This window comes from Bacillota bacterium (assembly GCA_013178305.1).
GTDB lineage: Bacteria > Bacillota > Sulfobacillia > JABLXB01 > JABLXB01 > JABLXB01.
The window spans coordinates 865,073-922,614 of record JABLXB010000001.1; the positions used below are offsets into that span (position 1 = coordinate 865,073).

The window sequence follows — 57,542 nt, forward strand, 5'->3', positions numbered from 1 at the left end:
TTAAACCTATCCGCAGAATCCGCAAGCGGCCCGGACAGCGGTTTCCCGATCGATCCGCCCGGGTCCATCCCCAGCATCCGGCCTGCCGCGGGATTCATGGCCATGATCGCTCCGCACCCGTCGACCGCCACCACTCCGTCGGCCATGTTCGTCAGCATGACCTCGAGTTTGCTTTTCTCGCCGGATATCTCCGACAGTGTATCGCGCAGCCTGTTTGTAAGGTGATTGAACATGGCCGCCAGCTGGCCTATCTCGTCGTCCGACCTGACCTCGATCGTCTGCTGGAAGTCGCCCGCAGCCATCCGTCGCGCCTTCGCCGTGATCTCCTCGATCGGCCCGGTTATGGTCTGCGACACGATCAGCCCCAGCACCGCAGTCACGCCGAGCGCCAGCAGCGCGGAATAGACCAGTATCGTCCGGATGTCGGCGAGCGTACGGTACGTCCCCTCGAGCGACGCGATCACATACACGAGTCCCGCTATGCGCTCCCCGAGACGGATCGGCTCCACGAGGTGCAGCGCGCTGTCACCCGTGGCGGGGGCGATGCCGACAGTCTGGCCGCGTCCACCGGACAACGCCCTCGAGATCTCTGACTTGTTCAAGGCCCTCTCGAGTTCCTTCGGGTTGTCCCCGGACGAACCGATGAGCGTGCCGTTCGGGCCCAGCACGACGATGTCAAACCTGCTCTGCCGCCCGAACTCCTGGACCAGCTGGCTGATCCGCGACCTGTCGGGATCACCCGCCATGTACCTCTCGAGGAACCCGGCGACCAGCTGGGCCTGGGACACGACGGTGGTGGTGTAGCTGGAGATGTAATACTTCTCGAGCGCCTGGATGAGGTAGACGCCCGTGAGCTCCATTGCGACCAGGATGAGGAGGAGATATATGATGATAAGCCGCCAGCGGATGCTGCGTCCCACTCGGCCGCCTCCGTTCCAGTGCGGGTTTCAGGCGCCCGTTCGCTCTGCCTGCGGTGGAGCGAACGAGTAGCCGACCCCCCTCCTGGTGGTGATGAGCGCGGGGTTCCCGGGGTCCTGCTCGATCTTCTCCCTGAGTCGCCGTACCGTGACGTCGACCGTCCTGGTGTCCCCGAAGTACTCGTAACCCCACACCTCGTCGAGGAGCACCCGCCGGGTGAACACCTTGCCCGGGTTTGACGCCAGGAACCTCAGCAGCTCGAACTCCTTGAACGTGAGGGGGACTCTCGCGCCGCCCCTCGTGACTTCGTATGTATCGAGGTCGATCACCAGGTCGCCGGCCTGGATCTGCGTTTCGCCGCCCGCGGCGGGCTGCGCTCGCCTGAACAACGCCTTGACCCTCGCGACGAGCTCCCGCATCCCGAACGGCTTGGTTACGTAATCGTCGGCCCCCAGCTCGAGCCCCACAACCTTGTCGATCTCCTGTTCCTTCGCCGTAAGGAAGATGATTGGGACCCTCGACTTCTGCCTGATGATGCGGCACACCTCGAGGCCGTCCATCTTCGGCAGCATTATGTCGAGGATGATGAGGTCGGGCGGCTCCTTCTCCGCGAGATCCACGGCCGCCTGGCCGTCGTACGCGACGAGTACCTCGAAGCCTTCTCTCTCCAGGTTGAACTTGATTATGCCGGCTATGGGCTTCTCGTCATCGACGACCAGGATCTTCTGCGCCAACGATTTCACCTCTGCGGGCGTTCTTTCAACAATGGAGAGGCCTTATCCTGCGTTATCGCCTGCGCACTCGCGGTCGCCGCCGCGAGGTCCACCGCCTGTTCGAAGCCGTACCCGCTCCTCAGGAACGTCGCCAGCCGCCCGAGGCCGCCGGCGCCAAGCCTGTCGAGTACCACCCGGCTGAGATCCATCGAGCCGCGGTAGGCGGCGCCGAGCGTCTCCTCGCTGCGGAATGCCCGCTCAACCGCGATCACGGACACCGCGGGATCACCGGTACTCACGGTGTTCACCCAGGAGTAGCCGGTAGTCTCGTATTCGCGTATCTGCGCGATACCCTCCGAGAACCACAGCGGATAATTCCCGCCGGCAGCGTAGTCCAGCGCGAGGTGGGTGAGTTCATGGTTGAGCGGGTTGTACCGGCGGAACAGCTCGAGTGGTTGGCCTTCCCCGAACATGTCTCCCCACGCCGCCGGTGAGACTACCCCGACCACGCCCGCCCAGTACACGCCCACCGACCTCTCGGACCCTGACCCCGGGATGAGTTCCGCCATCGCTTCGAACGACGGGAGCAGCGCCACGTGCACCTCGCGGGGCAGGCTGCGGCCGTCATACGCGTCGGAGACCGACGTGTACGTGTCAGCCGCGTATCGCGCCACGGCGGGGGCAATCCCGGCATCACCCGGGGTGAAATGCAGAACGACGTTCCCCGTTCGCGTGACGAGCCACGTATCGAGGGTTCGCAGCGTGCGGGCTTTCTGCCACTCGCGTGCCGCGCAGTAAACCCGCGAACGCGCCAGCCTGAAGAGGTGCGGCACTCCCAGCCGCACTTCCAGCCGCGCGCCGGCGATGGACAGCAGAAGCACCGCCACTAAAGCGGCCGCCGCCAGGCGTAGTATAGAGGTAATGTCGCGGGTGTGTCTTATGGCCTCACGCAGGGCATTCATACCCACGGTTTCGACATGTTAACATAACTGTCCTGCGGATGTGTGGTGAAACCAGCTCAAAAAAAATGTGGCGCTCTCGCGCCACAAACACCTATATTTAAGAGGGGGTCATGAAAGGTTAGCCTTTCGCCTCGATTAGAATATAAAGCTCGCATGTTACAGCAGGATTACAGGGAGTTAAAAAGCCTGTTACTGAGGCCCTAGGAGCCGGACGGCGGGTACATCTTCAGTGGATCGGTAGGCGAACCATTCAGGCGGATTTCGAAGTGTAAGTGCGGGCCGGTGCTCCTGCCGGTGTTCCCGACGTTACCGATAACCTGGCCACGCTTTACGACCTCGCCCTGCTTGACGAGTATCTTCGACAGGTGCCCGTATACCGTGACGGCCTTCCCTTCGCCGTGGTCGAGCCTCACCACGTTGCCGTAGTAGGGCAACCGCCCTGCGAATGCGACCATGCCGCTGTCGGCGGCCATGACCGGCGTCCCCACCGGGGCGGCGATGTCCAGCCCGTGGTGGAAGCCACCACGCCGGGATCCGTACCTTGACGTGATGGAACCCTGCGCGGGCCACGCGAAGCTGCCGGTGCCCAGGTTGGGGATCAACTTCGACCCCTGCACCATGTACTGAGTCTGGGGTTCCGACAGGAGATTTTCCGAGACAATGCGCCGGGCCACCTCGCGCCCGTCCTTGCGGCTGATTTCCAGCACGACCTGCTTGCAGCCGGCGACGCCGCGGCGTGTTATCGCCTGCTCCCACGGCCACTTCGAGTCATCATACTCGACGTCGACCTCGAACGGGATCGCTATTTCCTGGGTCACAGTCTCGACAGTGACGACATTGACATAAGGCTCGGGCACGATGAGGTTGAGCGTCTGGCCTATCTTGAGCCTGTCTCCGGCGAGCTGCGGGTTCGCTTTCCTCACCTGCTCGACCGTCATGCCGTTTGCGTTTGCGATAGTCCAGAGGCTATCACCCTTCTGGACGACGTGCAGCTGGACGCGGTCGGTCCCACGGAGGAGGATCTGCTTAGCCTCGTCGGGTTCCTTGAGGGTTTCGGCGGGGACGCGCTTCTCGACGATTTCAACCTGCTGCAGCACGCGGGCCTGCTCTACTTTCGAGCTGGTGCCTTTACGCGAGGCCTCGCCGGCGTACGCCTGGCTGACTTCCTCCATGGTAAACTCCGCGGCGGAGCGATCGCGCAGCGCGACGACGTCTTTGCCTTCGACCTGGATGACGTACGCGGTGGCCGAGAACTGGAGCGTCTTCTGGAGAACCTCGGTCAATGCCTCGGGTGTGAGCGGCTCCGCGCCATTCGCCCCGTTGTCCTCGCGCTTTGCGGGGACACAGTCGACCTTGCTCATCACTTCGATGTCCGCGGGCCACACGTTCCTGGCCTCGGTTAATATGGCTTCGACGGATCTGGTGACTTCAGCGGGGTCCTTCACGGTCCCGATCCGATGGCCGTCTATGCTGACCACGTACACGGATGCGCGGGCGAGAGAACGAGCGCCCAGGCCCATGCCTGCGACGAGCAGCACGCCCACCAGGCACGCGGCCGACAGAGTCCACCGGCGCTTCATCCCCAGACGCCACCCCCAAGAAGCCATAGCATACAGTAGTTTCGACCCTTGGCCAAATCTTCCTTTCGAACCATCGAAGGAATATTATTCCGAACATTCCTGCATATATGTATATGTAAACAGCCGCGGGGATGACCCTTGCGCTGGTCCCAGCGCTGGGCCGGCGCTGGGTCGCCACTGACCTGGCCAGGCTAGGCCCGGCCCTGCACCCGGCCCCGGGCAAGCATGGCGCGGGTGTAGATAGCGCACTCGATGCGTTTCTTCTGGAGCTCGCAGCCTATATCATACGGTTCGTCTATACTCCCGCTCATGAGGTGAGCGTTGGCGTGGCACCCGCCCCCACAGGCATACCGCGCCCAGCATTGACGGCACTTCGGCTTGGTTGCCACGCCGGCGGCGCCGAACCGCTCACGCAGTGAGGGCCGCGTTACCCCATCCCAGACATCACCCATGGCGAACCCGTCGCGGCCGATGAACTGGTGGCAGGGGTAAAGCAACCCACCGGGGCTTACCGCAAGGTAATCCCGTCCCGCGCCGCAACCGGACATGCGCCTGGCAGCGCACGGTCCTCCGCGCAGGTCGATCTCGAAGTGAAAGAACCGGAACGGGCGCCCGGACCCGGCGCGCCGCACGTACTCCAGAGCCAGCCGTTCGTACTCGCGGCTCAGCACGGGCAGGTCGGACGCGGTGATGGCGCACGGGTGACCTCCGGAGCACACCACCGGTTCCATGGAGATGCAGTCGAAACCGAGGTCGAGCAGGTAAATCACGTCGTCTACGAACCGGAGGTTCCTGTGGGTATAAGTGCCCCTGACGTACAGGTACGGGTCGTTGGAGTGGGATCGCGAGGCCCGCGGGGTCCCCGCCGCGCCCGGCGTTCTTGACGATGCGAGAAGGCGAGCCCCCCGGAGCGCGTCGCCGTAACTCGATCCACCCGAAGCGAGCGTCCGCACGCCGTCGTGCACCTCGGGTCTCCCGTCGATGCTCACGACCATGTTGACTTCCGAGTCATTGAGATAATCGCAGATCTCCGGCGTGAGAAGTGTGGCGTTGGTGGTAAGCGTCAGTCCCACCTTCACGCCCTCACCGCGGCCCTTCTCGCGGGCGTACGCGATGGTGTCGCCGGCGACCTCCCAGTTTAGAAGGGGTTCGCCCCCGAAGAAGTCTATGTCGACACTCTCGCGCCGGCCCCTGTTCTCGAAAAGGAAGTCCACCGCGCGCCGTGCGACCTCGCGGGGCATCATGCCTCCCGGCGCATGCCGGTGTGCTCCGGCCGGGGGCGCGTTCCCCGCGCCAGGCGTGGCGTACGCGGCCCCCGAAGCAAAACAGTACTCGCAGCGCATGTTGCAGAGGTCCGTGACATACAGGCACAGCGCCTTTATGCCGGACGGGCGCGCCTTCTCAGAACCTGGTATATGGCCGAGGTCCCGGCCAGCGCAGCCATCCATTTCGAGGGGATCCCGCGACAGGAAGAAGCCCTCCTTCACCAGGTCCGCGACCTCATCACACGCGGATGCGCACGCCGCGGCCCCGTGGAGGCGGGTGATGTCCCCCGGCACGCGCATGCCGTTTACGGCGAATGGCAGGACGTCCCACGCAACTTCGTCCAGCAAAGCAACAGCGCCGCTCGCCACATCCAGCACAAGCGGCGCCCCGGCTACCCTGAACCTGTGTATCAGGCTCTCAAGCCGCGAATTCAGTTCCTGCAACTCTGGTTGCCCACCGTGCAAGAGGTCTTGCATGCCGACTGGCAGGAGCTCTGGCACTCGCCGCACCCCGTGCCTTCACCGGTCTTCAGGTTGGGCTCCGCAATGATCTCGATGTGCTTGAGGTCCCTGGTTTTCACAACGCTTCCTCCCCGGGCCAGTTTCGCCTAGATTATACTATGCCGTTCTCCTTTTCATAGACAAATCCTCCACTGGAGCCGTCCGAAAGGTTCCTATCGCGTCAAGGGGAGAGGCGTTTCATTCTCGCTAGATGCCGGCAAAGCCGGGCGCTGGCAAGTCGGCCCTGCCCGCGCATAGAATGTGGCGGAGCCCGTCGCACTCTTCCAGTCACTTCCTTCGCGCCCTGCACCTGGCACGGCACGCCCGGCCAGCCGTTTTGACTACGTTCTTCTTCTCCTGGTTACTATACCAAACGAGTTGTCCAGGGGGGTACGCAAGTGAGGTCAAACGGAAACACCGCTCTCGGGGTGCCTGTGCTGCCGGCGATGATGTGCTGCATTCTCATCGCGGCGTGCGCGGGCTTCGGTATGGGGGTGGCGATTTCGGCGATGCCCGGTCCGGCCTACCACGCCGGGGCGTCGGCGGACGCCGGCGAACCCTTGGACGCCGGAGCCCCCGCGGACTCCGGAGCACCGGCAAACCCCGGCGGGGGGGCGACACCGGCGCTCCTCGCCGGCACAGGCGCGCAGGAGCCGCCACCGTTGGAGCCACGCCTCGAGTCACGGATTGCGAATGAGGGTAGCGAGGGCGTGGCGGGCGCCCAGCTGGTACATAAGGCGGGCGGCAAGGAGGCCGCGTGGAACCCGTTCACCGCGCCCATCAGTCTGGCGATCCCCGTGGCAGGCGCGATCAGCTCGGAGTACGGTTTCAGGTGGGGCAGGTTACACGAGGGGATCGACATAGCCAGTTCGTATGGCCACCCCGTCAGGGCGGCGGCGGCGGGGGTAGTCCGCTACGCCGGGTACCGCGGGACGTACGGGAAACTCGTGGTTCTGAGGCATGAGCAGAACACCGAGACGTATTACGGCCACCTGTCGCAGATAATGGTCAAGGCCGGCCAGAAGGTTGAAAAGGGATCGGTAATCGGGCGCGTGGGCAGCACGGGCCTCAGTACGGGTCCGCACCTTCACTTCGAGGTGCGCGTTCGCGGCCGGCCGCTGGACCCGTCGTACGTTCTCGGTATAAACCTCACCTGACCGGGAACATCTCCGTGAGGGTAACGAAACGATATCCTTTCGCGCGAAGCTGGTCTATTATTACCGGCAGCGCCTGCACGGTGCCGGACAGGTCCTCCCCCGGTCCGCCGGCCGAGTGCATGAGTATCACCGACCCGTTGGCCACCAGCGGCACGACGTTGTCTATCACCTGCTGTGAGTTCAGGCCCCTCCAGTCGAGGGAATCGACGCTCCACAGGTACAGGCGGTAGCCTGAGTTGGCCAGGGATTCCACCGACGACACGTGGACCGCGCCGTACGGCGGCCGGAACATGTCTGTCCGCCTGACTCCGAACCGGCGCAATGCCTCGCCGGCGCTCGCGATCTCGCTGCTGATCTCGTCGGCGGTGAATCGCATCACATTGGGATGGTTGTAGGTGTGGTTGCCCACCGCGTGGCCTTCCGCGATTATCCTCCCAACCACTGCGGGCGCCTCCGACAGGCGCTTTCCTATGAGGAAGAACGTGGCTCGCACGCCCTTCTGCGCGAGGGCGTCCAGTATCTGCGGGGTGAACTGGGTGTCCGGGCCATCATCGAACGTCAGAGCCACGAGGTTCTGCTTCACGTCTCCCTGTCGCAACACCCGATCGGGGTATATCCTGGCGAGGTCGAATTCACCGAGCACCCGGTTATCCCGCTCGTGGCCCCCGGCCAGTGGTGATACTCCCACCTGAGGCGACCCCGAAGGCGGCAGGCCGGCCGGCGGATTTATGCGGGGCGTGCCCGGCAATCCCGGTATCGCCGGCCTCGACAGGGCGAAATAGGCGAGCAGGCCCACCAGCGCCGCAAGTATGATCGCCCGAAGGCTGTTGCTCCTGATCATGGCATCCTTCCTCTCACGCCCTCTGTTTACAGCTATTCTCGCCTCGGAAACCCCACTGTATTCCTGCGGGATGCCCGGCGTGAGCGGCGCATAGCATCGTGTCAGCCGGTCGAACGGGAGGTTGCCGGCAGGGCGTATGCGGCGGAGAAGGCAACGTCTGGCGACGGTTACGGCCGTCCTGACGATGGGCGCGCTCCTTTCACGCTTCTGGGGCCTGGCCCTGAGGAGCGTGATGGCGCGCGTCATGGGAGCCGAAGGAATAGGGCTGTTTCAGGTAGTCAGCGCATATTTCATGGGATTCGTGATACCCATTACCGACGCGATGTCACCCGCGACATCGAGGATCGTCGCGCAACATTCGGATGGCCGGCGAAACCCCCATATCGACAGGACGGTGGCAGTGGCCACGTGCATTGCCGTGGTAGCAGCGACGGTGAGCCTCATCCTGGCCAGGGTGTTGCGCCCGCCGTCGCTCGAGGCGCGCGAGGCCCTTCCCCCCGGCGCCGCCGGTCTCATGATCCTGTCGTCCTCGATGTGGGCGGTCCTGGAGGGTTTCTTCCTTGGTTCCAACAACGTGGGGTCACTGGTCGCCGCGGAGCAGGTAGCTGAGGTATGCCGCTTCGGGCTGATCGTATTCGTCCTGATGCGCGCCGCAGTCTCCTCCATCAGCGACCAGGTGAGGTGGATCATCGTCCTGACCGCGTTCAGCGAGGTTCTCGGCCTGGCGCTGATGGGGGCGAAGTACGCGCAGATCGAGCACGTGCAGAGGCCGGCCCGCCCGGGGGACGCGTCCGGCCCTGCCTCGCTGAAGGTGGCGCGGGAGTTGCTCGGCACGGCGGCGCCGGTGTCACTCACGCGCCTCATCAGCTCGGCGTTGCGCATGGCCGAGGTCTCGCTGGCCCCACAGGCGCTCTGCAGGGCGGGGTTCTCATTTCACGCCGCCCTCGCCGGATACGGGCAGGTTACGGGAATGGCGGGACCCGTGGTATTCATACCCGGCGTCGTCATCTCCTCACTGGCGGTATCGCTGGTACCCGACGTTGCGGGTTGCGGGGACCCGGTGAAAGCGCGCCGGAGGATATGGACCGCTGCCGGCGTCGCGCTGGCGTTCGGGCTGGTAGTCACGGTCACGATCAGGCAATTCGCGCCGGTGGTGTCCAAGGTGCTCTACGGGTCCGCATGCAACCCAGCGGTGCTGAGGCAGATGGCCGCCCTGGCGCCAAGCCTTTACGTTGACCAGGTCTCCTCTGCGGCCCTGCGCGGGCTGGGGCGCGCGAACGCAGCCCTGGCATCGGACATGATAGCGTGGTTCGTGCGTCTCGGGCTAATGGTGTACCTGCCGGGAAGGCCTGAATGGGGGGTTTCCGGTATCGCGGCGGCCGTGGTGGCCTCATCGATCGTCTCGGCGCTCATTAACGTGGGGGCGATAGCACATCTCCGCCGGAAAGTATAACGGCGCCCGCGGTTCGCCGGCGCCGTCAGCTATCCTGTGGTACTGTCCTGGGCCGCCATTGCGACTATCCACCTCGTTGCTGCGCGTTCTCGAGATTTGGGTCGACTCCGCCCAGTTCACCACTATCAAGACTTGCCATGAATTGGTCCATTTTATTCAGCAACGTGGCGACGTCTTCTTTCAGCGTAGCGTTGTCATGTTCGATCCTGAGACATATCGCGTGGATTTCCTCCGCCAGCCTGACTCTCTGCCCCCTCAAGCTCACGTTCGGAATCCCCTTCCTCCCTTAAGTAGGAAACCACGAGCGTATCTATCTGTCTGCTCAGCTCCAGGACACACTCCTCCTGGAGTGGATTCCTGCTTGCCAGGTCGGACAACTCCTTTCTCAATTTCCTGATCCGGTCGGAGATATCGCTCAATACTCCGGCCTCCTCTACGCTCGCCTTGTAAGGGCGTGAGCTTCCACTCGCCGGCAGCAAAATCCTAGCAACTTCGGCAGGAATCGTTCGCCAACCTTCGACACTCCTCACAAACCCCCAGCATAGAGCGGCAACTGCCGCACCTTTGGGGCGCGGCAGCGTCGTGACCGGTGACCCGCAGTCATGGCCGGCACAGGTCATGGTCCAGTGCCCATGCCCTCTATCTTCCAGCCCAGATTCGACCGCGTCAGGGTGATGAACCGCGTCGTCCGGCCGGTGGGGGTGTTAAAGGCTGCGTCCCTCCACTTGAGTTCAACCTCTGCCGCGACCTCGATGCTGTTGCGGTCGCCGACCTCCTTCAGCTCCACGGCCGGCTTCTGGGGGTCGAGGAACTTCCAGGATATCAGCCGGCACTTGACGATATTTTCGACAAGCGAGTTGTTGTGCCCAAAGCCCGGGTTATACAGCCGCTTCGGGACCAGATTCACGGTCAGCGAATTCTGGTGCGAACGAGGGCTCAGGCACGCGTTCGCCCTCACCCTGTCGCCCTTCTGGATCGCGTCGAAGAACGCCTTGACCACGTCGACCGGGCCAAGGGTCATAAGGTCGGCGTTCTTGCCTGCGTCCGAGAAGTAGTCCTCTCGCTCGACCCATTCCTCAAAGGACAGTCCGGTGATGTCATTCAGGTTTCGCATCCGGACCGACGGGCCAATTCCCATAACGTTGAACGTTAGCCACGCACCGGCAACTTTGCCGTCATCGAGCAGCAGGACTATGTTCGACGGATACCTGTACTGGCTCTGCGGCCCCTCGCCCGGAAGGCCGCCGGCCAGGCTCCCGCGCCATACCTCGACCTCTCTCCCCTTGAGCGGCGTCAGGTCGAGCCCCACATTCCTCGAGAATTCGTTCGCGAGGCCCCAGTAGAGGCCGGCCGGGTACTCCCCGAGGCGAACACCCCACGACTTCGGGACTTCCACCTTGAATCGCTCGGGTTCCCCTTCAACCCGGAGGTCGTGCCTCTTGAGGAATTCTTCAACCGTCAAACGCTCGCCGTTGGGCGCCGCGCCCGGACCGGGTTGGTGAGCCGGAGTCTCACCCGGCGCGGGCTGGGCCGCCGGCTGTCGCCCTGCGTCGTGTGAGCCGCTTCCCACTGGCGGCGTAGAACCGCCCCACACGACGTACGCCGATACGAGCGTCACGCTCAACACCACGCTTATCAGCCCGGCTACCACCAACAGCAGGCGCCTGCCACACACACAAGGCACCATGTTTGCACCCCATTCAACGTGCAAACGCCGTCCTTCCGCCGTCACCACACCAGCCTACTCCAGTGCGAATTCCGCGTTGACGACGGCGGTGATCTCCTTGTCCAGGGATGACGTATCGTTGATGCCGTAGTCCGCGACCTCGGTCGAGTTGAGCGGGGTGATCTGGAACACGCCCATCTTGGCGGCCCTGAGGTGCCCCACCTTGCTCCCGCTGGCGGCGGCCATCTTCTCCGCCCGCGTCGCGGCGTCCTTTGCCGCCTCGGCAAGCATGTCGATCTTGACGTCATTGAGCTTCGTGTACAGGTACTGCGGCGGATTGGACTGGAAGACGACGCCCTGGTCGATGAGTTCGCTCGCCTCCCGCGACAGCGTCGTGATCTTCTCGACGTCCGTCGACCGGACCTGCACCGATTGCATCATCCGGTAGCCCATTACCTCGTTGGTCATCCGGCCCGTTTTCGGATCACCCGCGTAGATGGTCTCCGTCCAGACCGGTTGGAACGTGATGTCCTTCTCCGGGATACCCTTCGCTACCAGATACGCTTTGATTTTCGCCTGGTCGGCCTTCATGACGCCGTACACGTCCGGCAGGGCGTCTCCCTGGCGCGAGAAGTTGCCGTTCCACGTCGCGAGATCCGATTTTATCTGTTTCTTCGCCGACCCCGTGACAGTGATGGACTTCTTGGCGCTCACGAGGGCCTGGATCGGCCTCGTCACAACAAGCGAGCAGGCGATGAGCGCCAGCGAGGCAATGATGGCCGGAACGATTAGTGAGTTCTTAGTGGAATTCAACGCGACCCACCCTTTCTTGAACCGCTGGGGACCCGCCGGTTGTGAGCACCGGTGTGTGCTCCATCACTTATTGACGCCGGGGCCGCCCCGCGTGTTCCCCCCTTGGAGGTACTGCGCAACTCCTGCGATCACCTTCATCCAAGGGGCGCCGGCGTTGCGGCCACGGGGGAATCTCGCCACGGGCGGCGAATTACATCGGGTCAGCATCTTCTTTCAGCATCTGCCATTGGCGGGAGGGGTTTTTCGGTGGACAAGCTCATCATCGTGGTCGCGCCCGTGGGCGCCGAGGTCACCAGGAAGGAGCAGCCTAACCTTCCTATCACGGCCGGCGAGATCGCGCGGGAGGTCAAGCGGTGCCGCGAGGCGGGCGCCGCCGTGGTGCACCTCCACGTCAGGGATAAGGACGGCAACCCGACCCAGGACAAGAACGTTTTCCGGAAGGCTATCGAGGCTATAAAGCAGGAAGCCCCGGATATCATCGTGCAGGTGTCCACCGGCGGTGCCGTGTGGATGACGCCGGAAGAGCGGATGCAGTCGATATACTCGCACGACGCGGTCGAGATGGCGACCATCTCGACGGGCACCCTGAACTTCGGAGAGGACGTGTTCATGAACACGTTCAAGATAATGGAGTCGTTCGCGAAGGCCATAAAGGAACGCGGCATCAAGCCCGAGATCGAATGCTTCGACGCCGGCCACCTGGATAACGCCATGATCCTGGTAAAGCGCGGGCTGATCACCCTACCCGGCCACTTCGACTTCGTGCTGGGCGTGCCCGGCGCGATGGCCGGAGCGCTGCGCAACATGGTGTTCATGTCGAACAGCGTGCCCGCGGGGTCGACCTGGCAGGTAGCCGGCATCGGCCGCGCCGAGCTGCCGCTCGCGGTGGCGTCCGTTGTGTCAGGCGGCCACGTGCGTGTGGGTTTCGAGGACAACATCTTCTACTCGAAGGGGCGCCTGGCGAACTCCAACGCCGAGCTCGTGGCGCGCGTTTCGCGAGTCGCAGCCGAAGTTGGCCGGGAGGTCGCGACCCCCGACGAAGCACGGAGGATCCTGGGGATCACGTCCAGTTGATCCCAAAGGCTGGCACGGGTTACAGGTTAGTACGGACCGTAGCGGCGGTCTCAATCCATGCCCATACGTGCTGAAAATTGTCGGGGACCGGGCCCATCTCCAAGCGGGCGTAGGGGAACCCACTGATACTTACTCCCTGCCTGGCGTAATGCAGGAAGTCGGCGTAGAACAGCAGCTTCATGAGCTTGACCTTATACAACTGCTCCCGCGACTGTGCGACAAGGTAGATCATCATCTTGGCCAAGCGCTCGAGGCTTGGTTCGCGGAACCCCGTGTATTCGCCTGGCTGACTGCGCCGGTACTCCCTATACGCAGCCAGCAAGTTCGCCGGGGACCCCATTCAACCGCCTTCAGGTAAAGCCGCCCACGTGGCGAATTGGGGGCTCTTACAGCACTTCCATCTCCTTCGACGGCGGCGACAGGTATTCCGCGCCTTTCTCGGTGACGACCACCGTATCCTCTACCTGAATACCGCCGAAACCCAGCTCGTAATACGGCGTCTCCACGCAGAAGACCATCCCCGGCTCCAGCGGAGTGGTTATTCCCTCCCTCAACATGGGCGGGTCGTATATCTCCGCGCCGATACCGTGTCCTACATGGGTTCGCTTGAAGTGGGGAATGCCCTCCTTGCGCGTAGTATCCACGGCCACGCCGAACAGCTTCTCAGGGGGGACCCCGGGCCTCATCGCTGCGACGGCCTTCCTCACGCCCTCCAGCGCGGCCTTGTGATAGGTCAGCGCCCTGTCGCGGGTCCGCCTGTCCGGCTCGCCGAACAGGGCGATCCGTGCGAGGTCAGCATGGTACCCCTGGTAGACGCACCCCGCGTCTAACCTGATGATGTCGCCTTTCTTGAGCCTGCGGTTCCCGGGCAGGCCGTTCGGGTACGCCGAGTGCGTTCCGAACAGCACCACGCTCAGGATGGTGGCGGCACCGTTATCAAGCAGGTATTTTTCATAGACGGCGGCCAGCTCGACTTCCGTCATACCCTCCCTGGCGGCGGCCAGCGAATGGTCCATGGCGGCGCAGGTAATCTCCGCAGCACGTTTCAGCCGCCCTATTTCCCCGGCAGTCTTGACCGTCCTGATCTCTTTCCATGCCGCGAAAGCGGGGGCAATAGCACCCCGGAACGATCCTGCCAGGGCGTTCCACTCCTGCGGGGTGAGGCCGGACTCGTCCACGGCAACCTTGCAGCCCTGGAGGCCCAGGTGCTTCAGGAGGTCGACCAGCGTCTCAATGGCAGCCGAGCCCCGGACCGACGCAAGCGCCCGCGACAGCTTGCCATCAGTACCCGGCAGGGCGGGGTCCGCCCCTTCGATGAAGAACTTCCCGAATGGCCAGACCTCTATCCCGTCGCGCAACTCCTCGACCGCGAGGTCGGCCTCGCCCACGGGGAACACCGCCGTCACGCGCGGGGGGTTCCCCGGCAGTACAACGCTGAATACCTTCGTCCCGGCAATCGTCTTCTGTCCAAGGCTGGCGAACCCCGTGCTGTAGAACACGTTCGGAAAAGAAGTCGCCACGATCGCGTCGTAACCGCCTCGGCGGAGCAATGCATTCAGTCTATCAATGTTCATCAACACACCACCTTTAACCACCGCTGGGCATTTCGCCCTGCGACCCCCTGGTCTGATGCATTTCGGGCAGCAAGCCGCCCTACAGAGCCGCCCAGAGTTCATCCTCCAGGTAACGCTCGCCCGTATCCGGCAGGATCGTGAGCACTCGCCCACCCGCGGGCAGTCTCTTCGCCACCTCGACCGCGGCATGGACTCCCGTGCCGCTCGATATGCCGGCAAATATGCCCTCTTCCCTCGCGAGCCTGCGGGCCATTGAGTAAGCCTGGTCGTCGGTCACGCTGAGCCAGCCGTCAACGATCCCCCGGTTCAGTATCTTCGTATTCTGAGCGTCGCCGATCCCTTGCTGCTTGTGAAGCCCCTTCTTTCCGCTGCCTTCCTGCGCCGCAGCTTCTGGTTCCACACCGTATACCTTGATACCGGGGATCGCGGCCTTCAGGATCTCGCCAATACCCGTGAGTGTCCCACCGGTGCCGATGGTCGAGACGAACGCGTCCAGCCTCCCATCGGTCTGGCGGAGAATCTCCGCGGCGGTGGTGCGCCTGTGGATGTCAGGGTTACCAGCGTTATCGAACTGTTTGAGGTAGACGTATTTCGGGTCGGACGCCTCGAGCTCGAAGGCCTTGTTCCTGCAGGCCCACACCGTTTTCTCCATGTCCTCGAGGGTAGGCGTGAGGATCACCTCGGCGCCGTATGCCTTGACGATCTTCCTGCGTTCCTTGCCCATATGCTCAGGCATTATGATAATCGCCTTGTATCCCTTGACCGCGGCTATCATCGCGATGCCTATACCCTGGTTACCGGTGGTCGCCTCGACTATCACGGACCCGGGTTTGAGCTTCCCTTCACGCTCCGCCTTCTCGATCATGCCCAGCGCCGTCCGGCTCTTGATGCTCCCGCCGATATTGACAGCCTCGAACTTGACCACGACCTCGGCGTCAACGCCCTTCGTAATCCGGTTCAGCCGGATAATGGGCGTGTTCCCTATGGCCTCCAACACGTTTGAGTAGATCTGCATCGTATCAACCTCCCAGCCGATTTCGACTCCTCAGGTCTCTCCCAGGTATGACTTCCGGACAGTCTCGTTCGAGAGGAGTTCCCTGGATCTGCCTTCCAGTGTGATAGCCCCCGTCTCCAATACGTACGCTCTTTGCGAAATCTCCAGGGCGATCTTGGCGTTCTGCTCAACGAGAAGGATGGGGAGGCCGCCCGCCGCGATCTCCACAATCTTCTCGGCGATCTTGTCGACAAGTAAAGGCGCCAGCCCGAGCGACGGCTCGTCCAGCAGCAGCATTTTGGGTTGGGCCATGAGAGCGCGGCCGATGGCCAGCATCTGCTGCTCGCCACCGGATAAGGTGCCCCCGGGTTGTGAACTGCGCTGTCTCAGGATGGGAAACAGGTCATACACGTGGTTTAGCTCGCGCACGATGGCCCGCCTGTCGCGGACCAGATATGCACCCATCACCAGGTTCTCGCGTACGGTGAGACTGGAGAATATCTTGCGTCCCTCGGGGACGTGAATGATCCCGCGAGCAGCGATCTTGTGCACCGGCAGGTTATCGATCCGATTCCCCATAAACCTGATGCTCCCCGATCTCAACGGGTGCAAGCCGGAGATCGCCTTGAGGATACTCGTCTTTCCGGCGCCGTTGTTTCCGATGAGGGCGACGACCTCTAGCGCGCCGATGTTCATCGATACCTTCCGGACTGCGATTATGTCTCCGTATGCGACCTCGATGTTCGAGAGCTCAAGCACCAGCGGCGCCCCCTTTGTATCCCTTGCCGAGATAGGCCTCGATGACTCGGGGGTCTTGCTGTACCTCGGCGGGCAACCCCTCAACGATTTTCTCGCCCTGGCTCAACACGACGATCCTTTCGCTGAGGCCCATCGCCAGCTTCATGTCGTGCTCGATGAGGAGTATCGTCTTGCCAAGGTTGTCCCGTATCGAAAGGATAAGGCCGGCCAGCGCAACCTTCTCTGCGCTGTTCATTCCAGCCGATGGTTCGTCGAGCATGAGTAGCTTCGGTTGCGTCGCGAGTGCACGAGCTATCTCGAGCCGGCGCTGCAGGCCGTACGGAAGGCTTCCCGCCTTCTCGTCCTTCAGGCGCGCTATCCCCGTAAACTCCAGGAGTCGCAGGCTATCCTCCTTCGTACGCCGCTCTTCCTCCTTGAGCAACCTCGACCTGGTGATCGCATCCATTAAGCCGGTCCTCATCCGGCAGTGAAAGCCCAGCTGGACGTTCTCCAGCACAGACATATCGCCCAGCACCCTGATGTTCTGGAACGTTCTACTTATACCGAGCTCGCAGAGCCGGTACGAAGGGAGTCCCGCCGACGAGCGGCCGCCGAACACGACCTCGCCCGCAGTGGGTTTGATAATCCCCGACACAACGTTGAACAACGTGGTCTTGCCTGCGCCATTCGGCCCGATGAGTCCGTGTATAGACCCATCGCGAACGCTCATGCTGACCCCGTTAACAGCCACAAGGCCACCGAACCGCACCGTGAGGTCCTTTACCTCGAGCATGCTACGATCTCGCGCGACGCAGGTCTCGCTGGAGTTGCCATTCCCCGGCCACCTTCGTTCACCCATGCCAATCTTGCTCACCGCACTGCCTCCATGCAGATACGTCCGACTAAGCCTCGACACCGGCACGCCGTTCAGCGAGCGATCGTCTGAACCGCCGGATGCGATCCACCAGGTCGCCCTCTTTGAGGATAACCCCAACGATCATGACGACCCCGACCAGGATCATCCTGTAGAGGTCGGCAAAACGCAGCATTTCCGGCGCCAGGGCGAGTATCACAGCCCCGAGCACGGGCCCGAACAGCGTCCCCGCGCCGCCCAGGATCACCATGCAGATCATGGTGACCGAATCAGCCGAGGTGAAACTGTCGGGACTCACGAAAGTCACGTAGTGCGCGTAAATACTTCCCATACCGCCCGCCAGGAACGACGACAGGACGAACGCCAGCACCTTGTAGTAGACTACATTGACGCCGAGCGACCCCGCAGCAGTCTCGTCGTTCTTGATAGCCCTGAGCGCCCTGCCGATACGCGAGCCGACCAGGTTCCGGATTATCAGGATCTCGATTGCCAGCACAGCCAGAGCGTAGTAGCAAAAGCCCACCTTGCTGAGCTGGTACTGGCCGAATTCCGCCGACGGTATGCCCGGCAGCCCCATCGGGCCGTTTGTAACAGCGTCCCAGTTGAGCTCGACGAGCCTTACTATCTGCCCGAAGCCCATGGTGGCCAGCGCCAGGTATATCCCCTTCAGCCTCAAAGTGGGCAGGCCCAGCAGGAGGCCGGCAATGCTTGCCACGGCGCTGCCGGCGACCAGCGTGATGTAGAAAGGCACCCCGAAGCGGAGGCCGAGTAAAGCCGCGGTATATGCACCTATCCCGAAGAACGTTGCGTGCGAGAGATTGGCAAGGTTCGTATATCCCACAGCGATGTTGAGGCTGCACGCCAGCGATGCCCACAGCGTGGCCATGAAGAACATGTGCACCCAGTACTGGGTGGGGAGAATGACGGGCAGGATGAGCGCCACCAGAATGGCGGCGACCAGCGCTTTGTTATTGGACAGTGTCCGCAACGGGCTCGTCATGGTCGCCTCACTCTTTCGATATTGTCCTGCCGAGCAGGCCAGCCGGCCTCAACAGCAGCGTGAGTATCAGTACAAAGAACGCGATGGCGTTGGCGTAGCGCGTTGAGATGTAGGCACCGCCCAGGCTCTCGAGCAGGCCCATCAGTATTCCACCGGCCATGGCCCCGGGGATGCTCCCCGTCCCCCCAAGCACGACCGCGGTGAACCCCTTCATCCCGATGACCCCGCCCATGCTTGGGTAAACGGTGCCATAATAGACACCGAGCATGATTGCGGACACGACCGCCAGGCCGGAACCGATGGCGAAAGTAAGTGATATGAGTCCGTTTATGTCCACGCCCATGAGGCCGGCGGTTTCCTTGTCGAGGGACGTGGCCCGGAGCGCAGTCCCCAGCCTCGTTTTCTGCACGAAAAGGTGAAGCGCCGCCATGAGAGCCAGGGAGAACAGGAGTATGAGGATCTGGAGCGAGCTGACTGCCGTGTTAAGCACCTTGAACGTAGTGACCTCGAATGCCTGGGGCATGTGCTGCGGCTCTGTACCGAACACTATCTGCACAGCGGTCGCAAGGACAAACGAGAACCCAAGTGACACCAGCATGGCGGCCAGCCTGGATGCGCGCCTGATCGGGAGGTATCCTATCTTCTCAATCAGGACACCCAGCACTACCCCGGCGGCAATGGCCAACACCATGGCGGGGCCCAGGCCCCATCCGGCTTCGACGAACATGAACCAGCATACGTACGCGCCGACCATGGCTACATCGCCGTGAGCGAAGTTGATGAACGACAGCACGCCGAACACCATGCTGTAGCCGAGCGCAAGCAAGGCGTACGTGGTTCCGACCGTCAATCCCGCTATCAATTGTTCCAGGAACATGCGACCACTCTTTTCCAGACCCGACCGGGCAACGCGGCGTTGCCCGGTCAGGCAGGTGCGCGACCACCAGCCCCTGGTGGAATGGGCCGGGGCACCAGGAGAATGCTACTTCTTGAAGTTCTCCTTCTTGAACTCGATGAACTTGCCGTCCTTGATGACCATGTAGGTCATTGGGATCTTGATGTCGCCGTTCTCATCGAAACTGAGGGGCCCAAGGACGCTGTCGAAGCCCTTGAGAGTGGTGAGGTAGTCCTTGACGGCTTCCCTGGAAACGCCCTTCTTGCTTAGCGCCTCGATTACCATCTGGCCGGCCGTGTATCCCGCAGGCGAGATCGGATCGACCTGGGTAATACCCTCGCTCTTAAACCTCTCGAGGTACTTGTCGAAGAACCCCTTGAGCTTCGGAGGGATGTTGTCCGGGTTGAACAACGCGTTGCCGACGACTCCCTCGACGTCCGCGCCGCCGAGCCTGATTACGGCGGGGTTGAACGTGCCGGAGCTCACGAAGAACGGCTTGTACCCTACTGCGTGGGATTGTTTCATGAAGAGCGGGATCTCGGTTTCGTCGGCGACGCCGTAGATCGCTTCGGCGCCGGCCGCCTTCAGCTTGGAGATGACGGTGCCGAAGTCCTTGGTCTCACCGAGCAGGTAGGACTCCGCAGCCACAGGCTTCATGCCGGCCTTTTCGAGAGTCTGGACGGCCACCTCGTATCCGCCGCGGCCGTAGTCGTTGTTCTCGTAGATGATGCCGATCTTCTTGAACCCGAGGTCGATCAGGAGCTGGACATTGAAGGCCGCCGTGTAGGCGTCGGAGTTCCATACCCGGAACGTGTACGGTCCCGCCGCGGATATTTTGGGCGAGCTCGACGAGCAGGTTATCTGCACAAGCCCCGCCTTGTTGTAGATGGGCGCGCCAGCGAGGGTGCACGAGCTGTTGGTGTGGCCTATAACCGCCATGATGTCGGGGTCGGACGCCAGCCTGTTGGCTACGTTGGCCGCCTCTTTCGGGTCTGCGCGGTCGTCCAGCGAGACGAGTTCAATCTGGGTACCGTTTATCCCGCCGGCCTTGTTGGCCTCCTCAATAGCCATGAGGACTCCCCTGCGGGTCCTGTTACCCTGCTCAGCGCTGCCGCCGGTAACCGCGCCGGCGTAACCTATCTTAATGGTCTTCGCGGGCTGCGTGGGCGCCGACGGCGAGGGCGAGGGCGCGGCCTCCTTCTTGGTCGCGCATCCGGAAGCCAGCGCGGATGCTGCGAGGGCCACCAGTATCAACATTACCAGCGCTATCCTGGGCTTTCCACCTTTCACTTCGATCTCCCCTTTCTGCCTGGGTTTACATCCAGCCATGTGAATACAGGACCTGTCTGACAACTTCTCTGCGCTAATGTGCTGCTACCCCTAGCGATTTGTAATGGCGGGCCTCCTGCCATGCCATGTTGTCTGATTAACATGCTTTCGACGCTCCGGCCTGAGTTCCTGCTGGAAATCGCAGAGGAAGTGCAATCGCCGCACACAAATGCAAGCATGTTAGGAATATTGACCAGGAGCAGGCGCTCGGTTATAATGGGGGCGGTTTGTCAGGCAGGTTCAATCTCAGACTCTGATCTCTCGGAGGCGAGGTATGCAGCCGGAGAAATCGGTCAGACAGGTGGTGGGCAGCGGTGGAACTTCACGCAGGCTCAGCACCGTCGCCGCGGAGACGATACGGCAGAGGATTCTGAGCGGCGAGTACCACCCGACAGGGCGTCTGCCCAGCGAGGCTCAGCTGGCCGCGGAGCTCGAGGTAAGCAGGGCGACTCTCCGCGAGGCCTTGCGGCTCCTCGAAGATGACGGCCTCATCCTGTCACGGCGGGGAGCCGGTTCATTCGTTCGGCCGGAGTCGACGCAGATCATGGAAGGACTCGAGAAACTCGGGAGTCTCACCAAATCCATCAGGCGCGCGGGGTTCCACGCCGAAGACCGCGTACTCTCGATAAGGCCCGTCGCCGTCAGCGAGCAGATGGCCAGAGCGCTCCAGGTGCAGCCGGGATCGCCCGCGCACATGATCGAAAGCCTCAGGCTGGCCGACGACCAGCCGGTCATCTACACCTGTGACATCCTCCCCGCTTCCCGTTTCAAGAACGCCGACATGCTAGAGAAGCGGCGCAACTACGAATCCCTCCTCGAATTCCTGTGGGATAACGCCGGCATCCAGATCGGCTACTGCGTCGCACGGGTGAAGGTGGTGCTGGCCGCGCCGCCGATTAGCCATCTGGTCTCCGTAGAAACAGGGACGCCGCTCCTTATGATGGAGGGCGTCTCCCACGACACCGCGGATGTGCCTGTCTACGCTTCAACCTACTATTTCCGCAGCGACATCTACGACTTCGTGCTGGTCAGAAGACCGTAGTCGCGGGGGCCGGCTCAAGCCGGGCCTCATCCGCAGCCCGGTCTCTGCCCCATTTCCTCGAGATCGAGCCCGCACGCCTCTTTGAATTCACGTGCGAACGCCTTCACGTCTCCCGACATGAACGGCATTGGCTGTGAACACAATTTCTCCAGCGCATAGGGGTCTTTCAAGCCCGACGCCGTGATCATGCACACCCAGGGACCCTCGTTGTCTAGCCTTCCCTCGCGTCCTGCCTTCACGGCGGCCGCTACGGACGCGCACGACGACAGCTCAGCGAATGTGCCCTCTCGTGCGAGCGCATCCTGCACCTGATACATCTCTTCGTCGGACACCAGTACTCCGGCGCCGTTCGAGTTCTTGAGAGCATACAGGCCTTGATAGCTCCCGGTGCCTCCCGCGATGGAGACCGCCTGCGACGGCCCCGCCTGAAGCTCCGGCACGGTATCGAGACCGCGTTCGAACGCCCTTACCAGGGGTCCTCCGACCTCGGGCTCCACCGCTACCATTCGCGGCATCGCAGTGGACCAGCCCAATTCCTCCATTTCCCAGAAGCCCTTCCATATGCCGAACAGCCCCTCGGCGCGGCCCACCGGCACGAACACCGCCGACGGAGTCTCCCCGAGGTCCTCGAACATCTCATACGCCATCGTCTTGTGCCCCTCGACCCCGAACGGGTTTCCGGCGGACATTGGGCTGCAGTAGTTTCCCACCGGATACCACCCGAACTCCTTCACACAATGGCCCATGAGCGCCCACCTGTCCATCGGCTTGCAGGCGAGCACTATTGCGCCGAGCGACCTCATGAGCGCCACCATTGGGCGCGGGGCGTTGGGGATGGTGAATACTACACACGGGATCCCAGCCTTGGCGGCGTAGGCCGCGGCCGCCGCGCCGTGGTTGCCTGACGATGCCACCGTTATCACGCGCGCGCCGGTCGAGGCGCCGTGGCAAACCGCGACGTAGCATAGCCTGTCCTTGAAAGACCAGGTGGGGTTGCGTGACTCATCCTTGAGGTATACCGGTGAAACCCCGGACTTTTCCTCAGCCCATCTGCTACGTACCAGCGGGGTCCCTCCCTCGCCGAGGGAGATCGCCGGGGCGCGCTCATCGAGTGGAAGTATCTCTCGGTACCTGATCAATCCTCTGCGCCTTCCTGACAGGCTCTCCGGTCTGAAGACGTGCCTGAGCGCCCCGTAATCGAACACCACGTGCAGGCACGACAGGAACGTATCCGTCTTGCACACGGGGCAACCCTCGGGCATGAGCTTCAGTTCGAACGTGGACTTGCAGTTGAGGCATTGGAGATACTTCGCGTACCCCGCGGCGTTCTTCCAGACGTTGCGTTCCATATCACTGATCCTCCTCATCCTCCTCAAACTCGAGGCCCATCATGAGGTATTCCTGATCGAAGAGACGGACGGCGCTGCTCGCGCCGCCCGACGTATGGCGTCTTGTGCGTTGCGCTCGGACACAGCTTACACGTACAGCCCCTTGATCTCAGGGATGCCGGGCATCGTTAGCCTGCCGTCCTCCATGATCGGCTCCCCGTCCAGGTAAACTGTGGGCCTCCAGAACACGTTGTCGAAGTGCCCGTTGACCGTGATCTTCCCAGCCATGGTAGACTCGTTGTTGCCCATCCCAAAATGCGCGGTGCCGTAGACGGCCTCGTCCTCGATGAACCTGCCTCTCATATGGGCCTTGGGGTTGAGCCCGATCCCGAGCTCGGCGATCATCCGGATCCTGTCGTCGCCGACTGCCTCTATCCTGTGGATCAGCCGCCCGGCGTCCGCGCCGCCCCTGACGTCCACTATCCGCCCGGCCTCGACCACGAGAGTGACCGGTTCCCGTACGAGCCCGATGGCCGACTGGCACGCATCCACCACAATGACCCCGCGAGCGGTGCCTTCCACCGGAGCGATGTTCGCCTCGATGCACGGGGGCCCGGCGAAGTTGGCAGCATACTCCGGCTCCCGCCTGCAGTACCCGTGCTCGAGGTCCACGTTGACCCTTCCGCGGAGGTCAACCCACATGTCGGTGCCGCCGGGCGAAGTAACCCTGGCCTCGTTAGCCCGTGAAAGAGCCTGGTTAACAGCGATTGTGATTTCCTTCATCTCCTTGAACGGAGATTCGGGTATGGTACGCGCGAATATCTCCTCATCGGCATGCGGTATCGTGAGGCAACGGCAGCCGGCCTTGCTTGCATCGCGTCTTGCCTGGCAGTGGCTCAACGACCACTCGGTGGGCATGAAGCACACATCGGCGCTCTTCATTGCCTCGGCGATCGCCCTGGGTGGATTCATCCCGTGAACCCGTCCGTAGGTCGGGAGGACGACCATGGAAGACTCCAGGGTTACCTCGAGCGCCGCCGCCAGCAGGGCCTCGCCGAGATTGGTGTGCATGGTGTCGGTGATGATCAGGACGCTCTCGTTGGGCCCGACCCCCGCGCACTCCTCCACGAGCCGCCTCGCGCCCCTGAAAATGTCGGGGCTTAACCTTGACATACTGTCTCGACACCTCCTGGAACTAGCGGAAACGTCGCACATCCAGATATCGAAGGGCCACCCCGCCGGCGGTCCGTCGCCGGCGGCGGCCCCATACCTACTCCGTCAGAACGAACTTACCTTCCTTGACCACCGTAATGAGGAGCTTCTTCGCGGCGGCGTCGGGCACGCGTTCGGCGGTGAATGTCGTGTCGCCGGTCGCTCCCTTGAACCCTTTGATCTGCGCGAGCTGGTCGCGTACCGCCTTGCGGTCCGCCTTGCCCGCCTTCTTGATCGCCTCGGCAAGGATCTTCACCGCGTCGTAGGCGTAGGGAGCCCAACCGTCGGAGTCCTTATTATACTTGTTTTTGAATCCGTCGATGAACGCCTTGGTGCCAGGGTCCTTGCTGCTCGGATGGAACCACGTTGCGACGTACGCGCCCTCCGCTGCGGGACCCGCGATCTTCACGAAATCCGGGGAATACACCCCGTCGGCCGCCGCTATCATGCAGCTGAGGCCGAGCTTCTTGGCCTGGATGGCGAGCTGAGCGCCGTTCGCGTAGAATACAAACAGGGCGAGCGCGTCGGGATTGGCGTTCTTGACGTTTGTAAGGAGCACGGTGAAGTCCTGCTCACCGCTGGGAGCCACCGTTCCGGTGTATACGACCTCGCCACCGCCGTCTTTGACGGTTTTGGCGGCGATCTCCGAAATGCCCTTGCCGTAGTCGTCGTTCACGTAGATTATGGCTATCTTCTTCTTGCCCTTGGCCAGAAGCCACTTCACAAGGCCCGACCCCTGGTGGGTGTTGGTAACATTGACCCTGAAGATGAAGTCCCCGGCCTTGGTGGCGTCCGGGTGCGTGGACGCTATGGCGATTTCCGGAATGCCGGCCTTCTGGTAGACCGGCGACGCCGCCATCGTGCAGCTCGTGAAGAAGTGACCCACTACCGCCACGACGTCCTTGTCGGTGGCGATCTTCTGGGCCACGTTGACTGCTTCTTTCGGATCGCCCTTATCGTCCGCGAAGTCCAGCGCGATCTTCCTGCCCAGAACCCCTCCGGCCGCGTTTATCTCGTCGACGGCCATCCTGGCGCCATCCTTGAGCGACTCGCCCCACTGTGCCGAGTTGCCAGTCATCGGCGCCGCGAGGATAACCCTGATGTCACCCGAGGATGAGGAGCCGCAACCCTGCAGCGCGCCCAGTGAGACGACAACCAGAGCGCAAATCGCAACCCTCAGATTTCTCATTTCGAATGCCCCCCGTGTGTTGTGTTGCCGCTAAATGACCGAGACGACTGCCGCTCTCTTTACCCCCGCGCCTCACCCCTTCCACCGAGATACGCATCCCTGACCCGCTCGTCCGCCGCCAGGTCGAGCGCAGGTCCACTCATGACGATGTTGCCACGCTCCATCACGTATGCGCGGTTGGATATCTCAAGGGCCATGTTTGCGTTCTGCTCGACGAGGAGTATCGGAGTACCATCCCCCGCAATCTGACGGATGGTGTCGAAGATGCGTTCAACGAACAGCGGCGCCAATCCCATGGACGGTTCGTCCAGCAGCAGGAGCCTCGGCGAGGCCATTAAGGCCCTCCCGATGGCCAGCATCTGCTGCTCACCGCCGCTGAGGGTGCCCCCAAGCTGCCGCAGCCTCTCCCTGAGGACGGGGAACAAACTCAGGACCTTGTCCATGTTGCGGCCGGCCATCCTGGCGTCGCTGGCGAGAAAGGCTCCGGTAAGGAGGTTCTCCCTGACCGTGAGCAGCGAGAATATCCTTCTCCCCTCGGGAACGTGCATGAGCCCGCCGCGTGCGATCGTATGGGGCGGAAGGCCGGTGATGTCTTTCCCGGCAAACCGGATACTTCCCGCACTGGGCCTGAGTACTCCCGAGACGCACTTCAGCAATGTCGTCTTGCCGGCCCCGTTGGCGCCGATGAGGCACACGATCTCGCCCGCCCCGACCTCCAGGCTGACCCCGTGAAGCGCGGCTATGCTCCCGTATGAAGCCCTCAGTCCATCAACCTGCAGCATTTTTTGCTCTCCCCAGGTATGCGGAAATGACCGCTTCGTTCACCCGTACCTCGGCGGGAATGCCTTCGGCGATCTTGGATCCGTGGTTCAACACGATGACTTTGTCCGACAGCCCCATCACAAACCGCATGTCGTGCTCTATGAGGAGGATGGTCGTCCCCTCCGCGTTGAGATAGCGCAGGTGGTCGGCGAACCCGGACGTCTCGGTGGGGTTCATGCCAGCCGTGGGTTCGTCGAGCAAGAGCAGGCGCGGCTTTGTCGCCAACGCGCGGACGAGCTCCAGTCTCCTCTGGTCCCCGTATGAAAGGGTGCGGGCTTTGTCGAAGCGCCTGTCGTAGAGCCCCGCGGTCTTCAACAGCTCGCAGGCCTCCTCCAACACCCTTTTCTCCTCAGCACGCACCGCGGGCGCCGCCAGGATGCTTTGCACCAGTCCGTACTGCGCCCGGGTACTGAGGGTCCACAACACGTTCTCCAGAACGCTAAACCCGGGGAACAGCCGGATGTTCTGGAACGTGCGGGCCACGCCGCATTTGTTGACCTCGTGGGGTGGGAGGCTCGTGAGCTCCCTACCGTCGAGCCGGACGCTCCCCCGGTCGGCGCGGAGCACTCGAGTGATAAGGTTGAACACGGTGGTTTTCCCCGCGCCGTTTGGCCCTATCAGCCCCACTACACGGCCGCGTGGGACGCTGAACGTGAGGTCGTTTACCGCCTGGAGCCCCATGAACGACTTGGTCAGGCCCGCAACTTCAAGCAGCCCCTCCGTGTTCATTTCGTCCCGACCACCCCTTCAGGCCGCACCGCCATGAGAACTACCAGCGCGACCCCGTATACGAGCAGCCTGAGTTCAGCAATGGGCCTGAGTAATTCCGGGAACAGGACCAGGAGCGCGGAGCCGATAACCGGACCCCAGAACGTGCCGCGGCCTCCGAGTATGACCATGCAGAGCACCAGAATGGATTCGTCCAGGGAGAAGTTCGACGGGTTGATGTACGAGACGTAGTGGGCATAAAGCCATCCCGCCACGGCCGCCAGACCGGAGCTTATCATCAACGCCCACATCTTGGCCGCGAAGACGTTCACCCCCATCACCTGCGCCACGACCTCGTCCTCGCGCACTGCCTGCCAGAAGCGACCGAATCTCCCATGCTGCAGGTTCCACAACCCAAGCAGCACGAGCGTCACCACCGCGAACACGAGACAGTAGAACCTGGCCCCGGAGCCAAGGTCGAACGACCCCAGCCTCGGCGACGGTATGGCCTTTATGCCGAATGGTCCCTGTGTGATCTCCACCAGGTTGAGCATCAGGCTGCGCATGATCTCGCCGAAGCCGAGGGTGGCGATGGCGAAGTAGTGACCCCGCAACCTGAGAGATGGGGCGCCCAGCACCGCCCCAGCGAGCATGCCGAGTACGACCGCAACCGGCAGTCCCGCCCAGAAGCCCAGCCAGGACCCGGGTATCACGCGAGTGCTGGTGATGGCGCCGGCGTATGCGCCGAGCCCGTAGAAGCCCGCGTGTCCCAGGTGAAGCAGGCCGGCCAACCCGACGCTGATGTTGAGCCCCGCGGAAAGTATCACGTAGATTCCGAGCACGTTGAGCAGGTGTATGACGTAGCCGTCCCTCACAACGAAGGGAGTCAGCATGGCCACGACCCACAGGCCGGCAAGCACGACCAGCTTGTTGCCCGCGCGTTCCCGCCGTATCGCGCCCACTGACCTCACCCGCCCTTCTCGGACGAAACGCCGAGGATTCCGGATGGTTTGAACAGCAACACCAGGAGCAGGAGCACGAATGCCAGCGCGTCTTTGTAGGCGGGCGATATGTACGCCGCTGCAAAACTCTCGGCAAGCCCGAGAATTAATCCCCCTATCATGGCGCCGTGAATGCTACCGATCCCTCCCAGGATGGCTGCAATGAACGACTTGATGCCGACTATCACGCCCATGTCGAATGAGATCGACGCGTAGAACATGGCGACAAGCATTCCAGCAATGCCGCCCAGCGCCGAGCCGAGTATGAACACGGCGCCGATAACCCTGTTGGACTCGATACCCATCATGGACGCCATTTCCGGGTCAAGGCTGACGGCCCGGACCGAAATCCCCATCCGCGTGTGGCCGATGTATCCATTGAGCGCAAACATCAGCGCTACCGCGCATAGCGGTATTACCGCCTGAAGAACTGAAAACCTGGCGCCCGCGATATCGAGGGCGTCATTCGCCAGGACCCTCGGGAACGGGAGAGTCTTGCTCCCCCACGCCAGCATGGCAAGGTTCCGCAGGACGATCGACATTCCAAGCGCGCTGATGAGCTGAGCGGACTTCGTGGCCTTCCGTATCGGTCTGTAGGCAATCCGCTCGACGAAGAACCCCGTGGTAGCAGCCCCGAGAACGCTCAGCGCTATGGAAAACCAGAACGGCAGATTCGCCAGAGCGAGCGTGGTGAACCCCATGAACGCTCCAATCATGTAGATCTCCCCATGGGCGAAGTTGATCAAGCCGAGGACGCCATAGATCAGAGTGTACCCCAGAGCCACGAGCCCATAGGTCGAGCCTACGGTGAGACCGTTGATGATCTGCTGGAGCAGCACAGTTCAACTCACCTCGCGGATCGCTGGTCACTACGGTGAAAAACCCACCTACCCTGGATTCTTGCCAGGTCCGACAGCTTACGGGCCTTCTCTACGACGATCGGGGCTACTCTCCCGATCTCGGCTTCCACGTTCGTGAGCATCGGGAACGACACGCAGATCGCCCCAATCGCAACGCCTTTCCCGTCTTTCACCGCGGCCGACACCGACGCTGTCCCGGGATACACCTCTCCGATACTGGTGGAGTAGGACCTCAAGGCCACGACTTCGAGCTCCTTGAGGAGGTCCTTGAGTCTCACCTCCATGCCGGCGTGGGTCTTCAGGTCCAAGCCGGAGAGCTGGCGCTCGACATCATCGCGAGGTAACTGGGCAAGTACGGCCTTGCCCATCGCGCAGGCATAGGCCGGAAACCGGTCGCCCGCAGACGCCACGATCCTGACCGGGGAAGTCCCCTCGATGGCAAGGAGAACCACTAAATCCATCGCGCTGAGCACCCCGAGATACGAGCTGTGCCCGCTCTCTCTGCTCAGTTCCTCCAGAATAGAGGTAGCCAGCCTGTGGACAGGACGTTGCCTGAGATACACAGAGCCGGCCTCGAAGCAGGCCAGCCCGATCCTGTACCGCCTTGTAGCCGGGTCTCTCTCGAGGAACCCCGACTCTTCCAGGGTCCGGACAAGCCGGTGAACGGCACTCTTGGGGTGTCCGAGACGCGTACTTATCTCGGTTATGCCCAGGTCCGGGGTCGAGCCGTCGAAACACCGGAGAACCTCGACCGCTTTCCTCACCGTCTCGATCGTCTGTCCCATTCATTTCCACCTGTGTTCCACTATGTGTAACGCCGTTCCAGGGAGTTTGGAAGTGATTCAACGTGAGCCCGAAAAGTCCTGCAAAGAGGACGCGCAGGCGGGGCAAGACGTCGTTACCTCAACAACAGCCTGGGCAGGAACAGCACCGTTTCCGGCACGTACGCCATGATCAGCAGTGCCAGGACGCTCATCCCGACGAACGGCAAGACCGACTTGTTCATCCTGCTGAGCGGCACGCCCGTGATTCCCGACGTCACGAACAGGCACATCCCGACCGGCGGCGTGATCAGGGCTATGGACGAAAGCACACTGAACACGAGACCGAAATGAATCGGGTCTATCCCGACCTGCACAGCGAGCGGCGCCAGCACCGGCGTGAATACGATCATCGAGGCGAACGCCTCCATCACGCAGCCGACGAACAGCATCAGGATGATGACCAGCATCATGACGACGTTCGGGTTGGTTGTGAACCCGAGTACGGCGTCGCTGAATTTCGTCGGTATCTTGTCGATCGCCAGCGTCCAGCCGAAGATATTGCCCATTGCGATGATGAGCATTATGCCGGCGGTGATCATGCCGGTGTTGAGCAAGACGCCCGGGATGTCCCTGAGCCTGAGTTTACGGTAGATGAACAGGCCGGAAACCAGCGCCACGAGGACCGCGATCGCGCCGGACTCGGTAGGTGTAAACGCGCCCGAGAGTATGCCGCCGATTATCACAACAGGGACGAGGAGCGCCGGGAGAGCCCGCACGAACGATTTCAGCATTTTGACCGGCTCGAACCGCTCCTTGTATCTCGGGTAATTGCGCCTCTTCGCCTGGAAGTAGGAGATTATCATGTAGCCTGTCCCAAGGAGGATGCCGGGGACATATCCCGCGAGGAACAGCGCACTCACCGAAGTGCCGCTCAGCACGCCGTACAGGATGAAGATGACGCTCGGCGGGATGATTGGCCCGATAATTGACGACGCCGCGATCAGCGCCGCGGTGAAGTCGTCGTCGAACCCGTCCTTGATCATCTCGGGCGCCAGCACGGAGCTGAGGATAGCCGCGACCGCGTTGGCGGAGCCGAGTATCGCGGCAAGGAACATCGCCACGATCACGCCCACGTAGGCAAGCCCCCCGCGAAGGTGCCCCACGCAGTCCCTCGAGAATTCGATGAGCTGGGCGGTCACCCCACCCCTGTTCATAAGCTCACCCGCGAGGATGAAAAACGGGATGGCCATCAGGCTGAACTGGTTGACGCCGGCGAACATCCTCTGCGTCACGATATCGAAGAACGAGGGATTTCCTATCGCGATCAGGTGCAGGTAGCCGGTTGCTCCGAGCATGAACGCGACGGGCGCCCCCAGCACGAGCAGAACGACAAAACCAACTGCGACGAGCAGCACCGGTCATCCCTCCTTCGCGCGCTTCTTCGGCGCCAGCATGTTACCGATGCTGAAGACGATCATGAACGACAGCCCGACGGGAATGGCCGCGTACGGGTAGACCATGGGAAGCCCCAGACCGCTGCTTCTCTGAAGCACGATAGATGGCGACCGGGTGTAGTCAACGCTGAACCACAGGCTCACCACGAGGAACACCATGATGACCGTCGTGACGAACGCCTTCGCCGCTTTCTTCAACGGGGGCGAGAACCGCTCGACGAAAAGGTCGAGGTATGCGAGTTCGCCCCGCCTGAAGGCCACGCTCCCTCCGATAAACGTCACCCATACGAGCAGGAATCCGACCAGCTCCTCGGCCCACGGGAACGAGAGTCCCAGGATGTAACGCCTGATGACCTCCACCGATGTTATGAGGGTCATTGCGCCGAACGCCGCCGTGAGGAAGTACTTGGCCGTCGTTTCCATCAAGTCAGTGATTCTTGTGAGTAGCCTCATGTCTATCCCCCAATTCGCGGTGCTCCAGGCTCGCGCCGGCGGTGAAACCCAGCGGTGCGACGTCGGAAGGGATGCGCTGGTCCCGCCCCGGCGCCCGTCTCGGCCCCAGTCGGGCGGGACCAGCAGGACCGTCAAATCACCTGATGGTCTTCGCCATATCCACGAACTTCTTGATCGCCGGGTCCTTGGCGGTGTACTCGTCCCAGATCCCGATGACCTTCGACTGGAACGGCGCCAGGTCCCTGATCTCGTTCACCTGGATCTTGGCGTCCTGGATCGCCTTCATGCCGGTCTTCTCCAGGTCACCCATCTGGTCGAACGCAAACTTGATAGACTCCCAGGCCGCATCCGAGATAATTTTCTGGTCTTCCTTGGAGAGCGAGTTGAACTTGTCGAGGTTCATCATGTTCAGGGCCGGGAACGGGAACAGCCCTATGAGCGATACGTACTTCAGCACCTCGTAGTGCTTCTCCGAGTATATGCTGGTGATGTTGATTTCCTCGCCGTCGATGACCTTCGTCTGGAGGCCCGTGTAGATCTCCCCGTACGCCATGGGCGTCGGGTTCGCGCCGAGCGTCTGAACTGTCTTCAGGATGAGGTTCGAGGGCACTACCCTGAGCTTGAGGCCCTTCAGGTCCTCCGGCTTCGTGATAGGCCGCACGTTGTTGGCGAAGTGGCGTATTCCGCCGTCATAGATAGCCAGGCCCTTGATCTTGAGCGGCTCGAGGCCCTTTAGAAGCCCCTTCATCTCCTCGCTCGTAACCGCCTTGTATTCCTTGTCGTACGTGCTCAGGAGGAAGGGGAGCTGCAGCGTGTCGAGGAGCGGTGTGTACTTGGAGAACGTGGACGTGGAGAGCACGGCCATGTCGAGCGTGCCCTTCATGACCTGCTCCAGGAGCTGGCCCTCGTCGCCGAGTTGCCTGGCGGGGAACACCTCGATCTTGATGCGGCCGTTGCTCTTCTGGGAAACAAGATCAACGAACTTCACGGTCGCGGGGTGGTACGGATGCGTCAGCTGCGCCGCGTGGCCGAGGCGGATCATGACCTGGCCGGGCTGCGCTGGCGCGGACGGCTGCGCGGGGGCCGCTGGCTGCGAAGGTTGGGCAGGTTGCGCGGGTTTTTGGCCGGAGCCGGCGCCGCAACCGGTCATTAAGGAGGCTACCATCACCAATCCGACGACGATGGCTACGAGTCTTTTCACTTTTCTTTCCCCCCAGTTCTCAGAAGTAATTCTTCACCGTTTGCCTTACCGCGGTCAGTTGCTTCTTGAAGAGGCCTACATCCGTGTCCCAGATGAGATAGTGGATTCCGTGGTTCAGGCAGAACTCGAGCTTCTTCTCGTCAGTAACGACGGTACCCATCTGCTTTCCGGCTTCGCGCGCTTCGGCGTTCATCTTGAGGAACGCCTCCTTCAGACCGCCGTTCACATAATCCGCGTCTGTGCCGAGTGAGAACGACAGGTCTACCGGCCCGAGGAACAGGATGTCAATACCCGCGGTCCGCGCGATCCCCCGCATCGAGTCGAACGCGGTGCGGGTCTCGATGTGGGCCACGATGAGGGTCTCCTCGTTGGACTCCTTCACGTACGCCTTCGTATCGCAGAAGCCGTACCTGCCGGCGCGGTGAGAAAACGCCACGCCCCTGGTCCCGAGCGGCGGATACCTGCCGGCGCGGACGATTTTCTCCGCGTCCCCGGGGCCATTAAGCTGCGGGACCTGGATACCGTCCACGCCGGTGTCGAGCACGTGGAGCAGCGTCTCGTCCGCGAAGTTCCACGGGCGCACGACCACCTTCAGCCCCTGGGGCTGCGCCACCGACGTGAGCATCTTCACGTCGTTGTATGATAGAGGCGAGTGCTCCGTGTCGATCACGATGAAATCGAACCCCGACCACGCTATCATCTCGACTATCTCGGTACTGGGGATTTTAACGAATATTCCCAGATGGGGTCGTTCGGCCAGTTGCCTCTTCAAGCTGCTCATTTGACGTACTCTTCCCTCTTGGGTGTGAACACGTCGAGGTTGACGACTGTCTCGTCGCCGATGATCTCGGCATAGTGCATGACGTTGGGCGGGACCACGAGCAGCCCACCTTCTTCGAGAATGAACATCTCGTCGCCCACGTGGAACCTGGTCTTGCCCTTCATGATGTAGACGATCTGCTCGAAATGATGGGCGTGGGGCGCCGGTTTGTGCCCGGGCTGGAGCCAGTTGATCGCGATGGTGGCCCCCTCACCGGTAAACGCCTTCCGCGAAACCCCCTGCCTGACTACGACCTCCTCAATGTCCTTCCAGTTCGAAACGTTTATCATTGTCCTACCCCTCTCCCTGAACCCGGCTTCCCGTGAGGCCGCTTGACTGCCGCGGGGGAGCGCCGCCTAGTGAATCGCCGGCGCTCCGCGGCCCTGTCTACCGCCTGTCGGCCGCGGCAACACTTTGAATCTTTTCGTACTCCTTCAAGAGGCGAATCAGCGGGAAGAATCCGTCGGTTTTTTGCTTGTCTATCAGCTGGCAGGCGCGCTCGGCGTCGCCTCTCTCGAGCGACTCGACTATCTCGTAGTGCTCCTGGTTCGAGAGCTCGAACCTGTCGGGCAACATGGCGAAAACCCAGCGCGAGCGCTCGCTCCTGTCCCACAGGTCATTGATCAGCCGGATTATGACGTCGGCCTTGCAGCTGTAATAGATGGTGGAGTGGAATTCTTTGTTGAGACGACCGTAGAGCTTGGTGTCCCCCGCGATGCGGGCCTTCTCCATGTCGTCCGCGAGCCTGCGCAGTTTGGCGATGGCCGGCTTGTCTATCTTCTCCGCGGCGAGGCGAGTGGCAAGCTTCTCGAGCTCCCTGCGTACGAGGAAGATCTGTTCCAGCTCGTCGAGGTCCAGGCGCGCGACGCGGGCGCCCGAGTTGGGCTTCGTCTCCGCGAGTCCCTTGGCCACCAGCTTCTTGAGCGCCTCGCGGACAGGGGTCTTCGAGATTCCGAGTTCCTCGGCCACCCTCTCGATGCGGATGGGCTCGCCGGGCTTCAGTTCGTTGGACACGATCTTCTCTTTGAGGTACTCGTATACTTGATCCGCCTTGAGCATCTGATCACCTGTTTACTCAGAGAATCCGCCGCTCAGGTGGCTTGTAAGGCCCGCGCCGCGCGTCCTGCGTTCGGGCTGCGATCGCTGGTTTCCCGGCTCCATCGGCTGCTTACAGACGGCCCACCTGATGGCGGTCACGCGTCCATTTCGACCACAATCCGCGGGTTAACCTTCAGCATCGTCTCGAGCTCGGCCGGCGTCACGCCGTTCTCGAGCAGCAGCCCCGCGAAATGCTTCAACCCCGCCACCGGCCTGATGTTGCCCAGCTGGCCGCAGTCGGAGTTCATGATGACGTGCTCGACGCCGACTTCGCGGATGATACTCAGCGTCGTGGGCATGTCGACGTGGTAGAACTTCGAGACCGGGTCGGACGTGCATACACCGATCTCGACGAACGCGCCGAGCGCGGCCCACGCCTTCATCTGCTCGATGGATGCTTCGATCATGTAGGCTGGGTGGTTCACCACGATGTGCTTGACCCCCAGCGCTGCGGCGGCTTTCACAATCGCGTCGACTTCCTGAGCGCTGCCGTGGCCGGTGCTGAGCACGAGGTTCGGGTGCTCCACCACCATTTCGAGGACGCGGAGGACGTCGTCAGCCGGGGAGCCGTCTTCCTTGATGATCCGGATGTACCCGTGCTCGACCGACGAGGCCTTCTTCGCGGCGGGGAACTTGAGGCCGCCCTTGGAGTGCTTCACGTGGTGGTTCTCGGTGGAGATCGTGGGCATCCATACGAACCTGGCGCCCATATTGATCGCCAGTTCGAGTGCCTCGAGGTTGAGCCCGCCGACGGTATTGTTCAGGGCGATTCCGGAGAACGCCTTGAACTCGGGGGCTTTCGCGAAGTGCTTCTGCGCGAGTTCAGCCAGCGCCATGGTGGGGACTTGGTGGTCCTTGACGACGATCGCCCTGATGCCCGCCTGCTGCGCCTCGACGATTGCCTCGGCTACGTCGATGTCACGTGGAAGGATGGACGGCCCGAGGTGCTGGTGGAGGTCGAGTGCTCCGTTGATGAGGCTGTCGACCAGGTTCATATATGTACCCCCCGCTTTCAGCTCCGGCCCACCGTGGCCGGGTCGCCGAGGCTCTCCGCGGCCGCCACCGGCCGGCCAGCATGCAATGTGGATTGTATCGTGATACGCTCGCCCTATTAATCGTATGCGTTATTGACGTCTACTGAAATATAGATAAGCCGTAAATCGTATATTTTGGGATGCCGAAACGTATATTCTCGATCGATTGAGGAATTCCTTCCTGGGGTTCTTCTGCAAGCAAAAAACCCTGGGCAGGCCGGAGTTGACGTCCTCCCCAGGGTTTCCGAGGGGGCCAGGAATTATAGCCGTCCAGGCGGGTCGTGTAGTCTCCAGCTCGGCCCCGCCCTGGCAACCGAGTTTGATAGCGGGCGCTCGAGTATGTCTTCGATCTCGAGAGCGCAGGTTATCAACTCGTCCAGATCGACTCCCGTATGAACGCCCATGTCTTCCAGCATGTTTACCAGGTCCTCGGTGGCAACGTTGCCGCTCGCGCCGGGCGCGAACGGGCACCCGCCCGTCCCGCCAACCGCTCCGTCGAACGTCGTTATGCCGGCCCGAAGAGCTGCGTATACGTTAGCCAGAGCCGCGCCCCTTGTGTTATGGAAATGCGCTGCGAGCCTGTTCGCCGGCAACTGCCTGGTGAGCTCGTAGAACACTGTCTCGACCTGAGCGGGGTTCCCCATCCCGGTGGTGTCGCCGAGGCACACCTCCGCGGCCCCTTCATCGAACATCTGTTTGGCCATCGATACTACGGTTGACGCGGGGGTTTTCCCTTCGTACGGGCAACCGAAAGCGGTTACGATATAAGACCTCAGTGGCACGCGCGCCTCCGTCGCAAGCCTGGATACGCGTGCGAGCTCGGCCATCGAAGCCTGGCGCGACATCCTCACGTTGTGCATGTTGTGGGTTTCGCTGGCAGAGACGAAGAACCCGAGGCCGCCGGCTCCGGACGCGAGGGCTCGCTCCGCCCCGACGGTGTTCGGCACAAGCGCAAGATACTGGGTCCCCGGACGGCGCTTTATGCCCTTCATCACTTTCTCGGCATTGGCCATCTGCGGAACCGCTTTCGGATGGACGAAGGACACAACCTCAATCCGCTTCAGGCCTGCGCCGGACAGGCGCTCCACGAGGTGGACCTTTTGCTCCGCCGACAGCATCTTCTTTTCATTCTGCAGGCCATCCCGGGGACCGACTTCAACGATTGTCGCTTCCAAAGGTAACTTCATCCGCGGCCCTCCTCCTGGCGACAAGGCTCAGGCCGCGAGTCACGGCTTGCCCGTCAATTCCTGGACCATCTCCTGGGCGCGGTCCAGGCGTACCTTCCTCTCGGCAACAAGCCTCTCGACCACTTTCTCGATGAGGTCGCCCGTCGCGCCGGCCATAACTGCGATATTCCGTGCGTGAAGCTCCATGTGTCCCCTCTGCACGCCTTCCGTGGCCAGCACCTTCACGGCGGCGAGGTTCTGCGCGAGGCCCACGGCGGCTATGATCTCCCCCAGTTCGGCCGCCGACTTGACTTCGAGGATCTTCACCGCCAGCCTGGCGATGGGGTGAACTTTAGTAGCGCCGCCAATGAGCCCCACAGCCAGCGGCAATTCGATGGCGCTGCGAGGTCTCCGTTAGCGTTTTTCTCCCAGGTGGTAAGCGATGTGTACCTGCCGCTCCGCGCGGCGTAGGCGTGGGCGCCCGCCTCAATCGCCCTTGTGTCGTTGCCGGTAGCAAGTACTACCGCGGTGATGCCGTTCATTATCCCCTTGTTGTGAGTGGCTGCGCGGTACGGGTCCGCGGCCGCAAACTCGTACGCCACCACTATGCCATCCACCACGTCCGGACCGCCCAGGGCTTCCTTTGAGACAACAGTCCTGGCGCGCGCGAGCCTCCTGTCCGCCAGGTTGGAGAGGATCCGTAGGTACACGCGGCCGCCGGTGATTCTCTCTATCAACGGGGCCACGGCCTCGGCCATGGTGTTGACCGCGTTGGCGCCCATAGCATCGCGGGTATCCACAATGAGGTGGGTGACCACCATCGGCCCGACCCTCGAATGGACGATGTGCACCTCGATGTCCTTGGCCCCGCCTCCAACTTCGGCCAGCATTGGGTCCTGCTTATTGCAGAGTTCGAGAATCTCCGCCTTGTGCTCGAAAAGACGCATCCTTGCGGCGCCCGGGTCGGCTACGTTCACCGCCTGCACCTGAGCCCTCATCACCGGCCCGGTGCTGGACGTGAAGAACCCACCCTTATCCCGCGCGAGCCTGGCGGCGTTCGAGCATGCAGCCACTACCGACGGCTCCTCCACCGCCATGGGAACCAGGCAGTCCTTCCCGTTTATCAGGAAGTTGACCGCCACACCCAGCGGGATCTGGATCGTGCCGATCGCGTTCTCGATCATGTGGTCGGCCTGGTCCATGCTAAGCGCGCCGGTGTTGTCAAGCAGCGCAATCTCCTGATCCGTGAGCCCGGCGAAGTCCTTCACGAAACCGCGGCGCTCCGCTACCGGCATTTTATAGAAGCCCGAAACCTTGCTCGTCTTCTCCATCGTGAACCTCCCCTCCCCGATATATCGCCTGCCTGCCGGTCCGCCCAGCGGGGCGAACCGGCGGCCCGGCGAGTCACCGACGACCGGCGAATCACTTGCCCATCAGGCTCAGGATCTGCGGCACAATCCAGCCCGAAGCGTAGTAGGCCATGAACTGCACACCGGTGTGGATGTCGAAGTGGTTGTGCAGGATGCCGCCAAACAACGAGATCGTCAGCGCGAGCACCACTCCGACAATCCCGGCCTCGTAGAAGGCAAGCATCACGATAAGCCCGATGAACGATCCGATCAGCGCCTCGTGGCTTACCTTCCTGAACAGCCACTCCGTGCCTTTTCTCGCGTAGTTGATCGCGACGGGGTAGGCGATCAGCGCCCCGCCGATGACACCGATGTAAGCGTACAGCAGGAACTGCCCCGGCGAGAGCATGTTGTGCAGGTTGTTTACCGGCTGAACCGTGAACCGCGGGGGCGCGTTGAAAAGCGGCGCGGCGGGGCCAAGACCCATGGGGCTGAGCGGCAGGCCGAACGCCAGGAGCGGTATGATGGTCTCGCCTATGTACGTGGCGTTCGTCACCGCGTCCATCACGGCTACGGCACTCGTGCACTTGTGGTACAGCTCCTTACACCGCGATCCCACGAGCTCGCCGAGGAGAACCGTCATGCCGGCGGGCGAGAAAGTGAACGTGCACGCGCTTACAGCGCTCGTGATGGTCACCCACAGCCGCTGGAACGGGGTCAGGATCTTGAACGGGTTTGGGAACATCTTCGAGTAGCCGCCGATGTCGGGCGCGAGCCAAACCTCGTTGACGTTCTCCCTCATCTGCCTCTTCCGGATACGCGGTATGAGCACGCTGAACACCTCGGCGACCATGGGGCCGACCGTGATCCCCATGAATATCGAGATGAACAGCGTCTTACCTACAGCCTGCGTCGCAACCCTCTGCAGCCCCTGTATGAGAAACGAGAACGGCACAAGGGCGATCACGGCCGCCCATTTTGCTTTCGACATGTAGGCTAGCAGCACCGCGCCGAGGGTGAACAGAAGGCCCGAGTACGCCGATACCTGCTTACCGAACGGGGCCAGCACCATGGCCAGCGCGACAGCCACCGCCACGGCTACCAGGCTCCCGATCAGCGAGCCCGCGGCCATCTTCTTCATGCCGACGTGTGGTGCGCCCACCCGCTTCAGCACCGAGCAGTACAGTACCATAGGAACCGCCATCGTGCTGCCCGGCAGTGCAGCCATTGCTGTAGGGATGGTATGCGATATCTGCATCGCGGTGGAGATCCCGATAAACCAGGCGAACAGCACGGACGGCGGAAGGCCGAGAAGAACCAGGATCAGTGTAAGGGGCGCCATCGTTGCCGTCTCGTCCGTTCCGGGGATGATGCCGATTATCGTGAACAGGATACCGCCCAACACTGCTACCCCAAACGCGAACAGCATCTCGCCCAGCATTTACTGCGTCCCCCCTTTTCCGCCGGCTTTCGAGAGCGTCTCGAACAGCCCGAGTTCCCTGAGTTCGTCACGCGCCGCGGCCTCAACGCTCTCAACCGCGGCTGCTTCCTCTTCCGGTCTCATGCCGAGTGTCGCCAGGGCCTCGGCCACGTCCACCTGCTCCGCCTTTTCCACCAGCACGCGCTTCGGCCGGTACAGTGTCGCCGCGATCACGCCGCTGGCGACGCAGCCGGTAACCCCCACCATCAGCGCGTATCCCTTGACGAGTGCCTCCGACAGGCCCTTCTGCGCCGAGAAAACCTGTAACCCTACCAGATAACCACCCAGAGTAAGCACGATTCCGATGACAGTCGATGACGCCAGGTGAACCAGATCAACGGTGTCTCCCCATACCTCCGCGTACGGCATTCTCTTAACCTGACCTGACATCCGGGTTCCCCCTTTCCGATTGGGTTTGGGCCATCCTGAAGCGCGCGACACGGGTCCGGTGAGGCCACATTGCAGGGAGTGACCCCGGAGAAACGCAGAAGCAAGCGGCATGCCAGTGGGTGGGGATAACATAAGCCCTGCTCGTCAAGCGTTTGGCGGCGGCGCCAGCGCCTGGAGAAACCGCATGGGTGTATACATAAGTATACACCCGTCATTGCCGTGCCAGCGTAGCACCATGTAAGGTCATGTTTACTATGTATATATTGGTGTCTCCCGAGTATACAACAGGGCCGGCGGACCCGGCCGGCTCCCGGCAGGCTACTTCAGGGCCTTCGGGCCCCTGAACTGGCCGGGCTCCAGCCCGAACTTCGACATCTTCTTGTAGAAGGTCCGCCGGCTCACACCCAGGTACTGCATGGCGGCGGATACGTTCCCATTGGCCTGCTCGAGCGCTTCCCTGACGGCGGTTTCCTCTATCTCCGAAACCAGGGCCTTCAACGCCTTGCCGCGGGTAACCGGCCTGGCGGCGGCTGCCTCGTCGCGGCCCGCGCGGCCGTCCCGGCGCTCCTCACCCTGCCCACCGGTGTGCCGCGGTCCCATCATATACGCAGGGAGGTGTGACTCCAGGAGGGTATCTCCCTCGCAGATCAACACCGCGTGCTCGATGGTGTTGCGGAGTTCTCTTACGTTCCCCGGCCAGCAATATTGCACTAGCCGGTTGACCACTTCCCGCGATAACCGAAGCCCCTTCGAATACACGTGGTTGAACTCTTCAACGAAAGCGGTGGCGAGGGCCGGTATGTCATCGGGCCGCTCGCGCAACGGGGGGATGATGACCGGCACCACGCACAGGCGATAGTAGAGGTCTTCCCGGAATTTGCCCTGTTTGACCATGGCATCGAGATCCCTGTTAGTCGCGGCGAGAATCCTGGCGTCCACCTTGAGCGTGGTCGTGCCGCCGACCCGTTCGAACTCCCGCGCCTCGAGCACGCGCAACACCTTGGCCTGCATGGACAGGCTCATCTCGCCGATCTCGTCGAAGAAAATGGTGCCGCCCGACGCGATCTCGATCTTGCCCGGCTTGCCACCCTTCCTCGCCCCCGTGAAAGCACCCTCCTCGTAGCCGAATAACTCGCTTTCGAGAAGGGTCTCTGGAATCGCGGTGCAGTCGATCCTGATGAGGGGCTTCGAGGCCCTGGTGCTCGACAGGTGAATCGCCCTTGCCACCAGCTCCTTTCCCACCCCGTTCTCCCCGATGATAAGCACGGTGGCGTTCGTAGGCGCCACCCTCGATGCAAGGCTGAGGGCCTGCCGGAGCTTACCGTTGCTCCCGATGATACTCTTGAACGGGTCCGGCAACGCGACGTTCCGGTTGAGTTCATCCCGGAGGTGATCGGCCAGCATCCTGGCCTCACGTAGCTTCCGCGTGAGCTCAAGCACCTCGGTGACGTCCCTGAACACCGACACGGCGCCTATGACCTTGCCGCCGGCGAGTATTGGTTCGATGTTGACTACAACCGTCTTCTTCAGCGTCTTTACGAAGGCTTCTTCTTCCCTCACAGGGACGCCGTCTACCACGACGCGGTTGATTTTGGCCTCCGGCTCAATCTCGGCCATGCGCTTGCCGAGGATGCGCTTGACCGGCACCCTGAGTATCCGCGTGTAAGCCGGGTTAGCGTAAACGATGCGGGTGTCGCGATCTATGACTACGACACCCTCGTGAATGGAGTCCAGCACCCGGACGAGGCCGGCGGAGTGAGGGTATTCCAGCAGCCCGTTTCCCACCACTCTACCCTCCGGTGCCCTGCCTTCCGGCCCTTCGAGTGGAGTCGTCCCGGCCATGTCTCACCGCCTCCGTCTTCCTGCGCCTGACCCGCCGGGCGCACCAGGAAAATGGAGGGTGACGGAGAATCACCCTCCATGCCGTCCCGCCGTACGCCCACCCTGGCCGCCGCCGTTACTCCTGCGGCAGTGCCTCGTTTATCGCCGAGAAGATGCGGCGCGCCGCGAGCCTTGTCTCCTGCGACAGGTCCTCGATGGTCTCCATCTTGGACAACGATGCGCGCAACGCCTTCGCCACGGCCACCTTGTCGAACTTGATGCCGTACTGCGCCAGCGCCCGCTCGACCCTGACCGCGAGCTGGCCGCCCGCCGGTAGGGACAACTCCTCGCAGCCGGCCGCGTTGAGCTGTTTGATGTACACCTCGCGGACCTTCCGCACGTAGAACTCCTCGCGGAATATGTCCTCGATCGAGAAGCCGGTCTCCCCGTATCCCATGCAGTCCGCCAGGCTGAGCACCTCCGCGTGCTTCGACGGGTAGCGGCTGAGCCACTTCTTCGCCAAAACCTTCTTGAAGCCGTCGCCGCCGTCGTCCGAGTCGAACATCACCACGACGTCCAGGTCGTGGTCGACCATGAACGTCGCGACGTACGCCGCCTCGGCCGCGCCACCCGACGGGACGACGAACAGGTCGCCCGGCAGGCCGATCTCGCCGGACCGCTGCATCAGCCTCGACAACTCGGTGAGTATCCAGTAATCGTCCACGCCCTCGACGACCAGGTTCCGCTGCGTCACCAGGTAGCTCGGGCTCGACGCCACGGCCAGGGCCGATTGCAGCACGAACTTCGCCTCGGCCTGGCTCTTCATCAGGTCGTCCGTCACGATCGTGCCGTTCGGCGACTCGCTGAGGACGCGGATGCGGTCCGGCCTCTCGAGGTCGACCATGAACGGCAGGTGGCTCGTATAGACGATAGTGTTGTCCCCTGAGTACTCACGCAGCCGCTTGAGCAGGTCCTTCTGCGCGTCCGGGTGCAGGTGGAGCCCCGGCTCGTCCAGGAGCACCACGCAGTTCTGGAACGTCCCCTTGCTCGCGTGCATGAACATCAGGTCGAAGGAGAAGAACCACTGGAAGCCCCTCGACCGCTCCTCCAGCAGGATGAGCGAGGGGTCGTACTCGTCCTTCACGAAGGTGTAGAACTTCTGGCCGTCCGCGCGGAGCTGCACCTGGTACCTGCGCTGCTTGTGCTCCGACAGGTACTGCGTCAGCACCACCGACGCGTCGTCCAGGTCGAACTGCCGCTGCTCGCGCTCGCCCAGGTCGCCTTTCCTGACCTCATCGTCGAGGTCGAGCCCGGCAAGGTCCATGATCGTGAGCAGCGTCCTGTCTTCCTGCGACAACTCGCCGCGGTCCTTGCGCTGCTTGACCTGGTCGAGCTGGGCGCTTCCGGTGAACGTCTGGTAGTCCGACATGTACACGAACGCCGGCATGTGCTTGAGTATGTACTCGCGTGCCTTCTCCAGCATGGAGGGCGTGGCCGTGATCTTCTCGGTGATCTGTTCCAGCGCCACCTGGTACGCCTCGATGAATTCCTGCTCGTGCGGGAACCTCGGCTGTTGCGCTACGTACGGCGCTTCGCCAGCCTCAGCGTCAGCCGACGCGGCAGCCTGAGCATCAGCCTCGCTCGCCGGCTGCAGGGTTACGTCCTTCGAGCGGCCTTTCCCTTTTGAGGCGCCGGAGTCGGCGGCCTGGCTGCCGGTAGCGCCGGCGACCGTGACTACGCTGGGTCCCGCCGTCACGATGGGCAGCGTCACGAACGTCACCTTGCCGAGCAGCGCCTGGATATGGTCGCCCCGGACAGCCGCCAGGTTAGTGAACCGGCCTTCCATGATGAGGCGCCTGGTCTCATTGAGGCATTCTTGCGCGGTTTCGGAGAACGCGGAGCCGGCCACGTCGGGGATGTCCGGCAGGAGCGAGAGGAGCGGGTCGATGTCGCTGAGCTGCAGTCTGTCGGGGAACAGCTCCGGCGGGAACAGGATCTCCAGCTGGCCCGAGTAGTCGCGCCTGACCTCCACGATGCTCGGGATGACCTCCTGGCCTGAGAACGATTTGAGCTCCTGGACCTCCTCGGGGCTCAACTCGAACCGCGCGCTGCAGACGACCTGCCCTTCGTCGCGGTCCTTCCTGTACCGCCTGGGCCATTCCCTGTCGATGGAGTACGGCTCCGGCACCGCGGGATTCAGCTTGTGCAGCGCCTTGAGCATCGCGGTCTTGCCCGACTCGTTCTTCCCGACGAGCACCGTCAGTGGCGAAACATCTATCCACCCGGAATCGAGAACGCACCTGAACATCTGAACTCGGAAGCCTACAAGTCTCATGTTCAACCCCCTACACCCAGGACTGTGTGTCGAATGCCGTTGTGGTGGGTTATTCCATGTAGGAAGATACTACGCAGGTTGGCAAAATCCTGGATTCAATACGACCGATAAGGACTTACGATAAGTCGAAGAAGGCGGCTCTCGGCCTATTGCCTCGGATAGGCCGACTGCAGACGACCATTCGAATGTGGCTACTTCACCCCCACCGCATTCGGCAGCCACAGCGACACGCTCGGGATGTACGTAACGATCACCAATGCCACGAGGGACGCAATCAAGAACGGGACTATCGACGCGGATATCCGTTTCAGCGAGACCTTCGAAATCCCGCAGGCGACGTACAGGTTCATCCCGACGGGCGGTGTGACGAGACCAATAGCCAGGTTCACGGTCATTATCACCCCGAAAGCCACCGGGTCGATTCCAAGCCTGAGGGCAACCGGGAGAAGAATGGGAGTGAAAACGTAGAAAGCCGATATGGCGTCTATAAAGCAGCCGGCGATAAGCAATATGATGTTAACGATGAGGAGATACACAACGGGGCTGGAGGTGAACGAAAGAAGGCTCTCGCTTATTCTCGTCGTTATCCCCTCGACCGTAACTACCCAGGTGAACGCGCTGGCGGACGCGGCCACCAGCATGCACACCGCGGTACTCGAGCCCGCGTCGATGAGGGTCTCCCACAGGGTGTTCCACGTGATCTCCTTGTAGACGAAGATCCCGACCATAAGCCCCCAGACCACTGCCACGGCCGCGGCCTCCGTCGGTGTGAATATGCCGCCGTATATGCCCCCGAGGATTATTACGGGCGCCATGAGACCCCAGAACGCGTCGATAAACGCGGACCACGTTTCGCGCAGGCTCGCGCGTGCGACCCCTCGGTAATTGTGCCTGATTGCCACCCACAGGCTGGCAACCATGAGCGACATGCCGACGATGATCCCGGGCACCACGCCGGCTATGAACAGACGGGCAACTGACTGCTCGGCGATTACACCGTACAACACGAACGGGATGCTCGGCGGGATGATGACGCCGATTCCTCCTGCTGTAGCCATCAGTGCTGCCGCCATGCCGGGGTCGTAGCCGTTCTCGATCATCGCCGGCATGAGCACCACGCCCAGAGCCGCCACGGTGGCGGGCCCGGACCCCGAAATCGCTGCGAAGAACATGCACGTCAGGACGCCGACGATGGCAAGCCCGCCGGGCAGGTGGCCGACGAGGCAATTGGCGAGCCGGATCAGCCGCTTCGATATGCCGGCCTTCTCCATGATCACTCCCGTCATGATGAACAGGGGGACGGCCAGCAACGTGAACTTGGCCACAGCAGAGGAGAAAATCATCGGGAAGACCGACAGCGGGGCCCCCCTGAGGATCATCATTACCACGCTGGCAACACCCAGCGAAACGGCGATGGGGACGTTCAGGAACAACAGTCCACCGAATATGGCGAAGAGCAATACCGCCCCGCTCACTTCGCCGCCCCCTTCCGCCATTCGCGAACGCCGAACTCAATGAACCGGATTGTGAGAATCGCGCAGCCCACCGGCACCGACAGGCTCAGCGTCCATTCGGGGATTCCCAGGCCCGGCGAGATCTGCCCCATCTTCATCTGTGACTTGATCATCTCTACGCCGTACCGGCCGAGTAGCGCGTACAGCCCGGCGGCCAGGATGGTGGCGAGGGCGATCGCGAGACGTTGACCTCCCCGGGGGAGAAGGTCCGTGACCACGCTGAGGCCGAGGTGCGCGCCGCGTCGGGCGGCGATGGCCGAGCCGAAGAGGGAAACCCAGATGAGCAGGTTCACCGCGAGTTCCTCGGAGAAGGCTATGGACATGTTGAACACGTAACGCGAGATCACGTTCGAGAAGGTGATCGCCACGATGACCAGCAGCGAGACGGCCACCACGTATTCTTCCAGGTTGGCTGCGAACCTGCCCAGCTTGCTTTTCGCCACGCGATCTCCTCCCGTTACGCCGGCCCGGCCGCCGCGGGCCGGGCCCACGTGGTCGCATCTGCCTTACGCTACTGCTTAGCCTTGAAAGCCTCTATGAGCTCTTTGCCGATCGCTTTCTCGATTTCCGCATACACCGGTTCGGCGGCCTTCTGGAATTCCGCCAGGGCCTCCGGGGTCGGGTAAATCACCTGCACACCTTTGTCCTGCATCCTCTTGAGGTAGGTCTTGTCCTCTTCGCGAGTAGTAGCTATCTGCCACGCCATGGCGTCCTTCGCGGCGTCCGCCAGTATCTTCTGCGTGCCCTGATCGAGGCTGTCCCACAACTTCTTGTTGACCGTGAGCACGATCGGGTCATACGAGTAGTTCCACATCGTGATGTATTTCTGCACTTCGTAGAACTTCAGGGAGTCGATTATCCCGAGCGGGTTTTCCTGGCCGTCGATGGTACCTTGCTGCAGCGCGGTGAACACCTCTGCACCGTTCATAACCGTGGGGTCGGCACCGAAGGCCTTGAACACCGAGATGAGCATGTTTATCGTCGGGATCCGGATCTTCAAGCCCTTCAGGTCCGCGACTTTAGCGACCGCTTTCTTACTGGTGGTCAGCTGCCTGAAGCCGTTCTCCCCCCAGGCCAGGAAATGTACGCCCTTGGCCTCTAGCGCCTGCTTCAGCATCTCGCCGGCCTTGCCGTTGAGCGCCTTTTCCACCTCGCTGGTGTTCTTGAACATGAACGGGAGACTGACGGCGCTGACCTTGGGTTCCACCACGGACCAGATCATGCTGGAGTGGATGTCGAACTCCGTCGCGCCGCTTTGAACCATCTCGATCCCTTTGGGCTGATTGCCTCCTGACAGCTGCTCGTTCGAGTAGACTGTGATAACGAGGTTACCGCTGGAACGCTCCTTTACCAGGTCCGCGAACTTCCTGGCGCCTCGCGTCCAGGTGCTCGGGTCCGGTGTGCTGACGTTCATCTTCCAGTTGTACTTGGCCGCCGGCTTAGCCTGATCGGCGGCCGGGGCAGGCTTCTGTTCGGCCGGCTTTTGTTCCGCCGGCTTCTGCTCGGCTGGTTTCGAGCCACAGCCGGCAAGAGCCACGGTGAGGCACATGGACACAACCAGCAAGACTGCGACCACTCGTCTGGACATTGATGACCCCTCCCTGGAATTCTGGTTCGTGTCGCGGGAAATGCATCACATATTACAACCAACAACCGCTCTGCTCCTGCAACGAATTTAAAATCGCTTAACGAATCTTACCGGGTTTCAGCCGCATTAATTCGCGCGGCTAGGGACCGGTTTTGAGAGCTAGGAGATGGAGGATAAACACGCGCGAGCGTGAATACCTACAACCCAACGAGGTGAGAAACGGTGCCGATCAACATGCTGGATTTGACGGGAAAGACCGCCGTCGTCACCGGTGCCGCGCGGGGTATCGGAAGAAGTGTTTGCCTCGCGCTGGGCGAGGCGAGGGCTAATGTGTGCCCGGCTGATTTGTCCGAGCGCGAGGTTGCCCTCGTGGCGGAGGAAGTGGGGGGCCGGTGTGGCGTCGGGGCAGTGCCTCTCGAAATGGACGTGTCATCGGTAGGCAGCGTGACCCGAGGTCTTGAGAAGGCCGCCGGCCTGACCGGTTCAATTGACATGCTCGTAAACAGCGCGGGGGTCATTTCCACCGTCCCCTTCCCCGATCTCGACGAAGCCGAATGGAACAGGGTGTTGTCGATAAATCTCACCGGCGTCTTTCACTGTTGCCGGCTGGTTTTGCCGTACATGAGACGGTCAGGCTCCGGGGCAATCGTGAACATTGCCTCGCTGGCGGGGAAAATGGGCGGCGGCGGTTTCGGAACCGCTGCTTACGCCACTAGTAAGGGTGGTGTCATCACCCTCACGCGGAGTCTGGCCCGAGAAGCGGCCCGGTGGGGGATCAGGGTGAACGCGGTGGCGCCCGGGATGGTCGAAACGGACATGGTCAAGTCGTTCGGCGGTAAAGCAAGGGTCATCGAACAGACTCCGCTCGGGAGGCTCGGCCATCCGGACGAGATTGCGGCGGCCGTGCTGTTCCTCGCCAGCCCGATGTCGAGCTACATTACCGGAGAGGTGCTAAATGTGGATGGTGGCATTCGTATGGACTAGCGGCACGCGGCGACGCGTGAGGATCGAATGGGGGTGCGCCGGGTGACGGCTTCGGCAACGAATGTACCAGGGAATGTACTGGGGGATGTATCGAAGGAGACTGCCCTCCAGCTGTATCGCGGGATGCTGGCTGTCCGAATGTTCGAGGAGCGGATGATCGAGCTCTCCACGCAGGGGAAAGTCGGCGGAAATCTCCACCTGGATACCGGCCAGGAGGCCATCGCCGTGGGTGTGTGCCACGCCCTGGCTCCGTCGGACCTTGTCGTGGGAACGCACAGGTCGCTCGCCCACGCGATCGCGAAAGGGGCGGACCTGCGAAAGCTCGCCGCCGAGATGCTCGGGAAGGCCACAGGATACTGCAAAGGACGCGGCGGCAAAATGCATTTGACCTGCCCCGAGGTGGGCTTCGTCACCGCGAACGGTATCGTCGGGGCGGGACTCGGGATCGCCGCCGGCGTGGCTCTGCGGCAGAAGATGACCGGCTCCGGGCCTGCCGTAGTGAGCTTCTTCGGTGATGGCGCGGTGAACCACGCGTATTTCCACGAGACCGCCAATCTCGCGTCCCTGTGGAACCTGCCCCTTTTGATGATCTGCGAAAACAACGGTTACGCCGTCTCGGTGAGGGCGGACCGCGCGATGGCGGGGCCCGGGGTCGTAGCCCGGGCGGCCGCCTACGGGATCGAAGGGGAGTCCGTGGACGGAAACGACGTGATGCAAGTGAGCGCCGCGGCGAAGCGTGCGCTGGGCGCGGTCCATGCCGGGAATGGGCCTCGCCTGATCGAATGCCGAACAATCAGGGTGCACGGCCACCACGAGGGCGACCAGCAACACTACAGGCCGCGCGAGGAAATCGAAGAGGCGGTGAAGCGCGACCCCATCGACAGGATGCGGGGCTTCCTTGTGGGCCAGGGGTGGTTGACGGTTCAGGAGGAAACCGCGCTGCAGCGCGAGCTGGCTTCGGAAATCGATGATGCGGTGGCATTCGCGGAGCAAAGCCCGTCACCGGCCGTCAGCGAGCTCCATCAGCATGTCTACGGTGAGGAACGCGCGGGAGGTAGCAGGCCATGAGGAAGATCAGCTACGCGCAGGCGCTGAACGAGGCGTTGCGGGAGGAAATGGACAGGGACCCCGCTGTTTTCCTGATGGGAGAGGACGTCGGAGCGTTCGGAAACGTCTTCTTCGTGGCGAAAGGGCTTCTGGACAAGTACGGCCCCGACCGCGTGAGGGACACGCCGATATCGGAGCAGGCCATCGTCGCAACGGGGTTGGGAGCGGCACTCGCCGGCGCCAGGCCCGTGGTGGAGATCATGTTCATCGACTTCGCCACGATGGCCATGGACCCCATCGTGAATCAGGCGGCGAAGATGAGATACCACTCGGGCGGCACGCTGAAGGCGCCCATGGTCATTCGCACACAGGGCGGCGTGGGGCGCGGTAACGGAAGCCAGCATTCGCAAAGCCTCGAGGCCTGGTTCATGCACATCCCCGGCCTGAAGGTGGTTATGCCATCTACGCCCTACGATGCCAAAGGGCTTCTCAAGTCCGCCATACGGGACGACGACCCCGTCGTTTTCATAGAGCACAAGCGGCTGTATGGAACGTGGGGCGAGGTCCCCGAAGAGGAGTACACGGTGCCCATCGGAGAAGCGGCTGTACGGCGACAGGGCGGCGACGTGACGATAATCGCCGCATCGCGCCAGGCACTGCTGGCCGAGGATGCTGCCCGGATCCTCGAGTCCGAAGGGATCCACGCCGAGGTGATCGACCTCAGGTCCATTTCGCCGCTTGACAGGGAGACGATCGGCCGGTCCGTGAGGAAGACCGGTAGGACGGTTATAGTCCACGAAGCGTGTAAGACCGGAGGTATCGGAGCAGAACTCACGGCCGTTGTCCTGGAGGAAGCGTTCTACTACCTCGACGCCCCGGTAATCCGTGTGACCGGGGAAGACGTGCCAATACCGTTCAACGCCGACCTCGAAGCGGCGGCTATTCCGTCGGTTGATAAGATCGTAAGCGGCGTCAAATCCATACTCCAGTCATAATTGTGGGGGCGACCCGCAACCAGTCGAGGACAGCCAGTTACTCGCTGGGGTCAGCAGGAATTCCTCGAGAGGAATGCCTTGCCCGCCAATCAGAAGGCACCGGTGGGAACCGAAGGCCTCGGTGAACGCTTGCAGGCCGGGCAAGGAGTCCTTACGGCGGCCGCTGGTTACCTCCAGGGCAACCACTTCACGCCCGCGACATACAATGTAGTCTACCTCCCTGCCGTGTTCCCGCCAGTAGTGGACCTCCGCACCCGTACCAGCCAACCCATTGACGAGGTGGGCGCCCACAGCCGTTTCCACCAACCGGCCCCAGAAGTTATGGTCCATCCGTGCAGCCTCAAGTGAATGCCCCGAGGCAGCGGTCATGAGCGCGGTATTGAGGACCAGGAGTTTCGGACTCGAAGCGCGTCGCCGGACGCGACCACCCGCATATTTCTGAAGGCCGGTGAGCATCCCGGCGCCAGCCAAAAGCCTCTCGTATCTCGCCGTATGACCAGTGCGAAACCCTGTTCAACTCGAAACGGCCGGTAAGGCTGTCGCTGAGCCCACGACTTACCAGGAACGGTGAGGAGCCCAGCAGCATCACCTTCAGCCGCACTCCCGAGGCGGTATCCTCGTCCCACAACCGCTTGACCACCTCGGACCAGCCGGTGAGCTTGTGGATCTCATCCAGGACGAGCAGTGCGCCCTGTTCCCCAGCGTCACGAGCCCGGAAGTGCCCGAACTCCCATTGCGCCTGGAGCCAGCTGCTATCGCGCAGGGCCGGCTGGAGATTCGCCAATACGCCTTGCCGCCGCCGTTCGAAGGCTGCCGGGCAGCTCGGTCAGGAACCTGCGGAGGAGCCTGATGGCGCTGGGAAGGCCCGGCGTCCAGTCGTCGAGCCCGACGATGGACAGGACCCGCAATGGGGAATCCGATCTCCGGGAGGATTTCGCCAGCGACCTGGGCCGACCGCTCGGCGTGATCAACCCCCGGTGCCCTGTATGGCTCGAACGCTCCTATTATCGTGCAGGAACGCGGCCGCGAACAGGACGTCCGCGTCTACGCTCATGTCCTCGCCGGCCGCAACGTCGAGTGCGACGTCGTATACCCGCCCGGAGTGCGCCGGGCCCCAGGCGGGGTGCTGGAACTTTCCGGTGAGCTCGAGTATCCGCTGTTTCCAGTCCATGTGTTTCGAATTGGCCGCCGGGAGTTGGGGTTCCTGCCGAATTGGGGAAACCAACCCGGGCAGATGGACACCGCCGCGCCGATCAGATATGATACATATGCTGTTTTCGCCCACGGCTCGCGCATTTTCCCATGGCGGAGCCGCTTCCTTTTGCGGCGGGTCCGGGTGAGTCCGGGCGGGTTCCGGCGGGGGTAGTCAAGCACGACAAGGATGGACCAGGGGCGAGGCGCCAGCATATGTCGAACACCGAAAGCCATCTGAAAAACACGATAGCCGCCATGCTGGCCATACTCAAGACCCCCCGGATCGCCCTGGTCCGGCCCTCAGTCAACCTGTTCCTGATGCGGTACATGGGCAAGTTCCGGTTGAAGAGGGTGGGCGGCAATCTCATACTGCATTCCCACCTGCCGCCGGTGAATAGCAAGGCCTTTGCACGGTTCGTCAACGAGCAACTCGTAGGCAGGTCGGCCGGCCCCTCCCACGCGCAGATTGGGCTGACCAGCGCCTGCCCGCAGCACTGCGGCTGCTGCTACAGCAGGCGCCGCGCCGGCCAGCCGGTGGACACGGAAACAATAATCAAAGCCATCCGAGACCTGAAGCGCCTGGGTGTCTTCTGGCTGGGGTTCACCGGCGGCGAGCCGCTGCTGAACAGGGACATCGTGCGGATTACCGGGAGTGCCGGCGATGATTGCGCCATCAAGCTGTTCACCACCGGCTGCGGCCTGACCAGGGAACTGGCCGCCGGCCTGCAGCGGGCCGGGTTGTACTCCGTGTCCGTCAGCCTGGATCACCCGGAGGAAGCGGTGCACGATCAGGGGCGGGGCTACCCGGGCGCCTACCGGGCCGCCCGGCGGGCCATAGACACCTTCCTGGACCTGGGCACGGTGCATGTCGCCGTCTCGACGGTGCTGACCAGGGAAATGATCAACAGCAGCCAGGCGGAGGATTTCCTCGGGTTCCTGGAGGGCCTCGGCATCCACGAAGCCTGGCTGAGCGAGGTCAAGCCCTCGGTCCCAGCCTGCTGGAACAGGGAAGCGGTAATCACCGAGGCGGAACGCCTGAAGCTGGTTGACTTGCAGGACCGCCACAACCAAAAGGGGAAAATGACTGTCAACTACCTGGGCCACTTCGAGGGCAGGGAGCACTTCGGCTGCAACGCCGGAAGCAAGATGGTCTACGTCGATGCCTCGGGCGAGGTCGGCCCCTGCGTGTTTACCCCGATGACCTTCGGCAACTTGCGGGAACGGCCGTTGGCCGAGATCGTCCGGGAGATGCGCAAGCGCTTCCCATCGGGGGATAGTTGTTTCATCAACGATAATTACGAACTGCTGAAGCGGCATCACCGCGGACGGATGCCGCTGGGCCGCGAGGAAACGCTGGCCATCCTGAAGGAAGCCCGCTTCGGGCCTCCCGCCGGGTTCTTTCAACTACACGGCAAGGGGGACCGGGGGAGGCGGGCGAGATGATGAGGTACTACCGGCCCATAAGCCTTACCGGGGCGCTGGCTTTTGTCGCTGTTGGAGCGCTATTCCTGATCAGGCCGGACCAGGCAATCGCCTTCTTCAACCGCCAGGCCGGCCATGTTGGGATGCCGGGCCTGCCGCTCGCGGATCTGCGACTGACAGAGCTGCCGCTTTCGGGCCTGAACTTCTACGTCGTGCTTGCCGTGGCGTACATGTACCTGGTGGCCTTACTGGCGCTGGCGATGTTCCTCCATCCCGGGCAGAGGTTATACCCGCTGCTACTGGCGCATGGCAAACTGGCCTCCGCCGCACTGTCTTTTTACGTCTTTTTCTCCCAGCTGCGCGCCCTGATCTTCCTGGTCAACGGCGTGGTTGACGGGCTGATCGGCCTGGTCGCCTTGTACTTCTATTTCGGATTGAGGTCCGAGTCGAGGAAGGCTGGATCCGGGTCATGAACTGGCGGTTGGCGCTCCTGCGGCTATACTTGCCCGCCGCCATTAAGCGTGACAAACTGCGGGAACTGGTCTCCCTCACCGCCGACGCTTTCGGGTGCGCTGCCCCGGGCATGGAGGGGCTCAGCTATCGGGATTGCCTGCGCCGGTATGCCCTTTTCACCAGGGAGCAGGCGGAAAAGGCCCTGGAACGGGGGTCCGGCCTTCCGGAGATCCGGGACCGGCTCTACCGCAACGCCCACCGGTTTGGACAGGGAATAAGACAACAACTCGGCATCGCAGGGCCGGGAGAAGCGGTTGCGGCGATGCGATCCCTCTACCGGGCGATAGGGATAGATTTCGCGGGTGAATTGCCGGGGGGGTTGCCGGGCGAGGTGGTCATCGGCAGGTGCTTCTTCAGCCGTTTCTACTCCGAGGGGGTCTGCCGGTTGATCTCCGCCCTGGACTCCGGGGTCGCAGCCGGGATTTCCGGCGGTGGTCAATTGGAATTCTACCAGCGCCTCAGCGAGGGGCACGAATGTTGCCGGGCGCAGTTCCGGTTCAAGGGGGAGGCCGGATGAAGCAGGCCGTCATTGTTGGCAGCGGCGCGGGCGGCGCCACCGTGGCCAGGGAACTGCAGGGGCATTTCCAGGTTACCGTGCTGGAGGCGGGACGGGAGTTCCGCCCGTTTGCCCGCGACCTTGTCCTGTTGGAGAGGCTGAAGAAAACCGGCCTGTTCTTCGACGAGCGGCAAGTCCAGCTGTTGTTCCCGTCCATGCGCGTCAGGAAGACGGTCGACAACATGGTGCTCGTCAACGGCGTTGGGCTCGGCGGGACGACCACCATATCCGCCGGCAACGCCATCCGGATGGATCGGGACCTGCTGGCACTGGGCATCAACCTGGACGCCGAGTTCGCCGAACTCTTCCGGGAAATACCCATCACCACCAGCCACATGGGACGCTGGCGGGAAGTGACCCGGCGCCTATTCGGCGTCTGCCGGGAAATGAACCTTAGCCCCTATCCAATCCCAAAGATGGGGCGGTACGAGCGATGCGTCAACTGCGGCCGGTGCGTCCTCGGTTGCGCCCGCGGGGTGAAATGGGACAGCAGGCAGTTCCTGCATATGGCCCTGAACAGGGGCGCCAGGGTTGTTACCGGCTGCCGGGTGGAAAGGGTCGTGCTTGAAGGTGGCCTGGCCACCGGGGTGCGGGCGCGGCAGGGGCGGCGCGAGGTGTTCTACCCGGCCGATCTGGTGGTGCTGGCCGCCGGCGGCCTGGGAACGCCGGTCATCCTGCAGAACTCCGGCATCGCCTGCGAAGCGAGGCTATTCGTGGACCCGGTGCTGTGCGTGGCTACAGAATGGCCCGGCGTCATGCAGAACAGGGAAATGACCATGCCGTTCGTCGTGCAGATGAACGGCTACATCCTGTCGCCCTACTTCGACTGGCTGAGCTTCTTTTTCAACCGGAACTACCGGTACCCCGCCGGCGACACACTGGGCATGATGATCAAGCTGGCGGACGACAGTGTTGGCAGCATCTCCGCGGGGAAGATAGACAAGATGCTGACCGAATCCGATCGCGCCAGGTTAAGCGACGCGGTGGACGTTTGCGCCGAGATCTTCCGGCGGTTTGGAGTGCGGGTGGGGCCAAGGAAAGAGCGGCTCTTCCTGGGCACCATCAATGCCGGTCACCCCGGCGGCATGCTGCCGCTCACCGAACGGGAAGCGGTCACGATGCACCACTCCAGCCTGCCGCCGAACCTGTATGTGGCCGACGCCACACTGCTACCCAGGTCCCTGGGTAACCCGCCGATACTGACGATCATGGCCCTGGCCAAGCGGATCAGCGCGGTGTGCGCGCGGGGCGCATGGTGATTACGCGGGACGCTGCGTGACGTGACGGGTTCTCGAGATGGGTTCGGGAGGCGCACGGTGATGTGGTTGGGTTCGCCGGATTCGACGGCTTCAGTGATTGAGAGGCGCGACACCCCCGAACGTCACTCCGTCTCTACTTCAATCCGAGGCTGTGGTGGATAGCATCATCGACCTTGAGCATTATGCGTGTGGAGAGATGTCCGATCTTGTTCAGAAGACGCTCCTTGTCAACAGTGAGGATCTGGTCAAGCTTGATTGTGCTCCTTTGAGGAAGGCCGCTATCCTCCGGTTCAACGATCACCTGGAATGGATACGAACCCCTGATGGTGGTGGTTACCGCGGCGACTATTGTGGTCGAGGAATGGAGATTGCCGATATCATTCTGGATGATGAGCGCCGGCCTTGCACCTGTCTGCTCGTGCCCCCTGCCTGGCGACCAATCGACCATGTAGAAGTCCCCTCTATTCATCGCGGAGGACCACCTCCGCCTGTGCGGGAAGACATGACTCAGCGACCCGCAAGTTTTCTGCGGCGCACTGCCTGTATCCCTCGGCCATCCGCGCCTCGACCTCGGCTCGCTCCGCCCCTTCAATGATGTCCGCGATTACCTTGCTGCGGCATGCCTTGGTCCTCTTGGCGCGGCGGTCCACGAAGGCGGCCAGACCCGCTTCGAGCGTTATCGTGACCCTTACCTTCCGGCTCATCACAGTCACCTCATGGACATCATATCATACTGGGTGTCATACGATCTATCACATGATGCTTGCATACTAGCCTTCTGTACTTGCCGTCATCGACTCAATGGGAAGGGAGAGGAGCTCAACCTGGAGAAATCGAGGTCAACAATGGTGAACAAACTCCGAACTTGAAAGGGGAAGCCGTGTGTACTACCCCGACGACTACATCTACCAACTGCGCGTGGAACTGAAGAACAGCAAACCTTGCATCTGGAGGCGGGTACAGGTACAATCCTGCATTACCCTTCCCAGGCTCCACAAGGTGCTCCAGGCAATCATGGGTTGGTGGGACTACCACCTATACCTCTTCAGCATCGGGCCCACGGAATACAGCGAGCCAGATCCTGACGGGCTTTTTGAGTTCACCGATGTTAGATACGTACGTCTCAACAAGGTCGCGCCACGGACAGGCATGGCATTCATCTACGAGTACGACTTCGGGGACGGATGGGAGCACATAGTGTCGGTGGAGAGCGCGTTTCCACCCGCCGCCGGCATCAGGTACCCGGTCTGCACCGGTGGCGAGCGAGCCTGCCCACACGAGGATTCTGGAGGGATCTCGGGACACGAGAGAATCCTTCGAATCCTGAGGCGTGGGCGGGACCAGGAGTACCGTGATACAAGGACATGGCTCGGCGAAGACTACGATCCCGGGGCGTTCAGCGTCGAAGAAGCCAACAGCAGGCTCGAACGCATAAGAAAAGTCATGGAGAGGTCGACAGCCGCCCTGTCGCGGACGAAGCGCATGGGATGATCCATCTGATGACGCCTCGCGGCCTGACGGCCCACGGTCGATGGATTCTCAACTGCCGGCGCTTGCAGTCGCCGTCCGGCGGGGGTGTCAGCGCACGGTGACCCGGAACACTGTCGCCCCCGGCTTCGACTCCACGGCGATGTCGCCGCCGTGTGCCTTCGCGATTTCCCGGGCAATGGATAGGCCCAGGCCGGCGCCCCCTGTCGCCCGGGACCTGGACGAATCCGCCCGGTAGAAGCTCTCGAATAGGTGCGGCAGGTCGGCCGCGGCAATGCCCGGGCCGTCGTCGCTGACCTCGACCACGAGCAGGTTTTCGTCGCGGGGCCGTTCGGCCGAGCATTCGGCCGATCGCCCGGTTGATGATCCTGTCGATGGTTTGGTCGATCGTCCGGTCGATAGTTCGACCGCCACGGACACCCGAACCCTCGATGAGGCGTACTTGACGGCGTTCTGGACGAGGTTGTACAGCATTGTCTCGAACCACTCGGGCTCCACTCGCCAGCTGCCGGCGCCGGCTGGCGTCTTCGAGTCACCCGCCACCTCGGAGCCGCCCGGCGTCTCGATGGTGATGCCCCTCGCGGCCGACTCTTCCGCCAACCGCGTCGCCACCGACGTGATGATACGATTCAGGTCAGTAGGGACCCGTTTGATCGTCGCGCCGAGTTCATCGTAGCGGCGCAGGTCGAGCAGCTTCCGGCCAAGATCGTTCAGCCTGTCCACCTCCACATCCACCTGCGCGAGAAAATCGCGCACAGTGGCGGGGTCGGCGTCCGGGGCGTCAAGCAGCCCCTGGGCCAGGGCCTTTAGCGAGGCGAGCGGAGACCTGAGCTCGTGCGAGGCGTTGTTGATGAACGTGCGTCTCATGGCATCCACGGAACGCAGCCTCTCCGCCATATGGTTGAACGCGTTGACGACATCGTTTATCTCGCTGATCCGCTCGGGAGCCAGGTTGCAGTCGAACCGTCCATGCCCCACCGTCACCGCCGCCTCCCTGAGCCTCCTGAGGGGGCGGGTGATGGTTTCCGTTATCACGTACGCGACGCACCCGAACAGCGCCGCGACGATCGCGCCGGAGAGCGCCAGCCTGGAGCGCGCGGCGACGAGT

Annotated in this window: 59 protein-coding genes and 1 pseudogene (2 of these 60 running past the window's edge); 12 read left to right on the forward strand and 48 right to left on the reverse strand. The window is 62.3% G+C overall.

The genetic code is table 11. The features are described from left to right. The 6 genes from HPY55_04035 to scfA form a co-directional block, all read right to left on the reverse strand. Positions 1-920 carry the 5' portion of a HAMP domain-containing protein gene (locus HPY55_04035; protein ID NPV69806.1) on the reverse strand. Its footprint begins 838 nt before the window's first position, so the window shows 920 of its 1,758 coding nt (coding positions 1-920); its start codon is at positions 918-920; its stop codon lies off the left edge, out of view. A 27-nt stretch (positions 921-947) separates the two neighbouring features. Continuing rightward, positions 948-1,652 carry a response regulator transcription factor gene (locus tag HPY55_04040; protein NPV69807.1) on the reverse strand — a complete coding sequence of 235 codons (705 nt, stop codon included), beginning with the start codon at positions 1,650-1,652 and terminating at the stop codon, positions 948-950. A 5-nt stretch (positions 1,653-1,657) separates the two neighbouring features. Further along, a complete protein-coding gene (locus tag HPY55_04045; protein NPV69808.1) occupies positions 1,658-2,518 on the reverse strand; it encodes a hypothetical protein in 861 nt (286 codons plus the stop codon). Positions 2,519-2,793: 275 nt separating this feature from the next. Beyond that, positions 2,794-4,173, reverse strand: coding sequence for a peptidoglycan DD-metalloendopeptidase family protein (locus HPY55_04050; GenBank protein NPV69809.1), 1,380 nt, complete (start codon positions 4,171-4,173; stop codon positions 2,794-2,796). Positions 4,174-4,364: 191 nt separating this feature from the next. Further along, complete coding sequence (gene scfB / locus HPY55_04055) at positions 4,365-5,882, reverse strand: thioether cross-link-forming SCIFF peptide maturase (GenBank protein NPV69810.1); 1,518 nt, start codon at positions 5,880-5,882, stop codon at positions 4,365-4,367. Further along, positions 5,870-6,019 carry a six-cysteine peptide SCIFF gene (gene scfA, locus HPY55_04060; GenBank protein NPV69811.1) on the reverse strand — a complete coding sequence of 50 codons (150 nt, stop codon included), beginning with the start codon at positions 6,017-6,019 and terminating at the stop codon, positions 5,870-5,872. Before scfA ends, scfB begins: the two co-directional genes overlap by 13 nt. A gap of 318 nt (positions 6,020-6,337) precedes the next feature. Here scfA and HPY55_04065 point away from each other — a divergent pair, with 318 nt between their 5' ends. Beyond that, a complete protein-coding gene (locus HPY55_04065) occupies positions 6,338-7,096 on the forward strand; it encodes a M23 family metallopeptidase (protein ID NPV69812.1) in 759 nt (252 codons plus the stop codon). Here the strand turns inward: HPY55_04065 and HPY55_04070 are convergent. Next, positions 7,089-7,937 (reverse strand): polysaccharide deacetylase family protein, encoded by an 849-nt coding sequence (locus tag HPY55_04070; GenBank protein NPV69813.1) that lies wholly within the window; start codon positions 7,935-7,937, stop codon positions 7,089-7,091. The genes HPY55_04065 and HPY55_04070 overlap by 8 nt on opposite strands. Before the next feature lie 121 nt (positions 7,938-8,058). On the opposite strand from HPY55_04070, the gene HPY55_04075 reads away from it, so the two are divergent. Further along, on the forward strand, positions 8,059-9,390 hold the full coding sequence (locus tag HPY55_04075) for an oligosaccharide flippase family protein (GenBank protein NPV69814.1): 1,332 nt from the start codon (positions 8,059-8,061) through the stop codon (positions 9,388-9,390). A gap of 194 nt (positions 9,391-9,584) precedes the next feature. Here HPY55_04075 and HPY55_04080 read toward each other — a convergent pair whose 3' ends face one another. The 3 genes from HPY55_04080 to HPY55_04090 all read right to left on the reverse strand — a co-directional run bounded on the left by HPY55_04080 (position 9,585) and on the right by HPY55_04090 (position 11,869). Further along, entirely contained in the window at positions 9,585-9,809 is a 225-nt protein-coding gene (locus HPY55_04080) for an aspartyl-phosphate phosphatase Spo0E family protein (GenBank protein ID NPV69815.1), read from the reverse strand. 197 nt (positions 9,810-10,006) lie between these two features. Then, positions 10,007-11,101, reverse strand: a complete 1,095-nt coding sequence (locus HPY55_04085; GenBank protein NPV69816.1) for a DUF4830 domain-containing protein — start codon at positions 11,099-11,101, stop codon at positions 10,007-10,009. Positions 11,102-11,131: 30 nt separating this feature from the next. Further along, positions 11,132-11,869 (reverse strand): SIMPL domain-containing protein, encoded by a 738-nt coding sequence (locus tag HPY55_04090; GenBank protein ID NPV69817.1) that lies wholly within the window; start codon positions 11,867-11,869, stop codon positions 11,132-11,134. Between the two features lie 246 nt (positions 11,870-12,115). Here HPY55_04090 and HPY55_04095 point away from each other — a divergent pair, with 246 nt between their 5' ends. After that, on the forward strand, positions 12,116-12,943 hold the full coding sequence (locus HPY55_04095; GenBank protein ID NPV69818.1) for a 3-keto-5-aminohexanoate cleavage protein: 828 nt from the start codon (positions 12,116-12,118) through the stop codon (positions 12,941-12,943). Positions 12,944-12,962: 19 nt separating this feature from the next. Here the strand turns inward: HPY55_04095 and HPY55_04100 are convergent, their stop codons facing one another. From HPY55_04100 to HPY55_04135, 8 genes are all read right to left on the reverse strand, one after another. Then, the gene (locus HPY55_04100; GenBank protein NPV69819.1) at positions 12,963-13,283 is read right to left on the reverse strand and encodes a SocA family protein; all 321 of its coding nucleotides are present in this window, start codon (positions 13,281-13,283) and stop codon (positions 12,963-12,965) included. Positions 13,284-13,329: 46 nt separating this feature from the next. Then, entirely contained in the window at positions 13,330-14,517 is a 1,188-nt protein-coding gene (locus HPY55_04105) for an aminopeptidase P family protein (GenBank protein ID NPV69820.1), read from the reverse strand. Positions 14,518-14,596: 79 nt separating this feature from the next. Next, positions 14,597-15,532 (reverse strand): cysteine synthase A, encoded by a 936-nt coding sequence (gene cysK, locus HPY55_04110; GenBank protein ID NPV69821.1) that lies wholly within the window; start codon positions 15,530-15,532, stop codon positions 14,597-14,599. A gap of 30 nt (positions 15,533-15,562) precedes the next feature. Continuing rightward, a complete protein-coding gene (locus tag HPY55_04115) occupies positions 15,563-16,207 on the reverse strand; it encodes an ABC transporter ATP-binding protein (GenBank protein NPV69822.1) in 645 nt (214 codons plus the stop codon). Positions 16,208-16,262: 55 nt separating this feature from the next. Continuing rightward, entirely contained in the window at positions 16,263-17,042 is a 780-nt protein-coding gene (locus HPY55_04120) for an ABC transporter ATP-binding protein (GenBank protein NPV69823.1), read from the reverse strand. Between the two features lie 109 nt (positions 17,043-17,151). Then, complete coding sequence (locus HPY55_04125; protein ID NPV69824.1) at positions 17,152-18,123, reverse strand: branched-chain amino acid ABC transporter permease; 972 nt, start codon at positions 18,121-18,123, stop codon at positions 17,152-17,154. Between the two features lie 7 nt (positions 18,124-18,130). Then, the gene (locus HPY55_04130) at positions 18,131-19,000 is read right to left on the reverse strand and encodes a branched-chain amino acid ABC transporter permease (GenBank protein NPV69825.1); all 870 of its coding nucleotides are present in this window, start codon (positions 18,998-19,000) and stop codon (positions 18,131-18,133) included. 105 nt (positions 19,001-19,105) lie between these two features. Beyond that, positions 19,106-20,308, reverse strand: coding sequence for an ABC transporter substrate-binding protein (locus tag HPY55_04135; GenBank protein NPV69826.1), 1,203 nt, complete (start codon positions 20,306-20,308; stop codon positions 19,106-19,108). 313 nt (positions 20,309-20,621) lie between these two features. Between HPY55_04135 and HPY55_04140 the strand changes: the two genes are divergently transcribed. Beyond that, the gene (locus HPY55_04140; GenBank protein ID NPV69827.1) at positions 20,622-21,389 is read left to right on the forward strand and encodes a GntR family transcriptional regulator; all 768 of its coding nucleotides are present in this window, start codon (positions 20,622-20,624) and stop codon (positions 21,387-21,389) included. Positions 21,390-21,415: 26 nt separating this feature from the next. Here the strand turns inward: HPY55_04140 and HPY55_04145 are convergent, their stop codons facing one another. The 24 genes and pseudogenes from HPY55_04145 to HPY55_04260 all read right to left on the reverse strand — a co-directional run bounded on the left by HPY55_04145 (position 21,416) and on the right by HPY55_04260 (position 46,976). Further along, positions 21,416-22,756 (reverse strand): pyridoxal-phosphate dependent enzyme, encoded by a 1,341-nt coding sequence (locus HPY55_04145; protein ID NPV69828.1) that lies wholly within the window; start codon positions 22,754-22,756, stop codon positions 21,416-21,418. A 108-nt stretch (positions 22,757-22,864) separates the two neighbouring features. After that, entirely contained in the window at positions 22,865-23,890 is a 1,026-nt protein-coding gene (locus HPY55_04150; protein NPV69829.1) for a hypothetical protein, read from the reverse strand. 97 nt (positions 23,891-23,987) lie between these two features. After that, a complete protein-coding gene (locus tag HPY55_04155) occupies positions 23,988-25,118 on the reverse strand; it encodes an ABC transporter substrate-binding protein (protein ID NPV69830.1) in 1,131 nt (376 codons plus the stop codon). Positions 25,119-25,177: 59 nt separating this feature from the next. Then, positions 25,178-25,900 carry an ABC transporter ATP-binding protein gene (locus tag HPY55_04160; GenBank protein ID NPV69831.1) on the reverse strand — a complete coding sequence of 241 codons (723 nt, stop codon included), beginning with the start codon at positions 25,898-25,900 and terminating at the stop codon, positions 25,178-25,180. Continuing rightward, positions 25,887-26,669 carry an ABC transporter ATP-binding protein gene (locus tag HPY55_04165; protein NPV69832.1) on the reverse strand — a complete coding sequence of 261 codons (783 nt, stop codon included), beginning with the start codon at positions 26,667-26,669 and terminating at the stop codon, positions 25,887-25,889. The genes HPY55_04160 and HPY55_04165 overlap by 14 nt, the downstream gene beginning before the upstream one ends. Beyond that, complete coding sequence (locus HPY55_04170; protein NPV69833.1) at positions 26,666-27,610, reverse strand: branched-chain amino acid ABC transporter permease; 945 nt, start codon at positions 27,608-27,610, stop codon at positions 26,666-26,668. Before HPY55_04170 ends, HPY55_04165 begins: the two co-directional genes overlap by 4 nt. Positions 27,611-27,615: 5 nt before the next feature. Beyond that, a complete protein-coding gene (locus HPY55_04175; GenBank protein ID NPV69834.1) occupies positions 27,616-28,488 on the reverse strand; it encodes a branched-chain amino acid ABC transporter permease in 873 nt (290 codons plus the stop codon). Between the two features lie 8 nt (positions 28,489-28,496). Beyond that, positions 28,497-29,294, reverse strand: a complete 798-nt coding sequence (locus HPY55_04180) for an IclR family transcriptional regulator (protein ID NPV69835.1) — start codon at positions 29,292-29,294, stop codon at positions 28,497-28,499. 113 nt (positions 29,295-29,407) lie between these two features. Then, on the reverse strand, positions 29,408-30,685 hold the full coding sequence (locus HPY55_04185) for a TRAP transporter large permease (GenBank protein ID NPV69836.1): 1,278 nt from the start codon (positions 30,683-30,685) through the stop codon (positions 29,408-29,410). A gap of 6 nt (positions 30,686-30,691) precedes the next feature. Next, positions 30,692-31,180 carry a TRAP transporter small permease gene (locus tag HPY55_04190; GenBank protein NPV69837.1) on the reverse strand — a complete coding sequence of 163 codons (489 nt, stop codon included), beginning with the start codon at positions 31,178-31,180 and terminating at the stop codon, positions 30,692-30,694. Positions 31,181-31,316: 136 nt separating this feature from the next. Beyond that, positions 31,317-32,381 (reverse strand): TRAP transporter substrate-binding protein, encoded by a 1,065-nt coding sequence (locus HPY55_04195; protein ID NPV69838.1) that lies wholly within the window; start codon positions 32,379-32,381, stop codon positions 31,317-31,319. A gap of 19 nt (positions 32,382-32,400) precedes the next feature. Next, the gene (locus tag HPY55_04200) at positions 32,401-33,162 is read right to left on the reverse strand and encodes an aldolase (GenBank protein ID NPV69839.1); all 762 of its coding nucleotides are present in this window, start codon (positions 33,160-33,162) and stop codon (positions 32,401-32,403) included. Then, a complete protein-coding gene (locus tag HPY55_04205) occupies positions 33,159-33,491 on the reverse strand; it encodes a cupin domain-containing protein (GenBank protein ID NPV69840.1) in 333 nt (110 codons plus the stop codon). Before HPY55_04205 ends, HPY55_04200 begins: the two co-directional genes overlap by 4 nt. Positions 33,492-33,588: 97 nt before the next feature. Beyond that, positions 33,589-34,260: a GntR family transcriptional regulator gene (locus HPY55_04210; protein ID NPV69841.1), complete on the reverse strand. Its 672-nt coding sequence runs from the start codon at positions 34,258-34,260 to the stop codon at positions 33,589-33,591. 134 nt (positions 34,261-34,394) lie between these two features. Beyond that, positions 34,395-35,294, reverse strand: a complete 900-nt coding sequence (locus HPY55_04215; GenBank protein ID NPV69842.1) for a hypothetical protein — start codon at positions 35,292-35,294, stop codon at positions 34,395-34,397. Positions 35,295-35,593: 299 nt separating this feature from the next. Then, on the reverse strand, positions 35,594-36,520 hold the full coding sequence (locus HPY55_04220) for a hydroxymethylglutaryl-CoA lyase (GenBank protein NPV69843.1): 927 nt from the start codon (positions 36,518-36,520) through the stop codon (positions 35,594-35,596). 39 nt (positions 36,521-36,559) lie between these two features. Continuing rightward, a pseudogene (locus HPY55_04225) lies at positions 36,560-37,830 on the reverse strand (hydroxymethylglutaryl-CoA reductase, degradative). Positions 37,831-37,921: 91 nt separating this feature from the next. Then, on the reverse strand, positions 37,922-39,289 hold the full coding sequence (locus HPY55_04230) for a hypothetical protein (GenBank protein NPV69844.1): 1,368 nt from the start codon (positions 39,287-39,289) through the stop codon (positions 37,922-37,924). After that, positions 39,290-39,718 carry a hypothetical protein gene (locus tag HPY55_04235; protein ID NPV69845.1) on the reverse strand — a complete coding sequence of 143 codons (429 nt, stop codon included), beginning with the start codon at positions 39,716-39,718 and terminating at the stop codon, positions 39,290-39,292. Positions 39,719-40,036: 318 nt separating this feature from the next. Continuing rightward, the gene (locus HPY55_04240) at positions 40,037-41,560 is read right to left on the reverse strand and encodes a sigma 54-interacting transcriptional regulator (protein NPV69846.1); all 1,524 of its coding nucleotides are present in this window, start codon (positions 41,558-41,560) and stop codon (positions 40,037-40,039) included. A 115-nt stretch (positions 41,561-41,675) separates the two neighbouring features. After that, positions 41,676-43,874, reverse strand: a complete 2,199-nt coding sequence (locus tag HPY55_04245) for an AAA family ATPase (GenBank protein NPV69847.1) — start codon at positions 43,872-43,874, stop codon at positions 41,676-41,678. A gap of 191 nt (positions 43,875-44,065) precedes the next feature. Beyond that, complete coding sequence (locus HPY55_04250) at positions 44,066-45,370, reverse strand: TRAP transporter large permease subunit (protein ID NPV69848.1); 1,305 nt, start codon at positions 45,368-45,370, stop codon at positions 44,066-44,068. After that, complete coding sequence (locus HPY55_04255) at positions 45,346-45,831, reverse strand: TRAP transporter small permease (GenBank protein NPV69849.1); 486 nt, start codon at positions 45,829-45,831, stop codon at positions 45,346-45,348. Before HPY55_04255 ends, HPY55_04250 begins: the two co-directional genes overlap by 25 nt. Before the next feature lie 68 nt (positions 45,832-45,899). Continuing rightward, a complete protein-coding gene (locus HPY55_04260) occupies positions 45,900-46,976 on the reverse strand; it encodes a DctP family TRAP transporter solute-binding subunit (GenBank protein NPV69850.1) in 1,077 nt (358 codons plus the stop codon). 222 nt (positions 46,977-47,198) lie between these two features. Between HPY55_04260 and HPY55_04265 the strand changes: the two genes are divergently transcribed. Genes HPY55_04265 through HPY55_04275 form a run of 3 tightly spaced genes read left to right on the forward strand, consistent with a single transcriptional unit; the run spans position 47,199 to position 50,002 of the window. Next, positions 47,199-47,960, forward strand: a complete 762-nt coding sequence (locus HPY55_04265) for an SDR family oxidoreductase (GenBank protein NPV69851.1) — start codon at positions 47,199-47,201, stop codon at positions 47,958-47,960. A gap of 42 nt (positions 47,961-48,002) precedes the next feature. Further along, positions 48,003-49,028 carry a thiamine pyrophosphate-dependent dehydrogenase E1 component subunit alpha gene (locus HPY55_04270; protein ID NPV69852.1) on the forward strand — a complete coding sequence of 342 codons (1,026 nt, stop codon included), beginning with the start codon at positions 48,003-48,005 and terminating at the stop codon, positions 49,026-49,028. Then, positions 49,025-50,002, forward strand: a complete 978-nt coding sequence (locus HPY55_04275; protein NPV69853.1) for an alpha-ketoacid dehydrogenase subunit beta — start codon at positions 49,025-49,027, stop codon at positions 50,000-50,002. Before HPY55_04270 ends, HPY55_04275 begins: the two co-directional genes overlap by 4 nt. Here HPY55_04275 and HPY55_04280 read toward each other — a convergent pair. The 3 genes from HPY55_04280 to HPY55_04290 form a co-directional block, all read right to left on the reverse strand. Beyond that, positions 49,997-50,458 carry a DUF4143 domain-containing protein gene (locus HPY55_04280; protein ID NPV69854.1) on the reverse strand — a complete coding sequence of 154 codons (462 nt, stop codon included), beginning with the start codon at positions 50,456-50,458 and terminating at the stop codon, positions 49,997-49,999. The genes HPY55_04275 and HPY55_04280 overlap by 6 nt on opposite strands. Continuing rightward, entirely contained in the window at positions 50,343-50,786 is a 444-nt protein-coding gene (locus HPY55_04285; GenBank protein ID NPV69855.1) for an AAA family ATPase, read from the reverse strand. Before HPY55_04285 ends, HPY55_04280 begins: the two co-directional genes overlap by 116 nt. Before the next feature lie 183 nt (positions 50,787-50,969). Further along, on the reverse strand, positions 50,970-51,173 hold the full coding sequence (locus tag HPY55_04290; protein ID NPV69856.1) for a hypothetical protein: 204 nt from the start codon (positions 51,171-51,173) through the stop codon (positions 50,970-50,972). A gap of 278 nt (positions 51,174-51,451) precedes the next feature. On the opposite strand from HPY55_04290, the gene HPY55_04295 reads away from it, so the two are divergent. Genes HPY55_04295 through HPY55_04310 form a run of 4 tightly spaced genes read left to right on the forward strand, consistent with a single transcriptional unit; the run spans position 51,452 to position 54,946 of the window. Further along, entirely contained in the window at positions 51,452-52,639 is a 1,188-nt protein-coding gene (locus HPY55_04295; protein ID NPV69857.1) for a radical SAM protein, read from the forward strand. Then, entirely contained in the window at positions 52,639-53,091 is a 453-nt protein-coding gene (locus tag HPY55_04300; GenBank protein NPV69858.1) for a hypothetical protein, read from the forward strand. The genes HPY55_04295 and HPY55_04300 overlap by 1 nt, the downstream gene beginning before the upstream one ends. Continuing rightward, a complete protein-coding gene (locus HPY55_04305) occupies positions 53,088-53,648 on the forward strand; it encodes a hypothetical protein (protein ID NPV69859.1) in 561 nt (186 codons plus the stop codon). Before HPY55_04300 ends, HPY55_04305 begins: the two co-directional genes overlap by 4 nt. Next, positions 53,645-54,946, forward strand: a complete 1,302-nt coding sequence (locus HPY55_04310; GenBank protein NPV69860.1) for a GMC family oxidoreductase — start codon at positions 53,645-53,647, stop codon at positions 54,944-54,946. Before HPY55_04305 ends, HPY55_04310 begins: the two co-directional genes overlap by 4 nt. A gap of 133 nt (positions 54,947-55,079) precedes the next feature. Here the strand turns inward: HPY55_04310 and HPY55_04315 are convergent, their stop codons facing one another. Then, the gene (locus tag HPY55_04315; GenBank protein NPV69861.1) at positions 55,080-55,415 is read right to left on the reverse strand and encodes a type II toxin-antitoxin system PemK/MazF family toxin; all 336 of its coding nucleotides are present in this window, start codon (positions 55,413-55,415) and stop codon (positions 55,080-55,082) included. Next, positions 55,408-55,650, reverse strand: coding sequence for a CopG family transcriptional regulator (locus HPY55_04320; GenBank protein NPV69862.1), 243 nt, complete (start codon positions 55,648-55,650; stop codon positions 55,408-55,410). The genes HPY55_04315 and HPY55_04320 overlap by 8 nt, the downstream gene beginning before the upstream one ends. A 178-nt stretch (positions 55,651-55,828) precedes the next feature. Between HPY55_04320 and HPY55_04325 the strand changes: the two genes are divergently transcribed. After that, positions 55,829-56,437 (forward strand): plasmid pRiA4b ORF-3 family protein, encoded by a 609-nt coding sequence (locus HPY55_04325; protein NPV69863.1) that lies wholly within the window; start codon positions 55,829-55,831, stop codon positions 56,435-56,437. Between the two features lie 87 nt (positions 56,438-56,524). Here the strand turns inward: HPY55_04325 and HPY55_04330 are convergent, their stop codons facing one another. Continuing rightward, positions 56,525-57,542: the 3' portion of a HAMP domain-containing protein gene (locus HPY55_04330; protein NPV69864.1), read on the reverse strand. It continues 476 nt past the right edge of the window; the window shows 1,018 of its 1,494 coding nt (coding positions 477-1,494); the start codon falls outside the window, past its right edge; it ends in the stop codon at positions 56,525-56,527.

Bases quoted from the DNA above. Each gene is read 5' to 3' on its own strand.
- HPY55_04050 (NPV69809.1), bottom strand. From the start codon at position 4,173: ATGAAGCGCCGGTGGACTCTGTCGGCCGCGTGCCTGGTGGGCGTGCTG.
- HPY55_04070 (NPV69813.1), bottom strand. From the start codon at position 7,937: ATGATCAGGAGCAACAGCCTTCGGGCGATCATACTTGCGGCGCTGGTG.
- HPY55_04100 (NPV69819.1), bottom strand. From the start codon at position 13,283: ATGGGGTCCCCGGCGAACTTGCTGGCTGCGTATAGGGAGTACCGGCGC.
- HPY55_04105 (NPV69820.1), bottom strand. From the start codon at position 14,517: ATGAACATTGATAGACTGAATGCATTGCTCCGCCGAGGCGGTTACGAC.
- cysK (NPV69821.1), bottom strand. From the start codon at position 15,532: ATGCAGATCTACTCAAACGTGTTGGAGGCCATAGGGAACACGCCCATT.
- HPY55_04115 (NPV69822.1), bottom strand. From the start codon at position 16,207: ATGAACATCGGCGCGCTAGAGGTCGTCGCCCTCATCGGAAACAACGGC.
- HPY55_04120 (NPV69823.1), bottom strand. From the start codon at position 17,042: ATGCTCGAGGTAAAGGACCTCACGGTGCGGTTCGGTGGCCTTGTGGCT.
- HPY55_04125 (NPV69824.1), bottom strand. From the start codon at position 18,123: ATGACGAGCCCGTTGCGGACACTGTCCAATAACAAAGCGCTGGTCGCC.
- HPY55_04130 (NPV69825.1), bottom strand. From the start codon at position 19,000: ATGTTCCTGGAACAATTGATAGCGGGATTGACGGTCGGAACCACGTAC.
- HPY55_04140 (NPV69827.1), top strand. From the start codon at position 20,622: ATGCAGCCGGAGAAATCGGTCAGACAGGTGGTGGGCAGCGGTGGAACT.
- HPY55_04145 (NPV69828.1), bottom strand. From the start codon at position 22,756: ATGAGGAGGATCAGTGATATGGAACGCAACGTCTGGAAGAACGCCGCG.
- HPY55_04150 (NPV69829.1), bottom strand. From the start codon at position 23,890: ATGTCAAGGTTAAGCCCCGACATTTTCAGGGGCGCGAGGCGGCTCGTG.
- HPY55_04155 (NPV69830.1), bottom strand. From the start codon at position 25,118: ATGAGAAATCTGAGGGTTGCGATTTGCGCTCTGGTTGTCGTCTCACTG.
- HPY55_04160 (NPV69831.1), bottom strand. From the start codon at position 25,900: ATGCTGCAGGTTGATGGACTGAGGGCTTCATACGGGAGCATAGCCGCG.
- HPY55_04165 (NPV69832.1), bottom strand. From the start codon at position 26,669: ATGAACACGGAGGGGCTGCTTGAAGTTGCGGGCCTGACCAAGTCGTTC.
- HPY55_04180 (NPV69835.1), bottom strand. From the start codon at position 29,294: ATGGGACAGACGATCGAGACGGTGAGGAAAGCGGTCGAGGTTCTCCGG.
- HPY55_04190 (NPV69837.1), bottom strand. From the start codon at position 31,180: ATGAGGCTACTCACAAGAATCACTGACTTGATGGAAACGACGGCCAAG.
- HPY55_04200 (NPV69839.1), bottom strand. From the start codon at position 33,162: ATGAGCAGCTTGAAGAGGCAACTGGCCGAACGACCCCATCTGGGAATA.
- HPY55_04205 (NPV69840.1), bottom strand. From the start codon at position 33,491: ATGATAAACGTTTCGAACTGGAAGGACATTGAGGAGGTCGTAGTCAGG.
- HPY55_04210 (NPV69841.1), bottom strand. From the start codon at position 34,260: ATGCTCAAGGCGGATCAAGTATACGAGTACCTCAAAGAGAAGATCGTG.
- HPY55_04215 (NPV69842.1), bottom strand. From the start codon at position 35,294: ATGAACCTGGTCGACAGCCTCATCAACGGAGCACTCGACCTCCACCAG.
- HPY55_04220 (NPV69843.1), bottom strand. From the start codon at position 36,520: ATGAAGTTACCTTTGGAAGCGACAATCGTTGAAGTCGGTCCCCGGGAT.
- HPY55_04230 (NPV69844.1), bottom strand. From the start codon at position 39,289: ATGCTGGGCGAGATGCTGTTCGCGTTTGGGGTAGCAGTGTTGGGCGGT.
- HPY55_04235 (NPV69845.1), bottom strand. From the start codon at position 39,718: ATGTCAGGTCAGGTTAAGAGAATGCCGTACGCGGAGGTATGGGGAGAC.
- HPY55_04240 (NPV69846.1), bottom strand. From the start codon at position 41,560: ATGGCCGGGACGACTCCACTCGAAGGGCCGGAAGGCAGGGCACCGGAG.
- HPY55_04245 (NPV69847.1), bottom strand. From the start codon at position 43,874: ATGAGACTTGTAGGCTTCCGAGTTCAGATGTTCAGGTGCGTTCTCGAT.
- HPY55_04250 (NPV69848.1), bottom strand. From the start codon at position 45,370: ATGGCGGAAGGGGGCGGCGAAGTGAGCGGGGCGGTATTGCTCTTCGCC.
- HPY55_04260 (NPV69850.1), bottom strand. From the start codon at position 46,976: ATGTCCAGACGAGTGGTCGCAGTCTTGCTGGTTGTGTCCATGTGCCTC.
- HPY55_04275 (NPV69853.1), top strand. From the start codon at position 49,025: ATGAGGAAGATCAGCTACGCGCAGGCGCTGAACGAGGCGTTGCGGGAG.
- HPY55_04280 (NPV69854.1), bottom strand. From the start codon at position 50,458: ATGCTCACCGGCCTTCAGAAATATGCGGGTGGTCGCGTCCGGCGACGC.
- HPY55_04290 (NPV69856.1), bottom strand. From the start codon at position 51,173: ATGGACTGGAAACAGCGGATACTCGAGCTCACCGGAAAGTTCCAGCAC.
- HPY55_04295 (NPV69857.1), top strand. From the start codon at position 51,452: ATGCTGGCCATACTCAAGACCCCCCGGATCGCCCTGGTCCGGCCCTCA.
- HPY55_04300 (NPV69858.1), top strand. From the start codon at position 52,639: ATGAGGTACTACCGGCCCATAAGCCTTACCGGGGCGCTGGCTTTTGTC.
- HPY55_04305 (NPV69859.1), top strand. From the start codon at position 53,088: ATGAACTGGCGGTTGGCGCTCCTGCGGCTATACTTGCCCGCCGCCATT.
- HPY55_04310 (NPV69860.1), top strand. From the start codon at position 53,645: ATGAAGCAGGCCGTCATTGTTGGCAGCGGCGCGGGCGGCGCCACCGTG.
- HPY55_04315 (NPV69861.1), bottom strand. From the start codon at position 55,415: ATGAATAGAGGGGACTTCTACATGGTCGATTGGTCGCCAGGCAGGGGG.
- HPY55_04320 (NPV69862.1), bottom strand. From the start codon at position 55,650: ATGAGCCGGAAGGTAAGGGTCACGATAACGCTCGAAGCGGGTCTGGCC.